Genomic DNA, 57,671 nt, shown 5'->3' with positions numbered 1-57,671 from the left:
TAGCATAGAGATAGATCATTTCATGAGAGTTGCCTATTGTGGATTCCAAAATCAATTGATCCTTTACATCAATTTCACAAATCCACTTTGATTCGTTTACATGTAACTTTTCAAACTCAAAAGTGCACAATTTCTCTATTTCATCAATATATAACACTAGCTTGTGTTCATCTAAATTGAGAATTTCTATAAAATTATGATAAAGTTTATACATTGAAGCACCTCTATATTATTTTCAGCATATTTACATTAACGGATAATCTTATCTAAATTTAGCATGTTTATTGTTAAATTTCTATGTTTTTTTATTTTTACCATTACTTTTAAATATGTGTAGAATGGAATAAAAAACACAAAAAGTACCGTTCAAAATGTGAAGAACGGTACTTTTTTCACTATTTTTCAGAAAACACCACTTCAACAACCCGCTTCGACGACTCCCCGCTCTCTAAATAGCAGAATTTTTCATAAAACGGTGCAAATGAAGCTGGTAATGTAAAGGTTGGTTGTTCTGTTTCTCTTACCCAGTCAATAACACTTGCTGTCTCTTTCACAAGCGGTCCAGGTGCTTCTTGTTCAAAGTCGAAGTAGAAGCCTCTTAGTTTGTCACGATATGTTTCGATGTCTGGTACATAGAACAGCATCGGACGTTTGAGATTTGCATAATCAAAGAACACGGATGAGTAGTCTGTGATGAGCAAATCAGAAATCATATAAAGGTCTCTAATGTCTTCGTAATGAGAGAAGTCATAGGCAAAGCCTTCATATGGTCCTAGATCAAAGTTTTCAGCGACTAAATAGTGCATACGAAGAATGATGATATATTCGTCTCCGATAGAGGCTCTTAGCTCATGCAGATCAAGGTCCAAATCAAATTTGTACTGCCCTTTTTTATAAAATTGATCGTCTCTCCATGTCGGTGCGTATAAGATCAATTTTTTATCAAGCGGCAGGTTCATCTTTTGTTTGAGTGCTCTCATCGTTTCTTCATTGTTTTGATTGTGAAGGAAGTCATTTCTCGGATATCCTGACTCAATCATCGTCTTTTGAAATTGGAACGCACGTGTAAAGATTTCAGTCGAGTAGGCATTAGGTGAAATGAGATAATCCCAATTCGATGCCTCTTTCGTGAAATTCTTTTTGTATTTTTTCGTGTTTGTTCCAGGCATATGCACCTCGTCCATGTCCATTGCCAGTCGTTTTAACGGCGTACCGTGCCAAGTCTGCAAGTATGTGGTGTGGTCTGGCTTTGGAACCCATAGAGGCAAACGGCTGTTTACGACCCAATACTCGGCTCTTGCCATCGCAAAAATCCATTTAAGTGACAGACGATTGATATAGTAGATACCCTTTTCCTTAAAGGGTGCTTCATGCCCTTTTTTGACGCTCCAGATCAACGTATATTCAGGATGATGTTCTTTCATATACTCATAAATACCACGCGGATTACAACTGAATTGTTTTCCATTAAAGCTTTCAAAAACAACGGTTTTCTTTTTGACAGACAGCTTACTCGCCAGCTTAAAGGTCGTTTTGAAGGTAGTTGTCACAAGTCGGTTACGGACTTTTTTGATTTTGCCAATTTGCTTTTTGAATTTCTTCCATTTGCTTTTGACGTAGTACTTCGCACGTGTTTTCATGGTGTAATCATTGATTCGGATGCCAAGCGTTTGTCTTTTTTTCTTTCGGTACACTTCATACCGAATCGGTACATCGTTTCGTTTATGAATTCGAACAAGTCCTTTGAGTTTGTTCGAGCGATCTCCAAGCACCAAAGAAGCAGTTGTTAATGTTTCCTCTACTCCGTTCACATCGCAGATAAATTCTAGATAGAAGCGGTATACAAAACGTTTGTTTAAGGAATAGGTTAATTCCTGCAAAGGAACTTCAGTTGAAAATTCATAAAGCTGTGGTGCTTGATGATCATCACGGTAATTGACCGCTTCATCTTTTATATGAGTCATGCTTACTGGAAAGCGATGCTCAATGGGCTCTTCTCCATTTTTCTTCAATAGAAGCTTTACTTCCTTGATCTGATAAGGATGCTCCGCACTTAGAACACCTGCATATCCAGATAAAGATAACGTACATTCTTTGCTGAGCCCGATGTGATGGAATTTCACAACCTTTAGCTCACGTTTAATTTTCAAAGAAGCATTCCCTTTGTCTGTGCGATATGGAATGACATAGAGCATCGCATCTTTATTTTCTAGGAAAGTCAGCTCAGGCTTCTCTATTTCCATTTTTAAACGGCATTTATAGTATGGCGTTTTCTCTTCTACTTCTGAGTGATCCGCTTCTTTTACTTCGTCATCCTCTTCTTCCGAATCAGAATCATAAGCGGAGTCCTCAAGCTCGTCTTCGTCCTCTTCTTTGTTTGTACTCAGATAGTCCGTGACATATAGGTTATATGTCTGGCCCTGCTCTAACGCAAGCGGTAGCGATGCTTCACTCAATACCAATTTGAATAGATTCTCTTCTTGATGAACAAGCGGAAGGAAAAGTTCTTGTTTTGATACCCTTTCCCTCATAAACAAATAAAATTCTCTATCTGTTAATGGCATGTCATCGTGAATGCGAACAAGCATTTCTAGTTTTTCATGATGATTTTTTAACCCTTCAACGACACTCTTCTTATGAATTCCCTCTTCAATCATTAATCGTTAATCTCCTCTGTTCAGAAATCTTACCGCTATTTTGTCTCGTTATTTCACTTTCCAAGAATAGTTTCCTTGTTTCGTTCGATACGACCATCCATCAATTGATGATGGTTTATTGGTGAGCAGCTCTCCCTCTACTTCTAGACGCTGCAAAACTTCTTGAAGTTCTTCTGTTTTAAAACGAATGTAAAAATCAACATATTTCGTTTGATTGATGTCAATGTTTTTCTTTGTTTGAAAATGACCAATTGGGAAGCTGACTTGATGATTTTCGTCGATTGTTTGAGAGATGATTTCAGCTCCATTGACTCGATCATATCCTGCGAAATCTATTTGCACATGATCCGCATGACTCATTTCATCTTTCATCTCAAGGTGAAGATGAAGAACATGATGCTCTGAGCTTAGATCACGCAGGACCCATTTCGTACGTTCTACGATGCTTCTCAGTTCATCTTTACGCTCACGATTTTCGAGCATATGGTGAAGTGATGTATTCCAAACAGACATTTCGTCAGAAGGCACAAGATAAAAATAGGCTTGTCTTCCCAATATCTTCTCGACATCTTCTTTATGCTTAGTATTCGCAAAGAAGACGGCATCCACTTGCTGCTTTCTGATTTGTTTAAATAATTCTCCATATTGAGAATAGAGCTGATGTGGATCGTCTTCATAATGTGCGTCATGCACAAATGCGGCATAATACGTTGTTTCAGGCTGATCCATGTTAAACAGGTGCCGATCCTGATCCCGGTCCTCTGTGATCATCAGCTTCAGACGGTCATTTTGTGATTGAACGCTAGATAGCCATTGTTGTTTTATATCTGTTTTCTTTGTAAATGTTTGAATCCCTGTTTTTTTATACCAATTGATATGGCGGACTGGATTCTTTTTTGCATCACCAGCGTAAATGATCTCCATAAAAATGCTGCCATCATCCTTGATCAATTCCTCCAAATATAGTGCGCCTGTATGAGGAACAAAGCTTTGTACTCTGCGCAAAGCTCCCTGCCAATTGTATTCTTCCCTCTTCACTAATTGCTGCTCTTCATTATACTGATCAAGATAACAAATGGGGGCAGAAGGCAGCTCATATCTCGTCACCTGAATGGTCGATTCGTCTGCTGGGAGGTTTGCTTCATTGATTGAATGCGATACTTCACCGGCAATAAACTCTGAATAACGTCTTTTATTTCCGCTCTCCGGTAGAATATAGTGTTCAAATACATTCATGATGTCAATTTGAGGATGAAGTGTCTCCTCTATGCTGTGAATACGGTCCTTCACATTTACATCGAAATTCAAAGTTAAAATCGCAGCACGTTTATGTTTGTCAGCCAGTGGCTTTAATCTCGCTTTTAAAGACTTCGTTAAGCTCTCATCCTGTTTTGGCACATCACCCATAATAAAGTAGTAGTCCATATCAGGCATGTCAACTGATGTCATTGTTTCATGTTGTTCAGGTTGATCCAATGTGTGTTCAACTTTTTTCTTCATCCAATTTTGAAACAAAGGAAGCTCTCCTTAAAAATAATGATGACTTGCTCATTGTATTTTACATGAAAAAGTACTTCTCACCAAAAGATAAGAAGTACTTTTTTTCGATCTATTAAAGTCCTGCAATTTCTTCCTTAATTTGTGTTGTCGAGATGCCTTCTGTTCTCTTCAAGTATACGACTTCGCAATGCTCTTTCAAGAAATCGAATTTACCTTCCCAGTCATCTCCCATGACAAACACATCAATGTCGTGCTCTTGCACGTCACGGACTTTTTGATCCCAGCTATTTTCTGGAATGACCTCATCTACATAACGAATGGTTTCTAAAATCAGCTTTCGATGCTCATAGCTATGATAAGCCTTTTTCGATTTTTGCAAATTAAACTCATCTGTCGAGATGGCGACCACCAAGTAATCTCCAAGCTGCTTTGCACGCTCTAGCAGCTTAATGTGCCCCCAGTGTAATAAATCAAATGTACCGTAAGTAATAACTTTCTTCATTGCAAACATGAACTCCTTTCTTCATTCCTTATTCGACTGCCTTCAATGCAGTATTGTTTATCCGTAATCCTATTATCTTCGATCATATTTTTCGCTCTTCGGAACCTCATTATATCACAGCGCCCATCAAACGTTAAGCAGATGTAAAGACAAACTATTTCCAATTTAATGGGCACGGAATGAAAAGTCCGAAAAATCAATGTTTCACTGATCATCAACTGTATGAAATTATGAAAATGTCATCAAATTTAAAGGATTGTAAAGTTATTGTTAATATTTCATGGAGCAACTGTGATAAAATGATGAGTAGGCGAAGAATGAATTTACAATGAACGTTCATAGATAACAAGATGAAAAAGGAGGTCTGAACAATGCAAACAGAAGTGGTCTCTAACCTTTCTTATGTAAACGGCGACTTAGATGAATTTATTAGTTATATCAATCAGCATCATATTTCTCAGAGAAGAGGCGCCATGATTGCGACTGTGAATCCAGAGATTGGTTATGCAGTCATGAAGGATGATGCGTATCATCAAGTCGTCTCTTCTGCTGATTATGTATTGCCGGATGGTGTAGGCGTCGTACTGATGTCACGCATGACACAAAGTCCGCTTAAATCTAGAATCGCAGGCTTTGATGTCTTCATGTCTATGCTTGATCTAGCAAACAAGCAGTCTAAAAGTATCTTTTTATACGGTGCGAAACAAGAAGTACTTGAGGCTGTCAAACAGCGGATTGATACGGAATATCCAAATGTGGTCATCGCAGGTAGCTGTGACGGCTATCAAGCCGATAAGCGTTTCGTGGCGAAACAAATCGCTCGCTCGAAAGCAGATATGGTGTTCGTTGCTTTAGGTTATCCAAATCAGGAGAACTTTATTTATGAATACCGCCATTTGTTCCCGCAGGCTGTTTGCATCGGTTTAGGCGGAAGCTTTGATGTATTTAGCGGAACGGTGAAGCGTGCACCCCGCTGGATGATCAAGACAAATACGGAATGGCTGTACAGACTGATTGTCAATCCGTGGAGATGGAAACGAATGCTGAATATTCCAAAGTACGCCTTTGCCGTATTGAAAGAAAGCAAAGGGAAAAAACGTTACTATCCTGAGCATGTAAAGGATCAGACGAAGCAGCTATGAGAGACTGATCGATGATGAATATACGCTCAATCATCATTTCATGCTATGCAGCCTTTGTTTCTTTCATTGGATGGCTGATGAGCGGCGTGAAACCACGTGAAAACCAGGTGACGCTGCTTGTTTCATTCCATGAGAATGCGGCTGCTCTCATTCATACCTATCAACAACAAGCGAATATGACGATGGAGCTGACAGTCCTCTATACGAAGCATGCTTCCCATATAGAAAAGGACGAGCCGCATTTGTCATTTCGCTATTTTCATGAAAAAAATCCTTTCCATCTCATTCAATGTATTTATACGATGCTAAAAAGCAAGGTCGTCGTGACGGATAATTACTTTCTCATGACAAGTGTATTAAGAAACCGGCCTTCTACCACCTGCATTCAAGTATGGCATGCCAATGGCGCTTTGAAAAAGTTCGGCCTTGAAGACGCTTCAAATCTCGAACGGAGTTCACGTGATATGGAACGCTTCAAACGGGTCTATGCGTCTTTTGATTATATCGTTACGGGTTCAGATCACATGCGTGAGATTTTCAAGTCATCGTTTGGGGTCAATGACGAACGTTTTTTACTAACAGGTGTACCGCTGACAGATGTGTACTATGATGAGCACCCGCCTTCCTTGAAGCTAGATCATTTACCCAAAGGGAAAAAGGTACTGCTTTACGCACCGACCTATCGAGATTATGCAATGGACAGTCTTGCCCTGCCTTTTTCAAAGGAGCAATTGCAGACAGAGCTGAATGGCGACTATATCCTGCTTGTCAAGCTTCATCCTGCGGTGAAACATTTAGCGAAGGCAGAAACAGATGGTGAATGGATCTTTGATGTGTCCGATCAGCCGCTCTATCCTTTGCTTCGCGCTTGCGATGTTCTGATTACGGATTATTCGTCGATTGTGTTTGAATATGCACTGCTCGAAAAACCTGTTTTGTTCTTCACTTATGATTTAGAGACTTATCGAAAGAAACGGGGCTTAGTCGATCGTTATGAAGACATCATTCCCGGAAAGGCTTGCGTCACTCAGGACATGCTCTTGAAGGAGCTTTTGTATCTAAACGAAGCAGCCAATGGAGAACGAATAAAAACCTTTGCTGAGGAATGGAACCAATACTCAAAGGGACAATCAAGTAAGCAGCTCCTATCATTTATTGAACAACAGCTCTTACAAAAAAAACGTCCGGCTTCTCAATAGGAAGCACGGACGTTTTTTTATTTGTTGTAAACCGGAATATCATAATACAGCGTATAGTTATCAAGTAAGTTATACAAACTATACATACGAGTGACCTGCTTATAAGCCCATCCAATATCCGTAGCATATTGATGAGTGGCTGTCGCAGACCAGCGCATTTTATAAATGGTATCTTGTTTGTATGTGGCGTTATTGATATAGCTGTTGCCAATGAATTTTGCCCCGCCAATAATGGCTGCCTCTGGCGTGAACCATTGCTGTTCATACGCATATTTAGCACCGAGATAATTCGGATTGCTGTCGTATGCGCCAATGCCATACATGTTATATACTTTCTGTCCATTAAACATTGTACCGTTCGCTAAAATCGAACTTCCGTTACCCGTTTCAAGTAGCGCATGAGAAATCAGATAGATTTCGTTGATGTGATACGTTTTCGCTGCTGTAATAAAGGCTTGTCCTTTTCCGGCAAGAATTCCTTTCCCTGCTAAAATCTTTGAATTGACTTCAGTCGGATTGAGATTGGCAGCTTCAGAGAGTTTAAGAAATTGAAAATACGATTGAGTGCCCTCAGCGATATTAGCTGGATCTACATATTTTAATACTTCTGCTGAACTCGCATTTCTCCAGCCAAGACTGATCTTGATCCAGTTTCCTTCTTTCCCGAGCTGTTTCACTTTTGTGCCTTTGTTCAGCTGTGCCACGATGTTGCTTGCAGAGCTTGAATCGGGTGTAGAACGTACATTTAATCCATCCGTATTCACTGTTGATGTCGCTGGATCTACATATGCTGCATAGACATAGGCCGCACCATCTGTTTGTGGTGACACTTTCATTTGCTTATTCACCATTTCATCGACAGTGAGATTATAATTCGTTTGCATCACCATTGGGCCATTTTTGATTTTTGTTGCTGTGGCCGTCCAGCCATATTGGCTTTTCACAAAAGCAATGGCCGCATTCGCATTTGGTAATCCTGTAAATTGCTGCGTGATGTTCATTTTATATGTCGGTGTTGTTGTCGTTGTATAAGTAGCTGTTTCATTCCGTTTTTTGAAAAATGCCATCCCTTGGTCTCGCAAGGCGGCAGTCGCAATGACCCCTGTTTTCATTTGATATTGGCCATAATCGGTTGTACCCGTTTTTTGAGCAGCGGCCTTCATTTTTTGTTTCGTCAAATAACTAAGTGCTTGATTCAGTTTTGTCTGATTCACAGTTGCTTCTGTCGTGATACGGTATTGCTTGACAGCTTCTGTCAGCGTTTTTGTACTACTGGCTACCCCATTTTTCTTGATGATCTCTTGAGCCTGCTTCACTTTACTTTGATCATAAACAGGTGTTGTCATAAGACTATACGCCTTGCTGACAGCTTGCCCCTTCCCTGTCGTGATGCTGCTCGTCATCTTTTGCACTTTTAAGTATGCAGCGCCTTTATTCACTTTCGCTTGATCCGTTGCTTGATTGACAACGAGTCGATACGTGCTGTCTGAGGCTTTACCCGTCTTTTTAGCTGCTGCAGATACCTTTTTCTTTTGGAAGAAGGTCGTTGCTTTTTTCGCTTGATCGTCTCCTAAAAGGTTCCCAGTCACGACTTGATATGGCTGTGTAGATGAAATCTTTTTAGCTGTATAGCGCCATTTCTTTTTCTTGAAAAAGGCAACCGATTTTGTGTAAGCTGTATCATTCAATTGATTGAGCTTCACGATATAACTTTTCGTCTTCCCTACTCGCTGCACAGTACCTGCAGCACCGGTTTGTTTCTTAATTTGAGCCGCAGCTGATGCTGCTTGTTTACTGTCTTTGAAATAGCCTGATTCCATGCTATAGACATTTTTAGCGACCCCGGTCTTCTGAATCTTCCCGCTGATTTTCGCTTCTTTTTGAAGCTGGGTAAGAAGTGTTTGGGCTTTCGACTGGTTGGCTAGTGCAGCTGATGTGACGGTGTAATAAGGCTTGCCTGCTACCACCGTTTGAAGCACTGCTTTTAAGTCAGATTCCTTTTGAAAGCCTTGCAGAATGGTATTCGCCTTACTTTGTCCAACGATACCGCCTGAGATCAGCTGATACACAGTGCCAGCCTTGCTCTCGGTTTGGTATGTACTAGTGACGCCTGCCTGCTTTTGTAATTCTGTTTGAATATTTTTCACTTTCGTTTCAGAATCAATGGTTCCTGATATGACCTGATAAGATGGTCTGCTTTGATTGATCACTTCATAGGAGCTATTGAGCCCTGATGTTTTCGTTAACTCGACCGAAAGCTTTTTCGCCTGACTTTCATCGTTGACCGGGTCAGTTACGATTTTTTGTAAAGGTAGGCGCTCACCTACTGGAGACACCGTACCGCTCATACCTACCTCTTTTTTTAACGCAGCTGCACTTGCACTCGCTGCAGCTAGTGAGTCGAATCCTGAGGCAGTGAGCTGATAGGTCGACGTATTCCCTGATGTTTGATAAGTGGCTGTCCACTTTTTGTCTTTCTTTAGTGTTTCCACTGCTTTTTTCACTTCTGATTCTGTTGTAAATACTTTTGAGGTGCTAATCGTATAAATGGATTGATCGACATAGGAGGCTGCTTGCGCTTCTTTGCCCGTATGTAATGTCATACCAAAGGCAGCTGCGAGTAACATAATCTTGATGGTTTTTTTCACGTTCCCTGTCCCTCTCTTAACTTTGCATAATATAGTCTACTAATCTCTTTATCGACAAAAACAAATCTTCTTTCAAGTCATTTATGAAATAGAAAAATAGAGGACCCTCTTGAAGTCCTCTTCCCCTTTATATATGTGACACAATCAGTTCACAAGATCCTTCAATCGAGAAGCTCCCTGTTTCTGCCGGCAAAATGAAATGAGCTCCTTTTTGCAGTGGGTATGTATGCCCGTTATGTTCTAAGGACCCTTCTCCATGAATCACACTGCACAGCAAAAATGGATCATCTTGCGAAAGCTCTACCTTTTGATCAATTTCCCATTTATACACAGAGAAATATTCTGCTTCGACAAAGGTTCGAATGGTCATCCCTGGACGAGTTTCGACTGATTCATCTGTATAACCGTCTACATGAGGGACTGTTGTGACATCAATGGCTTGCGCAAAATGAAGTTCACGCTCATTGCCATCTTGGTCTTTTCTTTCATAATCATATACCCGATAGGTTGTATCTGAGCTTTGCTGCGTTTCAAGGACAAGTGTCCCTTCGCAGAGCGCATGGATGGTACCGCTTGGCACATAATAAAAATCACCAGGCTTAATCTTCACTCTACGCAAAAGCCCTTCCCAATCTCCACTGTTCATCATGGTCACAAGCTCAGTTCTTGTTCTTGCATTATGACCGTAGATCATTTCTGCGTCTTCTTTGCAGTCAATAATATACCAGCACTCTGTTTTCCCAAGCTCGCCATTTTCATGTCTTTCCGCGTAATCATCATCTGGATGAACTTGAACGGACAGGTCTTGGTTTGCATCTAAAATTTTTGTTAACAGCGGGAAGCGATCGCCTTCTATTCCCCCGAACAATTCTCTGTGATTGTCCCATAGTTCGATCAGCGTTTTCCCTTTATATGGACCGTCTTGCACGACACTTGGTCCGTTTGGATGAGCAGAAATTGCCCAGCATTCTCCCGTTTGATCAGAAGGAATATCATAGCCAAATTGATCCCTTAAGGCTGTACCTCCCCATATTCTCTCCTTCAATTCAGGCAGTAAAAAAATTGGTGACTGCTTCATTCAGGATGACTCCTCCCTTTGCTACCCTTTGATAATCCTTACCAAGCATTGAAAACTAGCAAGTCTCAACTTTAATTATGACGCTATCTAAAGAGAAGTCAATCCTTTCAATACACCGAATGAAAACGATAACATAAAAATTTTTTTATCCTTTCACAGAGCCTGCGAGAAGCCCTTTGACAAAGTATTTTCCGAGCAGAATATAGACCAATAGTGTCGGCAGTGCGGCCAATATCGCCCCTGCCATTTGGACGTTCCATTGCACAATTTGACTGCCTGATAGGTTTTGCAAGGCGACCATCACCGGCTGGTGCTCCGCCGTGGTCATCGTGACCGCAAATAAAAACTCATTCCACACATTTGTGAACTGCCAAATGGCGACCACGACAAATCCTGTGATGGAAAGCGGAAGAATCATATGTCTGAAAATCCCGATAAACCCTGCGCCATCCATTTTCGCCGATTCAATCATTTCATCAGGGATGCTCACATAGAAATTCCGGAACATGAGTGTTGTGATCGGTAGTCCATAGACGACATGGACAAGCACAAGACCTGGAATCGAGTTATACAATCCGACTTCACGCAAAAATTGAATGAGTGGAATGAGGATGCTTTGATACGGAATAAACATACCGAACAGCATCAAGGTAAACACCACTTCTGATCCTTTAAAGCGCCATTTAGACAGCACATACCCATTCATCGCACCTAATACGGCTGACAATAAAGTAGCAGGAATGACAAGATAAAGAGAATTGATTAAATTGGGTGATAGCTTTTCAAACGCGATTTGATAGCTCGAGAAATCAAGAGTTGATGGCAGCGACCACATTCGCTCAAGGGTGACTTCACCTAACGGCTTCAAACTTGTGACGAGCATGACATAGACTGGCATCAGAAAAAAGAGGCTGCACAAAATCAATAAAGCATACAGAACTGGACGGACAAACCATTTGGCGGTCATGATGAAGCCCCCTTCCGGCTCGACAGGAGATACGGCACGATAAAGACTGCAACAGAGATCAGCATGATCATCGCGATGGCGGCACCGCCTGCATAATGGTTACCTCTAAAGGTCATTTCAAACATATAAACGCCCGGTACATCCGTCACAAAGTTCGCACCCGGTCCTGTCATCGAGTAAATCAAGTCGAAAATCTTTAAAGAAATATGTGCCATAATAATAATGACACTTGCAGTAATCGGTTTTAAAAGCGGAAAAATAATCTTCCGGTAAATCTGCCACTCGGTTGCCCCGTCCATTCTAGCAGCCTCTCTCACTTCCTCTGGAATTCCTCTAAGACCCGCCAAATACATTGCGAGAGAAAATCCAGTCATCTGCCAAACAGCTGCAATCACGACTGCAATCATTGCCGCAGGTACACCAAACTCAATTTTCCCCCAGGCAAATCCGGCTAAAATGTTCGTATCCGTGTACCACTTTGGCTGGATGCCTATCGTTTTTAAAAATAAATTCACCCCAGTTGACGGGTTTAAAATCCATTGCCATACGACTCCTGTGACAACGAAGGAAAGGGCCATTGGAAAGAAAAATAAATTCCGAAAAAGAGATTCACCCTTGATCTTCTGGTCTAGTAAAATCGCAAGTGCCAGCCCAGAGGCAATGACTGCTCCAATAAAGAATAGAGTAAAAAAGACCGTGTTTCGCAGGTCTGACTGAAAGCGGAAATCTTGAAACAGCATGATATAATTTTGAAGACCTGCGAAAGAGAAATCTGGAACAAGCGAGGTCCAGTTGGATAATGAAACATACCCTGTCCAGCCAATAAACCCGTAAACAAAGATGAATAATAAAACAGCTGACGGGGCTAAAAATAGCAGCGCAAGCAGCTGGTCTCCATTCCATTTTTTCCGAACACGTTTTACTTTGGGCGTTGGTGCTTTTGTGATTGGCGATGTGTCCATGCGCATGAAGCGACACTCCTTTTTAAAAAAGAGGCGGTGCCTATTCGCCGCCTCCTTCGTCTTTATTTCATTGAATCTTTTAAAGATGAAACAAATTGGCTACTGTCTTTTTGTGTCACGAAAATATTGACGGCTTGATTCGCTTTTGTCACAAAGCCTTCTTCAGCAGCTGAGCCATGAGCGAGAGACGGCGCAAGCTTTGACTCTTTAAATGCCTTCATCGCCGATTTTCCGTATTCATCATATTTTGATACATCTGCATCCACACGTGCCGGAATCGATCCTTTCAACGGATTAAACGCATCCTGTCCTTCCACAGATCCTAAGACAGATAAGAATTTTTTCACGTTTTCTGGCTGTTTGACACCCTTCGGCAGTCCGAATGTATCAGTGATCACCATAAAGCTTCCCTCCGTACCCGGAGTTGCCACGTAACCAAAGTCTTGATTTACCTTCAAATCTAGATCATTCACAAAATATCCCTTTGCCCAGTCGCCCATGACATTCATTGCCGCTTCCCCTTTTGCTACGAGCTGCGAGGCATCCTGCCAGTTACGAGAGCTATGATCGTCGTTTACATACTCGAGCATACGTCCAAAGATGTCTGCCGCTTCCTTCACTTTTGCGTCATCCATTTTGATGTCGCCCGCCCAAAGTTTTTGATAATCATCTGCGCCTAATACACCCAGCAGTACGCTCTCAAACAAATGAGTCGCTGCCCAAGGCTCTTTGTCCCCAAGCGCAAGTGGTGTAATCCCTTTTTTCTTTAAGGCATCGGCTGTTTTGAAAAATTCATCAAAGGTCGTTGGCGGCTCTAAGCCTGCATCATCAAATACCTTCTTGTTATACCAGAGCACATTGCCCCTGTGAATGTTCACTGGTACTGAATAGATTTTTCCATCCTTGCTGACAAGGTCAATCAGTGATTTTGGAAATTTATCCTTCCAGCCTTCTTTTTCATATAGGTCATCTAGCGGCTCCATTTTGCCTGCTGCGACCCAGCTCTCGTTCAGCTCCGCCCCGCCATGTACTTGGAAGGTAGCTGGTGGATCATTTCCTTGCATCCGGCTAGTGAGGACAGCCTTTGCGTTCGTACCAGCACCACCTGCGACCGCTGCATTTTCAATTGGAATGTCTTTATTTTTCTCTTCAAACAATTGAATGAGTGCTTTCAGCCCGTCTTCCTCACCTGCCCCAGTCCACCATGAGAAAATGTCGAGCTTCTCCGCTCCGCCTTCTTTTTTTGCATCGGAGTTCGCCGATGAACTGCAAGCGGTGACAAGAAGCATACAGATCGTAAGTAACGTAAAGCCTAATTTGAACTTCATGATTGATCCCCCATCCCTTTTTTGTAAGCGTTATCACAATAAGTATAATGGCAGATCCTTGCTTTTTTTCAGGCGAATTTCTTCACTTTTTTATGAAATTCTTCATTTTTTTACGGACAGCTTTCGATATTCCTTCGGTGAACAGCCAACCATTTTTTTAAATACACGGCTGACATAATTGGGATCTGTATACCCTGCCTGATACGTAATTTCTTTTAAACTAAGCGAGCTGTCTTTGAGAAGCATCTTGATTTTATCCAGCCGGCAGGTTGTCACATATTCTTTAAACGTCAGGCCTGTCTCATCTTTAAAGCGTTTTGTGAAATAGGTAGGGCTTAAGTCAACATAGGCGGCAGTTTGCTCAAGTGTGATCTGTTCACAGAAATGCGTTTTGATGTAACGTTTTGCCCGCTCGATGTCATTCACGGTCTGAGCTCTCGCTTCATACACGTCAAATAAATACTCACAGCACTGACGGCATTCTGCTGCTGTGCTGATGGTCAAAATGGAGAGATCTGCACGGAGTCGTGATTTTAATAGAACCAGTAGCTCCTTTACATGTGAAAGTGCCGCCCCCTCTAATTCAAAAGCATCAAATAAGGCAAGCGCATCCTCTCTTCTTCCTTCTTCCAGCGCCAGCATCATGTCGTCGGCAAGCTCAGGCAGATGAATCAACAAATTGGACTGCCATCCTGTATCGTAAAAACCATACCGAACAACGCCGCCATCCTTTTTTCGCTGATAATAGGAAAGCTTCGCCTCTGCTGCACTTTTCTGAAGATGAAGCGGGTTTGAGACTGGGTACCCCATGCCAACAACAGGTGAAGGCTGTTCGCTTGTCATGGCGGATCGAATGGCTTGCAGGATATCTGCCTTTAGGTGGCCTGGGGATTGATGGCTGTAAATAAAGCATGTAAACCACTCACCGCCCATTTGGATAGGCACCACTTGAAAACGAGATGACTGCCGCAAATGGTTTAACAGCTGATCACCGCCTGCCCGCTGAACAGCGATGACCAGACCTGCTTTAAATTCCTGAAACAGCCGCTCAAACTCCGTTGAGGTATAAGATTGACCATTGATCACATGGGCTTCTAGCCACTTTGACTGCTCATTGACTGTCGCTGCCTTCCGCTGAGACGCTTCCTGATGAATTTCTGCCGCAACAGATCGAATGGCCGCAATGGTTTCATCTTTATCAGCTGGTTTAACGAGGTATTGTTTCACCCCTTCCTGCATGGCCTGCTTGGCATAATCGAACGTATCATAGGCTGTCAGCATAATAAATTTTGTATGCGGACTACTTGCTTTGATCTGTTTGATCGCTGTCAGTCCATCCATTCCAGGCATCTGAATATCCATGAGCACAAGGTGAATGGGCTCCGCTAGCGCAAATTCAACCGCCTTCTTTCCATTTTCAGCTTCTCCTGCAATATGACATTCTGGCAGCCATTCGGTCATGAACTTCCGCATCGCTAGTCGTTCTATTTTTTCATCATCTACAATCAGCACGTTCAGCATGCTGGTTCCTCCTTTATCGGAATCGCCAATTGGATGGTGGTGCCTTCGTTTGGCGTTGAATCAATTTGAAGGGCATCCTGCACCCCGTAAAACAAGCGCAGTCTTGACATCACATTTCGAAGGCCGATCCCTGTTGAGTGGCCTTTACTCAGTGTGTTCGGATCATCCTCTTCTTTTTCTGATAGCAATCTCACTTTCTCTTGTTCATTGATCCCCATCCCATTGTCCCGAATTCGAATCATGACATAGCCACCTTCTTGATAGATCGAGAGCTCGACAAGCCCGTCTTCCTCCTTTGGTTCCACGCCATGAATAAAGGCATTTTCGACAAGCGGCTGTAATGTAAGACTTGGGATGTGAACGGATAAACACGACTCATCTATGCTCGTTTTGCATGTAATACGATCGGCAAATCTCGTTTCTTGTATATGAAAATACTCTTTGACCACTTTCACTTCTTGATCCAATGTAACGGACGTACTGAGAGCAGACAGCGAATACCGCATCAGCGTGGAAACGGATTGAATCAATCTCGATGTGGCGTCTGCTGATTCTAAGTAAGCCATACGTGAAACGATGTTTAATGTGTTAAATAAAAAGTGTGGATTCATTTGGTTTTGCAGCGTTTTCAACTTCATATCTTTGATTTTTTGATCTAAGGCAGCCTTTTGTTTCATCTCTTCAATCATCATTTTCATCTCTTGCCGCATTCGTTGAAAGGCCTCATTTAATACAGAAATTTCATCCTTCGATGTGACATGCAAGTCCGCTCCATCAAAATTTCCTTCTGATACTTCTTTTACGCTTCGAGACAGATGAACGATTGGCCTTGATATCCCGCCAGCAATGATATAAGCCATCCATAATGCAACCCCAATCGATAACGTAAACAGACAAAGGGTAAAAAGCGCATAGGTTTGATGTCTTTTTTGAAGGGATTGATAGAGTACCTGATACTCGGATAATTCATCATCGAGCAGGGTCATCGTTTGCTCTTGTATATAGGAGGAGACAGTTCTTACCTCCTTCACACTTGCAGCATATTCTTTAATTTCCCCTTCTTTTACATATGTCATGGTCGCATCACTTTCATTCATGAGCGTCCGCATCATATATTGATATTTTTCAATAGAGGGGATTGCGGCATGAAGACCAGCATCCTTTCGCAGCGCCTGATCGTAGGCTTTCATTTTTTGTTTTGATTCAAGATATTGTGTGGCAAACTGCCGATCCTTCTCGATGGCATAGGCATTGACCTTCTCATACATCGTTTTTGCCTCTGTCGATATATCATTGAGCAGGAGAAAGGAACGAAAGCTTTTGCTATATTCTGATGTGATGTTCGAGCTGCTCCAATAGACAAAAAAAGCGGCCACGTTGCCAAGGAGCACAAGGATTAAAAATGCGAGTAACAATTTACCTCGAATCCTTCTCATGGCTGTACCCCCTGTGGTCTTTCTGTTTGCTGTAGAGGTAGATCCCCGCGACGAATCACACTCGTCCCTGTGTACTGTAGCGGTTCTTCCTTTTCGCCTTTCTGTAAACGAACAAGTGCTTCAACGGCTTGGTAGCCCATTTCATAAGGGTGCTGCACGACCACCGCATCGATTTTCCCTTTATCAAGTGCCTGAATCGTATCAGGCAATGTATCAAATGCGAGCACATAAAAATCAGTAGATGATTGATATTGGGCTGTTGCTTGAATGATGCCGACACCATCTAATGCACTTGTTCCATAAAATGCGGTCAGCTTTTCATGATCGTTTAATAGTTTATAAGCGGCACCCGAAGCCCCTGACTTCGTAATGGCTGATTCTTCTATTCCAGCAATATGAATACGTTTTTCAGCAGAAACGGCATCTCGAAATCCCTTGACGCGCAGCTTTTGGTGAATGGCATCAAGCCTCCCTGTGACAATTCCTACATACTGTTCACCTTTTGTATCTGCAATGAACGCCTGTCCTGCGATAAAGCCTGAATAATAATTATCCGTTCCTACATACACTTGACGCTTGCTCCCCTCTGCATCCGTATCGACCGTAACGACGTCAATGCCTTTTTCTCTTGCTTTTTGAAAGAGCGGTTTGTATTTCTTGGCATCAAGTCCCTGCGTCATCACGCCATCTACATGCCCAGCGATCGCCATATCAATGGTTTTCAGATGATCATCCAAATCTGCCTGCTTCGGCCCCAGGTATTCGAGATACACACGATGAACAGCCGCCGCATCAGCTGCTCCCTTTTGCACCAGCTGCCAATATTCATTATCAAGTTCCTCCGGTATAAGGACAAAGTGATATTGATAGGAGGACGCCATTTTTTCGGAAGCGCTTTCAATTTTAAATAAATCTTGACCTAACAAAGTTAAAAAGATAACAGATACCACACAAAATATGAGAAATGCACCCATTCCTAGCCACTTAGACAATTTCACTCATATCCCCCTCCTTTCCAATATTGCCACATAAAAAAAGAGCTGCTTATAAGCATACTCTCTCGACCTCTATAATTCCTTTGTCATAAATAAACTGTTTGGATCTTCTTGATATGAACCAAAAGGCGTGCAATATTGAAACCCAGCGCTTTCATATAGGCTTCTTGCTGGCTCAAAGAAAGCCATTGCACCTGTCTCTAAGCTAACACGTGTATAGCCCCTCCGTTTTGCCTCTTGAAGAAGATGGCTCAGCATATACCTCGCTACACCTTTTCGCATATGGAGGGCTGCGGTCCTCATCGATTTGATTTCCCCGTGTTCACTTGATAGCTCCTTTAATGCTCCGCAGCCAAGAAGCTCCTCTTTATCTCGCACACTCCACACCGTGACATCTTGCTTTTTCAAATCTGCTAATGGAAGGGCATGAATGCTTTCTGGCGGAGAATGCGCCTTCATCTCCTCTACATGATCGGTGATCAGTTGTTCTATCCGTCCATCCGTGAGTTCATCTTGTTGAATATACATTCCAATCCCTCCTTACGATCATTGTATGTGAAGAGCTAGATTTCACCTGCTATTATGTCAGATAAACGAACAAACAACCGGCATCCACGAGCCAGTTGTTTGTATCATTTCAAGTATTTATGAAGAAAGAACCGCTTGTAATTCTTCTGCTGTACTGCTTTCAAGCTGACTGCCGACACCTACTGCCACAGCACCTGCTTTGAGCCATTTTGGGACATCGACTGGATGAATACCGCCTGTTGGTATAAATTCAATTTCTGGAAATGGTCCTTGTAGGTTTTTCATATAGGATAAACCGAAGGAGCCGCTTGGAAAAAGCTTGAGCAAGCGGTATCCATTTGCTTTTGCCTGCATGATTTCACTTGGAGTGAGGACACCTGGTATATAGAGTGTATCGTGAAATGAGAGATGCTCTCCGATCATAGGAAGATAGCCTGGACTGACAATAAATTGTGAGCCTGCCTCAATGGCTGATTGCGCCTGTTCAAGCGTCGTAACCGTTCCCGCTCCTACAATGAGGTCTTGCTCATGCCGAAAGGATGCAATGATGCGTTCAGCATGAGGCGTGGTATACGTTATTTCAATGGCACGCACCCCTTTTTTCTTTAACCGCTGAATGATCTCCATGCCTTCTGCTTCACTATCCGCTCTGACCACTGCAATCAGTTTACAAGCCGCGAGCTGCTCTTTAACGCTCAAACTTGCTGACTTTCCCATATCTCTCATCCCCCTTCATATATTCCCTTTTGTCATATCGTTTGGCTTCTTTTATAAATATTTGAAGCTCCTCACGAGTGGGGAGTCCATCCTTATCTCCTGGAGACATGACTGCAAGTGCCCCAATGGCATTTCCCCTTGTCACAGATTTTTCATCTGATAAGCCGTCAAGTAAGCCGCTAATAACCCCCACAGCAAACCCATCACCAGCGCCGACCGTATCAATGACTTCATGAATATGAAATCCTTTGACAACCCCTTGACCGGCCGAACTCTTATAAAAGGCACCTTCTGCTCCGAGCTTAATCACCACTAGCTTGACACCTTTTTGTAAATAAACATCTGCAATTTCTTCCGGTTCATGACGTCCTGTGAGCCTTTGTCCTTCTGCAAGTCCCGGAAAAAACCAATCGACTTGAGAAGCTATCTGATTTACTGTATGAATCATATCTTCCTCCTCTTTCCATAGCTGAAGCCGAAGATTTGGATCAAAGGAAATGGTTTTGCCTGCTTCCTTCATTGCTTGAAGAGCGCGAAAAGAAAACGCTCTCATTTCACTGGATAGAGCAGGTGGAATACCTGTCATATGAAGGTGTCCTGCTTGTTTAAAATAGCTGGCAGGAAAGTCGCTTAGGTTCATTGTGCTCGCAGCAGAGCCTTTCCGGTAATACGTCACGTCAGGGTCTCCATCCATTACCTTTGATTTAAGCAATATCCCCGTTTGGGAACCATCATTTGAACGGAGCACTGCACTTGTATCAACTCCTTCTTTTTGAAGCTCTTCTAAAATAAAGGTGCCTAGTGAATCTGCCCCGACTTTGCTCATAAAGCCCACCTCAAAGCCGAGTCTCGCCAGCCCGGCAGCCACGTTACTCTCGGCACCAGCAAGCGCCTTTTGAAACGTATTCACTTGATGAAGCTCTCCGACTTCCTTTGCATAAAACATCGCCATTGATTCCCCAAATGTGACCACATCCAATGCTTTCACACATTTCTCCCCTTTCTTGGTACCGGTTTCAAAATAGTAAAAAAAGAGAGAGCATGCACGTATGTATACTCTTCTCTGCCTTTCGCTTAGAAAGATTTCCTGACCATGATCTCTCCATCAAGTTGAATGGTTTGGGGCGAACTCTCATCACCTTCAAGCCGTGTCTTGATTTTTTGCATGGCTGCTTTCCCCATCTCATGAGATGGCTGGGCAACCGTTGTGATCCCTGGTCCAATCAGCTTATACCATTCGGTATCATCAAACCCTGCAATGCCTATCTCCTCTGGAATTTTGACCCCAAGCTCCACGAGTTCACTAATCAGCTTCAGCATGAGTAATCCGTTGCCTGCTAAAATCGCTTTTTTCTGTTCGTTTGATTGTAAAAAGCGGACAATCTCTTCTCTCATTTGTTCCTTTTGCTTTAAATCGATTTCTGCAATGATCGGCTTCTTATGTTTACTCAAAGCTGTCTGTTCATATGCTTCCTTCCGTTCTTCACGAGGACTGATTCCATCGACCGGCTCTGTAAAGAAAGCAATGTGATCATAGCCTTTCTCATACATTTGCTGAAGCAGCCGGATCGTGATATCGCGATTATTCGTTGTCACTGTGTCGACCTTTAGTTCAGGTAATTTACGATCAACAAGAACAATTGGCACACCATTTTTCTTAAAATCTTGCAGAAGATCATTGTTTTGACCTGTCGTATTGATGATGAGCCCTTCAATATAATGTGCATTCAGCTTGAGGAGCATTTCCCGTTCTTTTTCTGGACGATTATCTGTGTTGCATACCATGATGCTGTATCCATATTCATCACAAATCTCCTCCACCCCGCGAAGTGTTGCCACAGAGAATGGGTTTGTAATGTCAGCTACAATAAACCCAATGACCTTGCTTTTTCTTACTTTCAGTCCTTGAGCGAGCTGACTCGGACGGTAATGGAGCTCCTCGATGGCCTTCTTAATTTTTTTGACCTTTTCAGGAGAAATTTCATTTGTTCTGCCATTGATATATCTGGAGACAGTTGATTTTGAAACACCTGCATAAGCCGCAACTTCGTTAATAGTGACTTTCGTTTGCTTGTTCTCTTTCATTCAAAAAACTCCCACAATCGATCTTCTCATTTGTTTCGAAACCGATTTCAAATAAACTTAAAATGAGCATATCATAATTTCAGTAATACAAGAAGATTTTTTTGCATGATTATTGCAAAAAACCTTTTTCATAAATTGAAAGTAAGCGATTTCAAAATAACGGTTGACGCCGCCCTCTTTTTCCTCTAGAATTTTCCTTGAAACCGATACCAAATAAAACTTCAATATTTTGTTTCAGATGAAAAGGGAGGCTTATCTCAAATGGAAAATCGTTATGCTGTACATCCTGAGCAGGTCAAACGTTTTACAACAGAGGAACTTCGACGTCATTTTCATATTCCTACGCTATTCGCAAATGGTGAATTAAAGCTCTATTATTCACATGAGGATCGTGTGGTCATTGGCGGGGCAATGCCGACAGCAGAACCGCTCAAGCTGGATGCTGGAGACTTTTTGCGCACGGATTACTTCCTTGAAAGACGAGAAATTGGCATCGTGAATGTCGGTGAGCAAGGAACGGTCACAGTTGATGGTGAGTCTTTCGTGCTGGAGCATAAAGATTTCTTATATATTGGTCTTGGACACAAAGATGTCCAGTTTACTAGTTCATCAGGCAAGCAGGCCAAGTTCTATCTCGTATCAGCAACGGCTCACAGAGCGTACCCTACGCAAAAAGCAGCCATCGCTGATTTAACACCGAACCACTTAGGAGAGGCGGCTGCCTCAAACGTACGAAATCTGTATCAAGTCATTCATGCAGACGGCATCCAAAGCTGTCAGCTCATGATGGGAATGACTCAGCTTGAAATCAATAACACGTGGAACACGATGCCCGCTCATATTCATGATCGGCGCATGGAAGTGTACTTATATCTTGATATCGAAGAGGATGCTCGTGTCTTTCACTTTATGGGAGAGCCATCTGAAACGAGACATCTCGTTGTCGCAAATGAGGAAGCGGTCATTTCTCCTGCCTGGTCCATTCATTCAGGCTCAGGTACTGCAAATTATTCATTTATTTGGGCAATGGCGGGCGAAAACTATACGTTCAAAGATATGGACTTTGTCCCAATGGACCAGCTGAGGTAACGAGGATGACAACGACATCATATGTTGAGTCTCTCTTTTCCCTCGAAGGTAAAACAGCCCTTGTGACAGGCCCTGGAACTGGTATTGGTCAAGGCATTGCCGTGGCACTTGCCCGTTCAGGTGCAAATATCATCGGAACATACCACCACACCCCGCTTGATGAAACAAAAGCGCTTGTCGAACAGACTGGCAGATCATTTCATGCGGTTCAGGTCGATTTTGCCGATCCTCAGTCTGCACAGCGGGATGTCGATACCATGTTAAACCAGCATACAATTGATATTTTAATCAATAATGCTGGAACCATTAAAAGAGAAGAGGCCGCTCGCTATTCTGAGGAAAATTGGCATACTGTCATGAATGTGAATATCAACAGTCTCTTTTTTCTCACTCAAAAGGTTGGACAGCAGATGCTGAAAAACGGGCAAGGGAAAATCGTCAATATCGCCTCCCTTCTTTCGTTTCAAGGCGGCGTCTTTGTTCCCGCTTATACGGCGAGTAAGCATGCTGTCGCAGGGCTGACGAAAGCTTTTGCAAACGAATGGGCGAACCAGCATATTCAGGTAAATGCGATTGCACCTGGTTATATTGCGACCAATAACACGCAAGCCATTCGTGACGATGACAATCGAAATGAAGAGATTCTCAAAAGGATACCTGCCGGGCGCTGGGGACAGCCTGAGGATCTAGCCGGTGCAGCCGTTTTCCTTAGCTCACCAGCTTCCGATTATATGAATGGCCACATTTTAGCTGTTGATGGCGGCTGGCTTGCGAGATAAACCTATTGAGAGAATTCCTATTTTGAGGGATTCTCTTTTTTCTATTTGTATAATTCTCCTCCTTCAGAGTCACTCTATAAAAAACATGACATGAGGGTGAGGTAATATGAAAAGTCGTATTGAACAAGATATAGCGTCCGTCATCAAGCGCGTCAAAAGCTTTGCTGGGAAAAGTGATGATATCGTGTTCCATTCTTTTTCATTTGGTCCTTCCGCTTTATCTGCATGTCTCGTGTACGTTGAGGGACTCACAGAATTCGAGATGCTTTCCAAACAAATCATTTCACCGATGCAAAAGGAACTGGACCTCACTGAAGTTGATCACACCACACTTTCTTCCCTGTCAAAAGAGTTTTTTGGCATTCAAAACGATGTGCTGGAAGATATGAACCTTGCCATCGAGCAGTTATATAACGGCAGGGCTATTTTATTTGTGGACGGGGCGACTCAAGCGCTTGCACTCCAAACGAATCTTTTTCAATTTAGAGAAGTAGAGGAGCCGCAATCTGAAGTACTTGTCAGAGGACCACGGATTGGATTTATTGAGAATCTTGAAAAAAACACCGCTTTACTCCGTGAGCGGGCAAATGACCCTAACCTTGTCATTCAAAAGGTGAGTATTGGCACTCGTAATAAAAAGTCTGCCGCTCTCGTATACGTTCGTGATATTGTTGATCCCAAACTAGTAGAAGATGTGGTATCACGCATAAAGCAAATCAAAATGGACGATATCCCTGAAACCGGTTATATTGAACAGCTGATTGAGGACAGCCACATCTCCATTTTCCCGCAGATTCAAAACACAGAGCGGCCTGACCGGGTGATCGCATCTGTGCTTGAAGGCAAAGTGTCCATTTTACTCGATGGGACTCCTTTTGCCCTTATTTTACCCATGACAATTACTGCCTTGATGCAATCGCCGGAGGATTATTATCAAAGATGGACAAGCGCGACTCTGTTGCGTTTACTCCGTTATATTGCCGTGCTACTCACAATTTTTTTACCTGGGCTTTACATCGCACTTGTCTCTTATCATCCCGGCTTACTACCGACCAGAATGGCACTCACCATCGCAGGCAGCCGGCAGAACGTTCCATTTCCTCCTGTAGTCGAAGCCATTCTCATGTCTTTTACGATCGAGCTGCTGCGGGAAGCTGGACTTCGGCTTCCTAGGGCGATTGGACAGACGATTGGACTCATTGGCGGTGTGATTATTGGTCAGGCGGCTGTCCAAGCAAATATCGTCAGTGCCTTAATGGTCATTATTGTGTCGCTGACCGCATTGGCCGACTTCACGGCACCATCATATGACTTTAGTTTCCCGCTGCGCATCTTGCGTTTTATGGCGATTTTTAGTTCTGCGATGTTTGGATTATACGGTTTAATCATGTGTTATTTATTTGTGCTTTGTCACCTGATGCAATTAAAGACCTTTGGTTTTGACTATTTTACACCTGTTTTATCTTCACCGTTTTCAGATTTAAAGGATATGTACGTTCGCTTACCAATCGGGCTATTTAAATTGAGACCGAAAACAGCAAAAATAAAAAATCTCAAAAGACAAGGAGAGTAAACGATGTACAGAGCTGAGAAGCTATCATTGTTACAAGTCACCATTCTGTGCAGTTCTACAATGATAGGCGCTGGAATTTTAACCATTCCACGCAGTTCTGCCAATTCAGGATTCCCTGATGGCTGGATCATTGTATTAATACAGGGAGTCATCTTTGCTTTTGTTGCTTTTTTGTTAGGCTGGATTGCCGAAAAGAATGCACCCGACACTATTTTTGAGTCAAATACAAAAGGAGCCGGTGCATTCTTTGGCACGATCTTCAACTTAATGCTGATCGGTTATTTACTAGCCATTGTTGGCTTTGAGGCGCGTGTTCTTGGGGAAGTGGTACAGTTTTTCTTGCTGCAATCGACTCCCATGACAGTGATTGTGATGATTTTTTTACTTGTGGCGATCTATCATTTAAAAAGCGGTATTTTCCCAGTCGTCAAATTGGTCACGTACATTTATCCCATCGCCTTGATCATTTACATTGCGCTCATGCTGTTCAGTTTGAAAATATTCGATTTTGATTATTTACGCCCTGTTATGGCGCACGGATTTAAAGACTTCAGTAATTTGTTCTCTCAAACATTTATTCAATTTACAGGCTTTGAAGTCATTTTGTTTGTCGTACCTCTTATCTATAAAGACAAATGGTCGAAGGCGAAATGGGCGGCAGCAATCGGTGTTGGAATTACCACACTTGTGTACTCCCTTACGCTCTTTATTGTGATCGGTTCTATGACCGTTGGAGAAACGAAATCCCTCACCTGGCCCACTGTCTCACTCATTCAAGCACTAGAACTTGAAGGAGTCTTCATTGAACGCTTTGATATTTTCTTACTAACGATCTGGACATGCCAGCAGTTTATTTGTATGCTTGGCTTTTTCCAATTTGCCATTAAAGGGTGCCACACGGTCTTTAAAACGACCAATCTAACGAGGTTGCTATGGGTGCTGTTTTTCTTAACCTCTGCCCTATCTCTTTTTCCGAGAAATATCAATGAAGTCTTTTACTACTCTACTTTACTTGGCTATGCGTTGTTCGCGATTTTAGCCATTCCTTTTATCACAGCTGTCCTATTGATGATACGTAAAAAATGGGGAGGTCGTTCTGCATGAGAGGGTGGCGTTTATGGCTATTTTCTATGTCCTGCTGTCTTTTGCTGCTATCAGCAGGCTGCTGGGACTTAAAGGATATTGAAAAATTATCGTTTGTGCGCGGCGTTGGTATTGACGAGGAAGATGACAAAGGCGTCAAGCTCACCTATCAAAACCTTGTCCCCAAAATGGGCGGGACACAAGAAGCTGGCGCCCCTGGCTATGTGAATGTCGTCTCAAAGGGAAAAAATGTGCTGGAGGCTGTCAGTAATGTCGCTTTGAAGGATCCGCCGATTTACAGTGATCATCTCAAAATCTTTTTGTTTGGCAAAAAACAAGCTGAGCATCATGATATTCAAGGGACCCTCAACCACTTTATACGAGATGATGAGGTTCGAAGAAGTAGCTATCTTCTCGTGTCACGAGATGATGCATCAAAGGTCATCAACCAAAGATTAAAATCACAGCAAAAGGTGCCGGTTGAGCATATTTTTGAAACGTCCAAAAACCGAAGCTTTAACGGGAAGATTTTACTGCCAACACGTATCGGCAGAGCGTCCGATTACTTTCAGATGGGCATTAGCTTCCTAGTCCAGAGTGTGGATGCGGTCAACGGCGAACTCGTCTATGACGGGGCGGGAATCATTCATGGAAAAACGCGAAAGCTGATCGGTTTCATCCCGGCGAAAGATGTACAATCTTTAAACTGGGTGATGGATCGTATCTCAGGCGGCGTTGTACCCGCCACCTACAAAGGTTTTCCGATCACATATGAAATAAAGAAGGCGAAATCCAAGATCGAGCCCTATCTGAAAGATGGTAAGGTGTCCTTTAAAATCAATGTCCAAACAAGTGGAAAATTATCAGAGGATCAATACCCTCCTGAAAACTCTTACGATGAGCAGTATATCAAACGATTTGAGCACATTTTTTCGAAAAAAATCAAGGAACAGATTCAAAAAGCAGTCCATCATATGCAAAAAGACGTTGGCGTTGATTCCATTTTTTTAAACCAGCAGTTTCGTATGAAATATCCAGACTATTGGGATCAGCATCGAGATGAGTGGGACACATTATTCCAAGAAGCAGACATCGATTTAGATGTAAAAGTCAGCATCTTAAACTTTGGTGCAGAAGGCGCAACGAAAAACTTCAAGTGGTAGCAAAAAGGCGGTTATCCCGGTGGTGAGCCGCCTTTTTTACGTGCTACGATGAGAAGCTGATACTGTGTCACCTCATCGGATAAAGCTTTTGTTTGAAAACCAAGTGACTCTCCTACTCTTGCCACTTCGTCAAAAAACAATTGGACGTTTTGATCAATCTGTACATTGATATGCTGCTCTACCACACGCTCAAACAGATGGCCCGGAAAGAGTGCACGCATCGTTTTCGGTGTGAAGAACCTCAGGTGGGTTCGGTCTAAAATCCCTACATCTTGATACGTAAAATCCCCCGTCATTAATGGAAGAAGCACCTCCGCATGCATGATGTTCGGCAGGCAGTAAATGATCACGCCGCCCTGCTTTAAAGAGGCATGTGCTTGCTCAATCATATGCCAAGGATCTGACACATGCTCTAAAACATCAGAAAAAATAACCGCATCAAAAAAGGTCTCTTTTTCTGACCAAGGATACTCATCCGCTTTTACCTCGATGACTTCTTCGTAATACGGCTTTGCGATCGCTGCTTTTAAAGCATCCGCCTCTACCCCGTACATGTTGACAGACTGCCGATTCATCAGTTCAAGCCCAGTTGCCCCTGCGCCGCATCCAACATCCAGGACACATGTAGCGTCCTCAGGTAGAAGCGCCGCAAAGTATGGATGAGGGGTGATCAGATTTAGATCAATGCCCCATTTATCTAAAAACCGAAGCCTGTTCTCTGCAAACAGTGTAGAAATATTTGTGTCTTGATTCGCACGGAACGTTGCATGACCGTGATGATGGACAAATGAATCATGGACAATTTGCAGCTGATATCCCTTCAGCAATGAACGTAAACAAAGATCATCATCCTCAAACGATCCATATACGAACCGCTCATCAAATAACCCCACATCCTCGATAAGCTCTTTTTTCACCAGCAGACAAAAACCCACAAGCCGATGCACATACGTCCTCTGACCTTTTCTCGCAGCTGTATATTCCTTAGCAAAGGCTGGGAGCTCCTTCACATCTGTATACGACGGCTGAACCATCTGAGGTCCGCTCACATAGTTGGAGACAGGTCCCACCATTCCAATACGATCCGATGCAAATAGCGCCTCTTTTAAGGGAGAAAGCCAGTTTTCCGTCACCATCGTGTCATTATTTAAAAAGAGAATGCTATCTCCTGTCGCTTTTTTCGCTCCTTGATTACAGCCCTTTGCAAAGCCTTGATTCTTCTCATTTTCAATGAGTATCACATCTTCCAGCTCTCGTACATATTCCTTCGTACCGTCTGTTGACGCATTATCGACAATGATCAGTTCATATTGGTCACTTTTGGTGTGCTGTTTAATGCTGTCGATACATTTTTTTGTTAAATGCAGTTCGTTGTACGTCAGCATGACAATGCTTGTTTTCCCTTTCATGTCATTTCCACCTTTCGCTCGCCTGTTCCATATGTATGTCATATGCAGCACGTTCAGAAGATGGGCGTTTGTCCTTTCTTGATTAAACGTTTGTTTAACAAAGAAAAACCAGCTGCATGCGGGCAGCTGGTCATTGTTCACACTGTTTTTCCTTCCTCACCTACGGCGGCACGGTTTCTCTTTTTTAAATCCTCTTCAATTTCTTCAAGACTTTTCCCTTTTGTTTCTGTCACGAAGTATTTCACAAATAAGAAGGCACCTACACCGATGACCGCATAAATGAGGAAGAGATTACTGATACCAATCGCACTTAATAAAGCCGGGAATGTAAGCGAGATGATCAGATTCCCTGTATGAAGAAGGAATGTAGATACACCTGTACCAATGCCACGAACATGTACTGGGAACAGCTCTGGAAGCATGACCCATACGACTGGACCCCAGCTGACAGCAAAGATGACGATGAAGAGTCCTAAACAAATGACTGTTGTCCATCCTGCGGCTGTTGATCCTGCGAAAAATCGATTCACCACTGACAGAACAATTAAACTAAGAACCATTCCAGCATTACCAAATAGGAGCAGTGCTTTACGTCCTACACGGTCAATCATTTTAATCGCCACAAACGTCATGATGACATTCACTGCGCCAATTCCGACAGTTCCTAAAATCGCGGCTGAGTTACCAAAACCAACGCTTGTGAATGTTTTTGGTGCATAGTAAATAATTGTATTGGTGCCGATAAATTGCTGTAAAAAGGCAAGGCCGACACCCGCGATCAATGCTGGACGTACCCATGGCTCAAATAATTCCTTAAAACCGCCTTTTTCTTCACTTTCTGCCTGTTGAATATCTGAAATTTCTTCTTCGACTTCTTCCTTACTCTGTCTAAGCTTCGATAATACAGCCTTCGCCCGGTCAGCCTGTCCATGGACAAACAGCCAGCGAGGACTTTCTGGCATAAACAAAATACCAATTAATAGTAGAGCAGAAGGAACCACTGCAATTCCAAGCATCAGGCGCCATGCCTCGGCATCCGCTAACACGTAGTTCACTATGTAGGCTAAAAGAATACCGAATGTGATCATGAGCTGATTTAAAGAGGACAGTGCACCTCGTGATTCCTTTGGCGCAAGTTCAGATAAATATAATGGAACAATCGTCGTCGAGCACCCGACAGCGAGTCCTAGTACAATTCGGAATAAAACCATCACTTCCGTATTCGGGGCAAAGGATGTACCAAATCCCCCGATAATAAACAAAATAGCTGCGGCGATGATGGCCTTTTTTCGCCCAAATTGGTCTGTCAGCTTTCCAGAAAGAGAGGAACCGAGCATCGCCCCGATTAAAATCGAGCTGACAACAAGCCCCTCTGTAAACGCATTTAAACCTAAATCTTCTTTCATAAATAAGATGGCGCCAGAGATGACACCTGTATCATAGCCATATAAGGCGCCGCCAAGTGCGCCGAAGAAATAAAGCCATCCATTCCGATTTTTCATCATGATAACCCCTCTTTTGTCTGTGTTTACTGGATGTTTCTCTATATGAAAGATCATTTTCCTCACTTCCTGTCATTTCAAACATTTCGATGTTTTATGACAAATATATTTCATTTGTGTATCATTGAAACTTTTGACGACAAGGAAACGTCAATTAAGCGTTGGTGAAAAAAATGTCGCACAATATCCCGTTTTAAGGTATATTTGTTTTAGTTTGTCAGCAGGAAGACGGACATCTTTACTATAAAAATCATAGGCGAGGGTTTAAAATATATGGATCAATCACGAAGCAAACGCAAAGGGAAAAAGCGTTTAAAACCATGGGTGAAAGTCACTCTTTTTATATTCGGTATTCTTTTACTAACAACCGCTTCAGTCACAGGCTATGCCTACTATAAAGTGACAACAGCTGCAAAAAAAGCACAAGTATCACTAGATCGAGGCGCACAATCTGTGAAACGGATTGAAGCATTTGATCCAGGAAAAGACAGCTTTTCTGTTTTGCTACTTGGAATTGACAGCAGACCAGGCGAAACAGTGAAACAAGCGCGAAGCGATGCAATGGTTTTGGCGACGATTAACCGCACAAATAAAACCGTTAAATTATTAAGCATTCCAAGGGACTCATACGTCAATATTCCAGGTCATGGCTATGACAAAATTACTCATGCACACGCATTTGGCGGTGCAGATTTAACGGTAAGTACAGTTGAAAATTTACTAGATGTTCCGGTCGACTTTGTCATTCAAAGTAACTTCAAAGCATTTAAGGAAATTGTCAATGAACTAAATGGTGTTTCTATTAACATCAAGGATGAATATCTTGTCAAACAGATTCAAAAAGATACAAAAGGCAAGGTTGTCCTTCAAACAGGCACTCATACACTAGATGGTGATCAGGCTCTCGCATATGTGAGAACGCGAAAAGCAGATAGTGACTTAATGCGCGGACAACGTCAAATGGAAGTATTAAAGGCCATTTTCGATAAATCAAAATCACTAACGTCCATTCCGTCATACGACAATATCATTGATACACTTGGTGATAATGTCTCAACCACTCTTTCTATGAAAGAATTAATCGGGCTTTTCCCGCTTCTGACTTCATTAAAATCTGTTGATACCATTCAGTTAAAAGGAAATGACTATCAGCCAAACGGCGTTTATTATTTCCAATTGGATCAAAACCAACTGAACGAAGTAAAAACTGAATTGAAGAAGCAGCTTGAATTATCATAAACAGAAAGGGCTAAAATATCTTAATTTTAGCCCTTTGTCTTCTTTTCAGCTTGATAGCGTTTAACCGGCGCGCAGGAGTGACACCGAATGCCGAGGGTTTCTCCACACACTGAAAGCGTCCCTTTGGGGCGCTTTTTCTTATTCCCTTGAACATTCGGCCATTTTTGTTTAGCCTTGATAGAGAGGAATCAACGATCCTACACTTTCATGAGAATGAAGGAAATCGTACATACTTTGAAGAGGATATTGCAAGAGTGAAGGAGGATTTGACAGCGATGAAAAAAATGATTGCGATTGATTTAGACGGTACACTCTTAAATACAAAAAGTGAAATTTCAGCTCAAAACCGGCAGGCATTGATTCGCGCGAAGGAAGCTGGCTATATTGTGACCATCTGTACAGGGCGGGCAACTTTTGATGTGAAGGAGCTGCTTGGCGATTTGGACATTCCCATTATTGCAGCAAACGGAGGGACCGTTCACACAGAAGGATACAAGCTCTTCAGCCGTATCACACTTGACCAAGGAGCAGGAAAACGAGCGGCTAAGGCATTAGTGGAACGAAACATTTACTTTGAGGTCTATACGGATGATGCGCTCCTCTCTCCTTTTGATGGAAAAGAGAAGCTGAAAGCTGAATTTGATGTACTCAAAAGCGCCAATCCAAATGAAGATCTAGCTGATTTATGGGCAGGGGCGATGACGCAATTCAAACAATTTGGCATCAAACCAGTGGATGACATCCGTCAGATTTTTGAGTCGAATGAAGCGACCTATAAATTACTGTGCTTCTCATTTGATATGAATAAGCTGCAGGAAGCACGAGCTCTTCTTGCGGAAATGCCCGAGCTTTCATTGACCTCTTCTGGAAAACATATCATTGAGGTCCTGCCAAAAGAGTCCGGGAAAGGACATGCCCTGAAAAAGCTTGCAGCCCATTATGGCGTTGACCGCTCCAATATTTATGCGATTGGTGACAGTCCAAATGATCTCTCCATGTTCGATGAAGCAGGTCACCGCATAGCGATGGGGAATGCTGTGGATATCATTAAAGAAAAGAGCACCTATATCACAAAAGGCAACCATGAAGATGGTGTCGCCTATTTTATTGATCTGCTTTTACAGAATCAATTTCAAGAAAAAAAGACGCTTGTCTAATAGCGCCTAGTGAGAAGTCTAGCAGTCCGATCTGATCGTTGGTCGGGCTTTTTCTTTATTTTTTAATTCTAACAGCCGTCTCATATTTGTCCTTCCAGTACGTACTTGTTTTCATATTGGTAATCACAACACCATTTGAGACGGTCACATGAATCACTTGATTGGACCCTGCATAAATCGCCGGCATCAATGACGTCCCACTAAAGAAAACTAGATCTCCTGGCTTAAGCTCCGAACGTTTCACAGGCGTACCTGCTTTGACTTGTCCTGACGCATAGCGAGGCAGCTCAATGCCAAGCACTTCTTGATACACATGCTGTGTGAAGCCTGCTGTATCAAACCCTTGCTCTGGGCTCGTACCACCTTTGACGTAAGGGACTTCCCCAATATACGTCGCGGCTTTTGATACAATTGGGTCTTCTTTCGCAAGTTCCAGATCCGTTAATCGCTTCGCACCTGTCCATTTTTCGCGCCAATATGATTCAGATAAATAAGAGATTGTCACACTTTCAGAACGGCTCGCATGAATAAAGCGATCTCCCCCAATGTACATTCCAACATGAGAAATTCCGGGTTTATATGTGTTGCTAAAAAAGACAAAATCCCCAGGGCGAATATCGTCTAATGCTACTTTTTCTCCAACCCTCCACTGCTGTTCAGCACTTCTAGGCAAATAAATCCCAAGCGATTTTTCAAATAAATATTGTAAAAAGCCTGAACAATCAAAGCCAACCTTTGGATCTGCTGCACCAAAAACATACGGAATCCCTAAATATTTCATCGCCTCTTTCACAACACGATCATCAGAAATTTCTTGAGAAACAGGCAGCCGTTTGACCGCATAAAACCGGTCAGTCCAATATTTGCTTTTGCTGACATCTGTTTTCACGACTCCTTGACTCAGCGTGATGTGGATCACCTGATCGTTACCAGCATACAACGCCACATGTGTCGGGGTCTCTTTTGTTTCCTCAAGACTGCGGAAATACACAAGGTCTCCTGGTTTGGCCTTTTCCCATGATACCTTTTCTCCAATCTGATATTGATCGATCACCTTCCGCGGCAAATCAAACGTTCCTGATGTCTTGTACACATATTGAATAAACCCAGATGCATCAAAGCCCGTTTTCGGATCGGTTCCTCCTTTATGATAAGGTGTTCCAATCAGTGTTTCCGCTTGCTCCAAAGGAGACTTTGTTTGAGCAGATACCTCTTCTGATTGAGACATGAACATCAGCCCTACAAGCGCACAGCCTCCGATCAACATTCCTTTCCATTTCATGATCGGTTCCCTCCTTTCGTCTATAGTTTCGGCATGACACCTTTCATTTTACACCTTTTTCCGACAAAAAAGAGCACGCAGCGCGTGCCCTCTATGCTCTTTAGAATTATTTACTTGCTTCTGCTTTCGACTGCTTTTGCTGTTCGATTTTTTGTATTTCAACCGAGATCTTTTGTTTTTCATGATCTGTCAGGCTGTCACTAAATTTAAAGGCAGACATAAAGACAAATACTAAAATTAACGCAACAAACGGCCAGCTTGCTTTTAGAAATTTCATTTCTTATCTTTTCCCCCGTTTTCTTTTAAGTTTTTAACTTTATCAGCGTGATCCACTTCAAAGAAAATGTGTCCGTCTTTTTCTTTCCAATCCGCATTCGTGCCATTGGTCAGCATACGAATAATAGATTTTGATTCAAAAGATCCTGCTTTAACTGGAGCAGGTGTTGCTTCTTTAATGTACATTGGGACAACTTCAAATGTCGCTTTTCCATCTTCATTCAGATGATACTGAACAAGTGCAGAATCACGTGTTCTTGACCAACCTTGGTCAAAAATAAAGTTCCCTAGGCTATAGAAGATCGCCGTTCCGTTATAGACTTCCATCGGCTCAAGTACGTGCGGGTGTGCGCCGATAATAATATCAGCCCCAGCCTTTGACATTGCTCTTGCCAATTCTCTTTGTCTATCGTTTACTTCATTGTTATACTCCTGTCCCCAGTGAGCATGAACAACGACGATATCTGCCTTTTCAGCAGCCTGTGAAATCATCGGAATAAAGATAGATGGATCGGCTGGCAGAACACCCGCCTTTTGATTCGTTGCTTTAAAATCTTTCCCGTACACATCAGTAAAACCCAGTGTAGCAACTTTGACACCATTTACTTCTTTATACGAAATGTTACTCTTTGCCTCTTGAAGGTTACGACCTGCACCTGTGTAATCCAAGTCAGCTTTTTCAAAGGAATTAATCGTGTTGTTCAAGCCTTTTTCACCATAGTCTGCCGCATGGTTATTCGCAAAGTTTAATACAGAGAAATTCAAATCCTTCAACGCTTGGACAGACTCTTCATCTGTTTTCAAATGAATATTCTTTTGCGCTGCCTGTTCCTGATCTGATGCCACTGGATGCTCAAAGTTACCTGTTACATAGTCTGACACATCAAAATATGGCTTGGCGTAGCGAAAGAGATGCTGTTTTCCATAACGATCTGTCACTTTCTCTACATTTCTTCCAAACATAATGTCACCGACAAACGAAGCGGTCAGGATGTTCTCTGGATTCTTTTCTACAGTTGGCACTTGTGCTTTCCCGATAAATGTAAATAAAAATGTACAAGCAATGACGATCGGTAAAGCAATCAGTACATGTTTATTTGTCTTTTTCTTTTGATTCTTTGTGATTTTCAGCAGCTTTTCCTGAAAGCTCAATTTTTTATTCATCATTGGACACACCTTATCTTAAAATAGATAGTAAACATACATGATGGCAAATGTTGCACCACTTAGAAGTAACGTGCTTCCAAGGGTAATCGTAAGACCTTGCTTTTGAATCGTATTCGCAATTAATCCAGGGACAATGATTCCGATTCCGCGGAATTCTGCTATTTCAAACGGGACCACTGGATAGAAGAAATCAAATACAAGCTTTAAGGCAATCCCTGTAATCAGCATCGCAGCAAACTTTCTGCGCCCGTATAAAATCATAAATTTTGATAAACCAAAACGAACGATCACATACGTAAGCAAGCTGACAGATAAGACGACTAATATGAAGACTGGCTGGTTAAATACAAGCGCAAGATAACCTGGAACAACCAGTCCAGCTGGTACTATTCCTGTTTTTTCTGCAAAGATTAAACTAAGTAGAACACCTAAAATTAACGAGATATAAAGATCTGATCCGAACATTTTCTATATTTCCTCCTAGCTGACAAGCTGCTTAATTTTGTATTCTTGAATTTTTTCGATTAAAGGTTCAGCGGCGCCATGGATATTGCCGACTCCATAAACCACTCGATTATGAAGCTTTTTCTCAAGCATGTTCATAATTTGTTCTGTAGATTGATATTCAAGGTTGTGTAAGTGGTCAGCCGGAATTTTCCCTTCCTCATATGCCTTCACAATTGGATCAGTCGTTTCACCAATTAAAACAAGATCACTTGCTTCAATATAAGGAAGTACATCCTCCGCAAACTGGATCGTTCTATCTACACGATCCGCACGGCAGTTCATGATAATAATCGGTTCATCTGTTGGATATCCAATTTCTTTCACACGCTTCCAAATGTTCAATGTAGATGATGCGTCATTTGCCGCAAATCCATTTACAAAATGTCCAGGTGTTTTCGCGTCCATTAATGGAAGAATTCTCATCGCTCCTGGATCAGGCGGCGCATTTAACATTCCTCTGAATGCCGTATCTTCATCAATCCCTAATGCTTGAGCAACACCAAGTGCAAGCGAAGCATTATCTGGGAACACCATGTACTCAAATTTCCGTAAATACTCATCGGTAATCTTGGAATTATCTGCAACAATGACTTCTGTGTTGCGCTTTTTCGCAATCTCTTTAAAGAAATCTGTATATTCACTATCCGTAATAACCAAGTGTCCGTTGTAAGGAATTGTGGCTGTAAAGGCTTCTGCTATTTCATCAAGTGTCGGCCCCATTACGTCCATATGATCTTCAAGAACGTTTACAATCACGCCAATATTCGCTTGAAGCAGCTCTTCCTGAAAGATAATTTGGTAATCTGGATTAACCGCCATACATTCACTAACGATGGCATTTGCTCCTCTTTCAACTGTTTCTCTCATGACTTCCTTCTGCTCTCCGATATTCGGTCCTTGCGGTTTCCTTTTAATCGGTTTCTCCTCTGGCGTATCCCAATAAATCATTCTTGCATCCGTTCCCGTTGTTTTGCCGACAGTTTTATAACCTGCCTCCATTAAGATACCGGTTGTCAATCTTGTAACGGTGGACTTTCCGCGAATACCATTAATATTGACGCGCACCGGCAGGGCATCGATATTTTTCTGATGACGCTTCTTTTCAATAAAGCCAATCCCTAACATGATGACACAGGCTATAACGATTAACCACATCGCTTATCTACATCTCCTTTTTTTATGAGTGTGATATGTAAATTCAATCAACAGTATATAGGTTCAGCATAAAATCACAATCGGTATTATGTAACATAATCTTTCACTTCCTCGTATGCCAAATGCCTCTCATCCTAAGGTGGATTTACCTAGCTCTCTCTCAAATGAAAAGGCCAAAAGACGGACAAAATTTAGACAGAAATTCTGCTTCATTCAAGAGAAAGCGTTACCATCGACCATTGGAAAATCTTTTGTCCTTTTCTCCCTAAATTTTTTGACAATTATTAAGATGTATTTTGAATCAATGTTTTAAAGCCTTATCATCTCTACAAAATCAGTCATATCAGCGCTTTAAATGAATAGTGCGTGTTTTAGAATGTTTTCGATTTTTGAACGAACAGGTTAGAAAGTCATCCTCTATGGTCAGAACGCTACGCGTTGACCTATGACAAAGGTCACCTCTAAAAAAATCAAGTCATATGCTTATTTTTGGGTCACAAAAAATTGGGATAAGATGTCAAATATTAATCATTTTGATATACCTGATCTTTACGATTTTCGCTCCTTATGACCTAAACAATGAAATATTATTCATTTGTTTTTATCAAGATTCATCATTTCTTAACAATTTTAATATGATTTTAGTTGAAAATCGTCGGCTCATGTCATGCTTTCCCCAAAGGTGACGAATAAAATCAGCTTCTGCGCTTACACTATGGTTAAAAAATCTGTGAGAGGAGGCTAAAGATGCCAAACACCAATGAACAAACACGCTTGCACTTTTTATCAGGCGGCTTTGAGGAGAAAATTCGGATTCTGAAAAAAACATTTCAGCAAAGCGGCGATTTCGAATACCGAGAGTTAATGGTGAATGAAACGAAATCTGTGCTGTTTTTTATTAAAACAAGAGTCGATGAAGGCAAATTAAATGATTTCGTTATCGGCAACTTGTTAGGCCCTCCTGGAAAGCAGGATTATACAAAGTCCCTTAGCACACTTGAAACAGGCGATTTGTCACTGATCACAGACAGTATTATTGCAGGAAGCATTGCCTTTCTTGATGAAAATTCCTCGCAGATCAAATTATTTGCCGTTGGACAGCCGCCGCTGCGATCGATTTCTGAACCTTCTTCTGAAAGTATTATTGCGGGTGCACACGACGGATTTGTCGAAAGTTTAGATACGAATATCTATTTGCTGCGTTCACACTTAAATGATCGAAAACTCGCCATCCAATATCATAAGGTGGGTACAAAATCGGAAACAAAGCTTGCGACTGTGTATATTTCTGATATCGCTAATCAAGAAAAGGTAGAAGAGGTAAACAAACGGATTTCTTCTATTAAAGTAGACACACTGATAAGTCCTGGCTCTATTGTTGAGGCAATTGAGGATGATTCATTTTCTATTTTCCCGCAGCTGATTGATACTGAGCGCCCTGATAAGGTGCGATCCGCGATTCTTGAAGGTCGAATTGTGGTACTGATGGATGGCAGTCCAATGGCCATCATTCTTCCTGTTACCTTCTTTAGTTTCTTTCAATCACCAGATGATTATAATAGCCGCTGGATTCCGGCAACGTTTATCCGTATTCTTCGTTACCTTGCCTGCATCATCGCCGTCATACTGCCATCTTTTTATATTGCTGTCATTGGTTTTCATTATGAGGTTGTCCCAGATGAACTAGCCATTACGATGAAAAATTCCATTATCGGGATTCCCTTCCCACCATTGATAGAAGCGATGCTGATGGAGATCACCATTGAACTTATACGCGAGGCCGGGGTTCGTCTGCCAAAACCAATTGGACAGACCATTGGAATTGTAGGCGGTTTGGTCATTGGAGATGCTGTTGTAAAAGCAGGACTTATTTCGAATGTCCTTGTCATTGTGGTTGCAGTGACCGCCGTTGCCTCCTTTGTGCTCCCATCCTTTGAAATGACGTCTACCATCAGGATGCTGCGTTTCCCGCTTATGTTCATGGCATCGATGTTTGGATTTATCGGTATTTCATTTGGGCTGGCTATCATCCTCATGAATTTATGCCGCGTCGAATCCCTAGGCGTCCCGTACCTATCACCAGTTTCTCCATTTAACTGGCAGGACTTAAAAGACACGATTATTCGATTGCCGATGTGGATGTACAAAAAGCGCCCTGTTTATTTAAATCCGCAAAAGAAAGAGCAAATTGAGAATTTGAGAGGGTGGAAAAAGAAGAATGAAAAATAAAATATCTCCACCTCAAGCTGTTTTTTTTATCATTCAATCTCAAATTGGTGTTGGTATTTTAGCACTCCCCCATTTGCTGATGAAAGACATGGGGCACGATGGCTGGATGGCGATTATTGTCGCATGTTTTTTTATCCAGATCATTAATACCATTTTTATTTATATCATCTACAAGTATCCTGAGACTTCATTTTTCCAAGCGCTCATTGAGGTTTTTGGAAAATGGATTGGACGCACCTTGGTGGCACTCTATACGGTATACTTTGCTTCGGTTTGCATCGTTGTGCTTTCCATCTTCACAAGGATTCTTGGTATATGGGTTCTCCCGCTTACACCAAACTGGGTCATTAACCTATTACTGATGATATGCATTATCTATATTGCAAAGGAGCAAATTACAGCCATTGTCAGGTTTAACTTTGTCTTAACTCCCTTTTTGCTCATGCTCTCTCTATTGATGTTCTATGCATTAAAAGGAACCAATATTGATTACCTCATGCCTTTTTTCCAAATGGATATCTCTCAATTCCAACTTGGATTGAAGGACGTGGTGCTCTCGATGAATGGATTTGAGATGATTCTGATCATCTCTCCACTGATGAAGGGCAGCATTAAGGAGCGATATAAAGTGATGACCATTTCCAATATATGCACAACACTTTATTACCTATTTATTACATTGATTTGTTTTATGTTTTTCAGCCCGATTGAGCTGAATATCATTCCGAATCCTGTTTTGTATCTTTTAAAGACCATTACATTCGGTGTCATTGAGCGGACGGATTTAATTTTTCTAAGTTTCTGGGTCTTTGTGATTCTAGCCACTCTCAGCAATTACCTCTACTTTTGCGCCAATGGCGTGGCCATTCTTCTGAAGAAAAAAGACCATAAAAAATATGTCTATGTTTTTGCTATTTTGATTTACGCTGCCAGCTGCTTTCTTTCAACCGATAACTTTAGAATTCAGCGTTTTAATGACTTTACCACTATTGCTCAATATTCATTTATCTACACACTTCCGATCTTTATGGCCATCATCATCTTGATCAAACATCGCAAAAGGAAGGTGAAATCACATGCGTCATAAGTACATGCTGATATTGCTCATGTGTGTTTCCCTTATATTTATGCCTGGCTGCTGGGATCAAAACTTATTAAAAAATATCTCTCTTATTTTAACGTCAGCTGTTGATCAAGGAGAGGACGACAATGCCAGGTTCTCGATTACCTATCGAAAGGTTCAGCAGTCCCAAAGCATGGAGCAAGGAAATACAGGAAGCTATTTAACCACTGTTCTCACAACTGATGCACCTACATTAAGAAAAGCAAGAAGCAACTTTAGCCGGATTGTGGATCAAAAAATAGACATATCGAAAATGCGTGTCATGCTGATCGGTGATGAATTTGCCCAAAATCGACTTCTTCCCTACTTAGATATGTTTTATCGCGATCCGAAAAGTCCTCTCCTCGCAAACCTTGCCGTCGTGCAAGGGGGAAGCTGTGTGGAATTGATCAACGAGCTGCTGAAGGAAAAACTCATTGTGAGCGACTATTTAAATAACTTGATCACGACCGCGTCCCAATCCTCTCAAGTAGCACCTAAAAACATTCAGAGTATCCGGTCTAAAATGCTGCAAACGGGAGAAGATTTCACACTGCCGTTAATTCACTTCGACCAAAAGAAGAAATTGATCAGTGTAAAGGGAGTAGCCCTATTTGATAATGAGAAAAAGAAAGGTGAGTTATACGGCCAAAATGCCATTTTGCTTACTGTCATGGACGGGAAAATGGGCAAGTATGCAAACTTCACTAAAAAAGTCAGAAGTGACATGAAATCAAAGGAGAATAATTACATCACCATTCAAGTTACAGATTCAAAGCGGGATATTGAGATTACCAATCCTGATCATCGAAACTTAACTTTCTCTCTTAAATATGAATTCAACACCTCTGTCCTTGAATACCCGAAAGACAATTTAGATACAGATAAGAAAATCGAAATGCTCAACAAAAGGCTTTCAGCCATTTTGACAAAAGAAGCAGAACAGATTATCGCTACGCTTCAAGAGGCGAATTCCGATGTCCTAAGCCTCGGCCGGAAATATCGGGTAAAGCATTATGATGAATATATGAAAATGAACTGGGTAACTGAGTACCCACAAATAAAAATCATTCCAAAAATCAAAGTGAATATTACACAAACAGGGATTATTAGTTAAGAAAAGGAAGAAGCCCTCTTTCTTTTCTTTTTTTTATTTTTTTAAGATTGTCATTTCGATACTTTCGTGATAATCTATCTATGTAAACGGTTACATATTCACGAAGGGAGGCACTCCATTGGCTACAATTAAAGATGTTGCAAAAGCCGCACAAGTGTCTGTTGCCACTGTTTCACGCGTGCTCAACGATACTGGATATGTCCATACAGATACGAAAACCCGCGTGACACAAGCGATGCAGGAGCTGAATTACTTCCCCAATGAAGTGGCTAGGTCCCTTTTTAAAAGAGAATCACGTTTAGTCGGTTTGATTTTACCTGATATCACAAACCCCTTCTTCCCTCAGCTGGCTAGAGGTGTTGAGGATGAGATTCATGCCCAAGGGTTCCGGTTATTATTTGGTAACAGTGATGAGGACCGAGAAAAGGAACTGGCTTACTTACAAACCTTTAAACAAAATCAAGTGGTTGGTGTCATTGCTGTCACCAACGAACCTGAATCAGATATGTACAATGATGATGATTTACCCGTTGTGTTCTTAGATCGAACTGTACCAAATGCACCTTCTGTGTTTGCAGATGCTGCAGCTGGCGGGAAAATGGCTGCAATGGAATTGATCAATCGCGGCAGCCGGCAAATCACACTTCTAAAAGGACCTGCCCATCTTCAAACAGCACGGCAGCGATTTAAAGGTGCACTTGATGTTCTCACAGAAAAAGGTGTCGACTTTCATGTCATGTCCAATGCTTCATTTTCCTTTCAAGAAGCCAGAAAAAGCGCCAAGGCTCTTTTCCAGCTGTACCCTGAAACAGATGGCATCATTGCGAGCAATGATATCGTCGCAACAGCGGTCATACACGAAGCACTTCGGATTGGAAAATCCATTCCAGATGAAGTCCAAATCATTGGATTTGATGATATTCCGCAAAGCGAACTGCTCTTTCCTTCCTTATCAACGATCAGGCAGCCTGCCTATGATATGGGGAAAGAAGCTGCGAAGCTGTTAATCAAAGCCATTCAAAAGCAGCCAATAGATCAGCCAGTTATTCAAATGCCCGTCTCTTTTATTGAACGAGAGACCACAAGAAAGGTGGATTCACAATGAGTCATATCGTTGTAGTAGGAAGCTGTTCAATGGATTTAGTCGTTACATCGGATAAACGGCCAAATGCCGGAGAAACGGTTTTAGGCAAATCATTTAAAACCGTCCCAGGAGGAAAAGGGGCCAATCAAGCAGTCGCAAGTGCCAGACTTGGTGCAGACGTATACATGATCGGCAGAGTCGGTGATGACGCTTATGGCCACGATATCGTAAACAATTTACAAGCACAAGGTGTTCGCACCACCTATATGGAACCGGTTACCGAAATGGAAAGCGGGACAGCTCATATCATTTTAGCAGAGGGCGATAACAGCATTGTTGTAGTCAAAGGGGCAAATGACGAGGTCACGCCTGACTATGTAAGAGGTGCTCTTTCTACGATTGATGATATTGGGATGGTTCTTATTCAACAAGAAATTCCTGAAGAAACGGTCGAAGCAGTCTGTGCCATATGCAGCAAAAAAGACATCCCTGTGATTTTAAACCCTGCACCAGCCCGCAAAGTAACGCAGCAAGTTTTAGAGCAGGCTGCCTACATTACACCGAATGAGCATGAAGCCGTTCTTATGTTTGATGGCATCACGATTGAAGAAGCCTTGCGTCAATACCCTAACAAATTACTGATCACAGAAGGAAAAAATGGGGTGCGATATTTTGACGGATCGAAAGAAGTGTTAGTCCCAGGCTATCCTGTTAAAGCCATCGATACAACAGGAGCGGGCGATACCTTTAACGGCGCTTTGGCTGTGGCACTAACAGAAGGCAAATCCCTCTTTGACGCGCTTGCCTTTGCCAACCTTGCAGCATCCATCTCTGTCACAAAATTCGGCGCACAAGGCGGCATGCCAGCAAGAGAAGAATTGGAGAGAAAGAAATGAAAAAACACGGCATTCTAAACAGCCATATTGCTAAGGTGCTTGCTGACCTTGGTCACACAGATACAATCGTCATCGCAGACTGCGGTCTCCCTATTCCAGAGGGTCCAGTCAAGATCGACCTGGCATTATCGATCGGCACACCGTCCTTTCAGGAGGTCACCTCCCTCCTTCTTCAGGAAATGGCCGTTGAAAACATGACCGTGGCCAGTGAAATCAAAGAAGCCAATGAACGAGATCATTTATTTCTAAAGAAAGCGTTCTCAAAAACGTTACATGAGGTAGATCACGAGACGTTCAAAGATATGACCAAACAGGCAAAAGCAGTCATTCGCACGGGTGAAGCTACCCCATACGCAAACTGTATTCTACATGCCGGTGTCATCTTTTAAAAGGAGGAGCCAGAAATGAACATTGAGATGCATAACATCCATAAGGCATTTGGAAAAAACACCGTTCTCTCCGGGGTCTCCTTTGACCTCGTCACAGGTGAAGTCCACGCGCTCATGGGTGAAAACGGGGCTGGGAAATCCACACTGATGAACCTGCTCACAGGTCTTTATTCATTAGATCAAGGAACGATTCAAATCGACGGAAAAGAAACCGCTTTCAAAAATCCAAAGGAAGCAGAACAGCATGGAATCGCCTTTATTCATCAAGAACTGAACATATGGCCTGATATGACCGTCTTGGAGAATCTATTCATCGGGAAAGAAATCTATACAAAGCTCGGTCTCCTAGACACAAAAAAAATGAAAGCCCTCGCCCAAACGCAGCTGAACCGATTGTCTGTGAACCTCTCGCTTGATCAAGAGGCAGGTAGCTGTTCCGTTGGACAAAAACAGATGATCGAGATTGCCAAGGCGTTAATGACCGATGCGAAGGTCATCATCATGGATGAGCCGACGGCAGCTTTAACGGACCGTGAGATTGAAAAGCTATTCCAAGTCATTGAATCACTCAAAAAAGAAGGCGTTTCCATCGTCTATATTTCTCACCGTATGGAGGAAATTTTTGCAATCTGTGACAGGATTACGATCATGCGTGATGGGAAAACGGTCGATACGACAGCCATACCTGAAACGAATTTCAATGAAGTCGTTAAAAAAATGGTTGGCCGAGAATTAACAGATCGTTACCCTAAGCGTTCCCCTTCTACAGGGGATATTGTCCTAGAGGTCAAACAAGCGACAAGAAAAGGACAATTTCAAGATATCAGCTTCTCAGTCAAAGCTGGAGAAATCGTCGGTGTTGCAGGCTTGATGGGCGCTGGCCGGACCGAAATGATGCGGGCGCTGTTTGGACTCGATCCTCTTGACCAAGGTGAAATCTGGGTGCATGGAAAAAAGGCTGTCATTAAAAAACCAAGTGATGCGGTCAAGCTCGGCATCGGGTTTATCACAGAGGATCGTAAGGATGAAGGACTGATGCTTGATGCCTCGATCCGAGAAAACATCGGGTTGCCAAACTTAGACAGCTTCTCTCCAAAGGGACTGATTGATAAGAAAAATGAACAGGATTTTGTTGACTTGCTTATCAAAAGACTCTCGATTAAAACAGCTTCATCTGAAATTTCTGCCCGAAGCCTTTCTGGCGGAAATCAACAAAAAGTCGTGATCGCTAAGTGGATTGGCATTCAGCCGAAGGTCTTGATTTTAGATGAACCGACAAGAGGTGTTGACGTCGGAGCAAAACGAGAAATCTATCAGTTAATGAACGAGCTGACCGATCGAGGCGTTGCGATTTTGATGGTCTCCTCTGAACTCCCAGAGGTACTTGGGATGAGCGATCGAGTGCTTGTCATTCATGAAGGAACCATCAGCGGAGAATTAGATCAAACAGAAGCTACACAAGAACGAATCATGACACTAGCTACAGGAGGGAAGTAACATGAAACCACTTACTTCAAATGGACGATTTGACCACATCATGCAAAAGCTTGGGCCATTCTTAGGACTCATCATCCTTGTCGCCATTGTTTCTATTTTAAACCCGGCCTTTTTAGAGCCATTAAACATTTTAAACTTACTGAGACAAATCTCCATAAATGCCCTCATCGCCTTTGGGATGACCTTTGTTATTTTAACCGGAGGCATTGATTTATCTGTCGGTGCGATTCTAGCCCTGTCTAGTGCACTGACTGCCGGCTTTATCGTGTCTGGTATGGACCCGATTTTAGCTATTATCGTTGGATGTATCATCGGTGCCATTCTTGGGATGGTCAACGGTCTTTTGATCACAAAAGGAAAAATGGCGCCTTTTATCGCAACACTTGCAACGATGACCATTTTCAGAGGATTAACGCTTGTTTATACAGACGGAAACCCAATTACTGGACTCGGCTCGAACTATGCCTTTCAGTTATTCGGCCGCGGATATTTCTTAGGCATTCCTGTTCCAGCGATCACGATGCTTCTTACCTTCATTGTGCTTTGGGTGCTGCTTCATAAAACGCCTTTCGGCAGAAGAACATATGCCATCGGCGGGAACGAAAAAGCTGCGCTCATTTCAGGAATAAAGGTACCGCGCGTCAAAATCATGATTTATTCATTAGCAGGTTTCATGTCTGCTTTAGCCGGTGCGATTTTAACCTCTCGTCTGAACTCTGCTCAGCCAACAGCTGGTACGTCCTATGAGCTTGATGCGATTGCTGCCGTTGTTCTTGGCGGGACAAGCCTGTCTGGCGGAAGAGGACGAATTGTCGGCACACTCATCGGGGTGCTCATCATTGGTGTCCTAAACAATGGTATGAACTTACTTGGTGTTTCATCATTCTATCAATCTGTTGTGAAAGGGATTGTCATCTTGATTGCAGTCCTACTAGACAGAAAGAAATCTGCTTAAGGAGGCAGCTGCTATGAAAAAATATCTTATTCTCATCCTGACTCTCTCATTGTTCATGCTCTCTGCCTGCTCACTTGAACCGCCAGAGTGGGCCAAGTCATCAAAGGATGGCAAGAAAAAAGACATCAAAATCGGGCTGTCGATCTCGACGTTAAATAACCCATTCTTCGTTTCTCTGAAAAACGGTGTGACAAAAGAAGCGAAAAAGCTCGGCATTGAAGTCGTGATTGCAGATGCACAAAATGATTCAGCTAAACAAACAAGTGATGTAGAAGATTTGATCCAGCAAGGGGTCGATGCATTGCTCATCAACCCAGCGGATTCTTCTGCCATATCAACTGCTGTTGAATCAGCGAATGCTTCAGATATACCGGTTATCACATTAGACCGTTCAGCAGAAAGCGGAAAGGTTGAAGCGCTCGTTGCTTCCGATAACATCAAAGGCGGCGAAATGGCGGCTGACTTTATAATCGACAAGGTCGGTAAAGGAGCAAAAGTGGCTGAACTAGAGGGTGTTCCCGGTGCTTCTGCAACACGTGAACGAGGAAAAGGCTTCCATCAAATTGCAGACAAAGATTTAGATGTGACAGCCAAACAAGCCGCTGACTTCGACCGGACAAAAGGACTGAATGTCATGGAAAACCTCCTTCAAGGAAACCCTGATATCAAAGCCGTCTTTGCCCATAATGATGAAATGGCACTTGGCGCATTAGAGGCGATTCAAAGCTCCGGAAAAGATATTCTCGTCGTTGGTTTTGACGGAAATGAAGACGCACTCAACTCGATCAAAGCAGGAAAACTCTCTGCAACAGTCGCGCAGCAGCCAGAGCTAATCGGTCAACTGGCAGTCGGCGCTGCAAACGATGTATTAAAAGGGAAAAAAGTACAAAAGAACATCGCAGCTCCACTCAAACTAGAACAGAAGAAATAAACAGAAAACCCCCGAGTATTGAGACTGACCTTATAAAGTGAGACAAATAAAAACACCTTTAAGTTGAAAATCGGGTATAGCATACCTGAAAACAATTTGGAGGTGTTTTTGTATGGGAAAAAGAGTTAGTTATCCGATTAGCGGCTGCGTAATTCATAGTGATCAAGGTTCAGTCTACACGTTATATGCTTATCAAAAGGCGATAAAAGAAAAAGGCATTACAAATAAGCATGTCCCGTAAGGGGATGCCCACTGATAATGCCTCCATCGAATCCTTCCACTCCAGTTTAAAATCAGAAGGATTCTATCTCCAACACCTGACAAACACTACAACAGCCATTGTAGAAAAAACAGTCAGGGAGTATATTGATTATTATAACAGTATCCGAATTCAATTTAAATTAAACAACCAGTCACCAAAAGAGTTTCGGCAACTGGCTGTTTCATAAAGGTGTTTTGATCCCTGTCTCAAAATCAGGGGTCAGTCCCTATTCTTCGGGGGTTTTCTATTTATCTGCAGCCTTATTTTTTAATGGCTGGCCAGCTTCATAAATATGACTAATAATTGGATTGAAATCAATTTCAAATTTACTCAATATTAGTTTGAAAAACAATATAAATAGTTTAAACACGAATACATATCCAATTATTGTGCCTAAAAGATTATAAATTATATCATCGATATCTACCACTCTAAAAGAATAACCTGCATATAATCCAACAATCAATTGAAAACTTTCAAATAATATGCCAACTAACAAACCTACTGAAAATATCTTTTTAAATGTTGCCTTAATTAAAAAAGGTAAACCAAAACCTAAAGGTATGGTCATGAATACATTATAAAAACTTGCTAAATTAAAACCTGCACTAAAGGGAATTAAATTCATTTCTACTAAGACATTATTTTTCTCACCAAATACTTCTTTGAAATTCTCTCTTTGAGTATCATCAATAGTAATTGGGAATTGAGTTAAATTTATAACATGATATACATAGAAGGTCATAATTGAAAAGAACAATAGATATGTATAACTTTTATTATACTTAAATTTGAGTAAGGCTGCAAAAACTATATACATAAATAAAAAACTATAGAGTATCCAGCCTTCAAAAAATATAATCATAATGTATAGCTCTCCTAAGTAAATAAAACAGAAGAGAATTTATAAATAAATTCTCTTCTGTTTTATTAATTATATACTTTCCCAGAACCTTTTAAATGTCTTCCATCTATTTCTATTTTATATATAAATAAATAATATTTATTGCCCCCACCAAGACCTTTGAATGTACCAGAGACTTTATTGCTACTTCCATTCGCATTAGGCCTAGAAGTAACTGTACCGAAGCTATTGCCTGTAGTCTTGTTTCTTAGTTCATAATATACTAAATTAGGTCCCTTTGCATTAGGTAATTTTTTAGATTCCCATTGACTTCCTGAAATTTTAGCTGATCCTTTACTTAGAGTATAATATTTCCCTAAATCAGATCCATTCACAGCTCTTTTTTCCATCGTAAAACTATATTGATTAGTTTTAGCAAATGTCGGGACAACCATCACAAAAGAAAATAATACTAACATCACTACTGAAAATAAACTTGATTTTTTCAACTTTTACACACCTTTTCTATAAATTTTGATTACCACCAATACCAAAATTTATAATACCATATGTATATATTAAATAAAACCCCTATTTTACATATTTATCTTATAAAGTCTGTTTAATCTAAATTTGTCCTATTTATACTTTTCTATAATATAATAGGAAGTATAAAAGATTTATAATTTACACTATTAGATTCAACTCTCTTTGATTCATTAAAATCTCAATTTATTATAATTCATTTCTCTTGGTATGATGTTTGTTATAGTATTGAATTTATCTGTCATTGCTGTTCAGATCTTTTAACATTCACCTTATTCTTTTTTGTGATGTATCTGTTTAAATCAATATTTTCTCTGCATCGACATGATCTTACTCAGTATGATATAACGGACAATTTCAGAGAATTGCTGCTTGTTTATATATAGAAATAATGCGCAGGACTGGTTTCTAATTATTGTTTCAGCAATTTAACCGGTTATTTCTTAAAATTAGAACAAAGGAATAATAGGAAAAACCCCCGATTCCCCTCGGGGGTTTTTCCTATTACTCTGGTCTTTTCAGCACAAATGACGTCCCTAAATGGGCATAATCATTTCCTGCTAAACGTGCGACTGGCTTTAATTCATTAGTAGAAATATATCCTTTTTCCGCATCATAGACAGCCTCATCTAAATGCGCACACACAACCCGTCCAATGATATGATCGACCGTGATCTCCCCTTCATCATTTTGAAAGGTCAGATGCTTTTCCAGCTGACATTCAAAGCGAATACGCGCTTCCTTAATCCCCGGCACTGAAACGACTTGGCTTTTTACTTGATGAAGACCAGTTCGATCCAGCTCACTCTCCTCCTGCGGCAACGTAGCAGCTGTTTCATTAATATCTTCTATCATCGCTTCATCACTGATATGGACAACAAACTCTTCCCTGTCGATGATATGCTGCGCCGTATGTTTCATCTCTCCTTGGCGGCGTCCGATGGAAACGGCAATGAGCGGCGGGTGTCCGCTAATGACATTAAAGAAACTAAATGGTGCGGCATTGACGACATGTTCTTTTGACAGACTTGTAATAAAAGCAATCGGTCTTGGAACAATGGAACCAGATAATAATTTATATGCTTCTTTTCGTGACAGCTGATCCATTTGTAATGTAATCACTTCAGGCACGCCTCCTTTTTATGTAACGACATCATACCATATCCCTTTCTCTCAGCCTCTTATTTGGGCTCCGCGCGATGCAGGATATGGTGGACAAGATGAAATAAAGCAGGATTATGATTTTCTCGTCTATAGGAAATGGTCCATTCCGCCAAAAGCTGTTCATCCTCAATCGACCGATACACGACATCTAGGTTAAATAAACGCCGAGTCGATTTTGGTATGACCGCAATGCCGATACCTGCTGTGACAAGGCCAATGACCATTTGATATTCCGCCACTTCCTGCACGATATTCGGAGAAAATCCGTACTTTTCACATATTAGGATAAAGTGCTGATAAAGAGATGGCCATGATTCCTTTGATAAAGAAATAATGGGCTCATGACGAATATCTTCAATGGTGACTGCTTCTTTTTTCGCCAGTGGATGATTTTTCGGAATCGCAAAAATACATTCACTTTGTTTCATTAAACGACTAACCAATTCTTCATGCGGTGATGTAGGATGTAAAAACCCAATATCAATCTCCCCGTTCAATAGTGCCCGCAGCTGCTGCGAGACAGAAAGCTGCATCAATTCAATACTGACTGAGGGATACAGTTCTCTAAATTCACGTACAACTGGTGGCAGAATATCATACGTCGCTGTTCCAACAAAACCAATGATAATCTTCCCAAGCTCCCCTCTTGCTGTATGACGGGCATGATCAACGGCTTTATCAAGCTGATGCAGCACTCCCCGAACCTCATGTAAAAAGACCTTCCCAGCAGCTGTTAGCTCCACCACCCGCTTAGACCGGTGAAACAAAGGAAACCCCAATTCTTCCTCAAACTGCTTAATTTGCTGACTAAGTGGAGGCTGTGTCATATTCAACCGTGCGGCCGCTCTACCGAAATGCAGCTCCTCCGCTACTGTGACAAAATACTGCAAATGTCTCAGTTCCATCCTTTCACTCCTCGCACACTTATTCGTGAAACATATTAAAACTACGTTAAACATATATTGGAAATTTTATTTTGTGAAATGTATAGTAAATCATATCATGAAAATATATTTTCATAAAAAATTTTACTTGCCGAAAGGAGTGCGGGGTAAATGAATTCTCAAGCACAACCCCTAACAAGACGAGGAGCAGAGTTGATTGTCGATACGCTGATCGCTCAAGGTGTGACCCATGTTTTTGCGATTCCAGGTGCAAAAATTGACGCCGTATTTGATGTATTAAAAGACAGAGGTCCAGAGCTTGTCCTATGCAGACACGAACAAAATGCAGCCTTTATGGCAGCTGCTGTCGGCCGTTTAACTGGCAAACCAGGCGTTTGTCTCGTCACATCAGGTCCTGGTGCATCTAATTTAGCGACAGGTCTATTAACAGCTAATACTGAAGGTGACCCTGTTGTCGCAATCGCTGGAAACGTCATCCGTGCGGATCGTCTGAAACGAACTCATCAATCACTCGACAATGCGGCATTATTCAAACCAGTGACAAAATATAGCGTTGAAGTACAAGACGTAAGCAATATACCAGAAGCATTAACAAATGCTTTTCGCGCGGCACAAAATGGGCAGGCTGGAGCAGCATTTATCAGCTTTCCACAAGATGTCGTGACAGAACACACCACACAAACACCAGTGTCTGCTCACCCTTCTCCAGAACTAGGTCCTGCACCGGATGCTCTCATCAGTTCGGCCATCGCCAAAATTCAAAATGCACACTTACCTGTGGCCATTGTGGGAATGAAAGCTAGCCGGCCAGCTGCTGCACACGCCACAAGAGAATTATTGAAAACACTTGGTATCCCATTTGTAGAAACGTACCAAGGAGCCGGCGTTCTCTCAAGAGAGCTCGAATCTCAATATGTGGGCAGAATCGGTTTATTCCGTAATCAGCCGGGAGATCTTCTCATTGAACAAGCAGATGTTATTTTGACCATCGGCTTTGATCCGATCGAATATGATCCAAAGTATTGGAATATTCAGCCACAGCAGCGCCAGATCATTCATGTTGATGACATGCAGGCGGATATTGACCATTTTTATGAGCCAACGCTTGAGCTTGTGGGCAGCATACCTGAAACCGTCCAGCACCTAGCCCATGACAGTGTTCCACTTTCTCTATCCAAAGAGAAAATAGAATTAGTCACTGATTTACAGGAGCTATTAAACGATATCGAAAAAGCACCAGAAAGAGAAAGTCATCTATCTCACCCGCTGGATGTCATTCATACATTGAGACGCCTGCTTCCTGATGACACAAAGGTCACGTGTGATATCGGATCTCACGCCATTTGGATGTCTCGTCACTTCCGCGTCTATGAACCGAACACATTCCTAGTCAGTAACGGAATGCAAACACTTGGCGTAGCATTACCATGGGCGATTGCTGCCTCTATTTTGAATCCAGATGAAAAAATCGTTTCGGTCTCAGGTGATGGCGGTTTTCTCTTCTCTGCAATGGAGTTAGAAACAGCCGTCCGCATGAAAACAAATCTCGTTCATCTCGTTTGGAATGATAGCACATATGATATGGTAGCGTTCCAGCAGGAAATGAAATATGACCGCACGTCCTGCGTTAAATTCGGACAGATCGACTTAGTGAAATATGCGGAAAGCTTTGGAGCGACTGGATTACGTGTCAACTCACCTGAAGAGCTTTCAACCGTCCTTCAAAAGGGTATAAACATAGAAGGACCTGTCATTATCGATATCCCGATCGACTATCAAGACAACCGAGACCTCGCCAGCCAAAAATGGCCCGAAGTCTTTCGCGAAACACACACATTGAACGTCAGATAAGACGTCCATACTTTACATTAAAGGAGTGAGCGGATATGGGTATGATGCACCCAATGAATCAACACAGCGACACAAGACAGCATGCCAAACAGCAAGAGGTCTATCAAGTATCGACGATGACCTCTTTGCTGGAAGCCGTATATGATGGAGATTTCTCCCTCGCGCATATTCCCAAGCACGGTGATTTCGGCATTGGTACTTTCAATCAATTAGATGGAGAACTGATCGGCTTTGATGGCGCTTTTTATCGACTGCGCTCGGATGGAACAGCGACACCGGTCACCGATCAAGATTATTCACCATTCTGCTCTCTAGCATTCTTTGAAACAGATATCGTTCATCGAATTGATACACCTATGACGTCCAAAGAGCTAGAAGAAGAAATCGACCGCATTTTACCAAGTAAAAATATTTTTTATGCGATCCGCATTGATGGATCATTCAAAAAGGTTCAAACCCGCACGGTCGAAAAACAGGAAAAACCTTACGTTCCGATGGTGGAAGCAGTCAAGTCACAGCCTATTTTCGATTTCGAGGATATACAAGGAACGATTGCAGGCTTCCGTACACCTCAGTACGCACATGGCATTGCGGTGAGTGGCTATCACCTTCATTTTATTGATGATGATCGACGCGTCGGCGGGCACGTATTTGATTACACCGTTGATCAAGTCACCATCCGAATTTCTCAAAAGCGTCATATGAATCTACACCTGCCGAATACGCAGGAATTCTTCCAAGCAGACATTGACCGAGCTGACCTTGCACAGCAAATTGCTAGTGCGGAAAGCAGCCCAGATCAATAAAATGAAGACACCCCGGTAATCACGGGGTGTTTTTTTGTGCAAAAAGACTATTTATCACTCATATTTTTTTCGTTTCGTTAGCAAATGATAAATCAATCATTCTATTCGAAATAAAATATGATAGAATATCAACAGAAGAAAGGTGGTCATACAGTGTCAAACGACTATAGCATTCCGAACTTAACATTAGATGATAGAGATAAACAGATTTTATCCCTATTACACGAGGACGGGCGGATGTCTTATACAGATCTAGGGAAACAAGTCGGTCTTTCACGTGTTGCCGTGCAAGCCCGCATTCAGCAGCTCATTGAAGCGGGTGTGATTGAGCGTTTCACTGCTGTCATTAACCCCGCGAAGATCGGTATTCATGTTTCTGTCTTCTTTAATGTCGAGGTTGAGCCGAAATTTTTAGAAGCAGTAGCCATTCAGCTTGAGCAGGAAACAGCTGTCACAAGCCTTTATCATATGACAGGACCAAGCAAGCTGCATATGCATGGCATTTTTCAAAATGAACAGGAAATGGAGACATTCCTGACAAAAAAGCTATATCCACTTGATGGCGTCGTCAGTGTCGACTGCCAGATGCTCATTAAACGATACAAAAGCCGCATGGGCATGAAATTGTAGACAGGAGTTGAACCACTTGCAATCATATATCGAACTTATCATCGCTATGGTGCGAACCGGCATTCTCGGCTTTGGCGGAGGACCTTCCGTCATACCGCTCATTCGTCATGAGGCGGTAGTGAAATATCAATGGATCAATGATGACGAATTCGGAGAAACACTCGCCATCGCCAATGCATTACCTGGTCCGATTGCCACTAAAATGTCAGCATACCTCGGCTATCGTTTAAAAGGGGCTAGCGGCGCAATTGTCGCAACTGCTGCTCATATTTTACCGACCTGTCTCGCCATGGTGGCACTTGTCACACTTGTCAGCGTCTTAAGCTCCTCACAAATCATTCAAAATATGATTGGCGCTGTGACACCAGTCATTGCCGTGCTGCTCGGCATCATGGCATATGAATTCGGACAAAAAACACTGAAAGGCTTCGGGATGATCTTCGGTGTCGCTCTGTTTCTTCTTGCATTTATCGGGCTTCAGGTGCTATCCATTCATCCAGGAATCATTGTGATCATCTTTTTATGCTATGGCGCCTTTCATTTCAAGCTGAAACAACGCTGGAATCGAACAAATAAAGAGAAAGGAGTGTCTTCATGATGCTGATTCTCTTTTTATTCTGGGCATTCTTCTTGTCCAATCTATTAGGATATGGCGGAGGTCCTGCATCGATCCCACTTAATTATGAAGAAATCGTCAATCATTTTCATTGGATGACGAACGAAGGATTCTCCAATATACTGGCTTTAGCCAATGCACTGCCAGGGCCAATCGCTACGAAAATTGCGGCATATGTGGGTTATGATGTCATGGGCTGGCCAGGCTTTATCGTTGCACTGCTTGCAACTGTACTACCGTCCGCTGTTGGATTGATTTTATTGCTCAAGCTCATTGACCGCTTTCGCCAATCTCCTGTCGTAAAAGGCATGACCTTATCCGTACAGCCTGTCATTGCGATGATGATGCTCTTATTAACATGGGAAATCGGCGGAGATGCAGTGAAAGCCATTGGCTGGACTCAATCGCTGGCTATTGCCGCAATCGCCTTTTTCTTTATGACCAAATTCAAAATGCACCCTGCCTTTCTCATTTTGGCTGCCTTTTTATATGGTGGATTCATTCTGCCGCATTAATAAAAAACCGATAACATCATCTGTTATCGGTTTTCGTTTACATATAAACAGGAGAAACCGGTCTGCGCCCGATTGAATGATATTCGACCCCTGCTCGTTCTGCCGATTCCAGCGTATGGCAGTTTCGCCCATCAAAAATGAGCGGCTGTCTCATCCATTCCTTATAGGCCGAGAGCGGGAAAGCCTGTATATCCGCCCACTCTGTTAATATACAGACCGCATGGGTATCCTTTATCGCTTCTGCAATGGTTTGAGCAAAAAAGACTTGATCAGGCAGTTCGCGGGCTGCTTTGCAAGTGGCAACAGGATCATAGGCCACCAGCTCCGCGCCTAAATGATGGAGCTCATGAGCGATCGGGATCGATGGCGCCTCCCTCATATCATCTGTGTTTGGCTTAAAGGACAGACCAAGAAGTGCAATTCGCTGTCCTTCCAGATTAGGCCCTAGCCGCTCCTGAATACTTCGAATAAAACTAGCTTTCTGCTCATTGTTCACTTTGATCACAGCCTTCAATAGCTCAAAATCATGGGACACATGCCCTGCGATTTGGACAAGTGCATTTGTATCCTTTGGAAAACAAGAACCTCCATAGCCAATGCCCGCCCTGAGAAACGAAGAACCGATCCGCTGATCGAGTCCCATTCCCTGCGCAACCCATTCAACATCAGCACCTGTTTTTTCACAAATCGAAGCAATTTCATTCATAAAGCTGATCTTTGTCGCAAGAAAAGCATTTGATGCGTACTTGATCATTTCTGCACTTTTACGATCTGTTTTCACAACGGGAAGGTGGAAATCAGCATACATAGCCTCTAGCTGGTCTAATACGGCTTTTGTTTCCGCCCCAATCACAAGCCGATCCGCTCTCAAAGTATCTGAAATGGCGGACCCTTCCCGTAAAAATTCTGGATTAGATGCGATAGATAATGGCTCATTCCGTCCTAATTCTTGATGAATCAAACGATCGAGTTGATCACCCGTTCCGACAGGCACCGTACTTTTTACCACAAGCACTGCACCTGGCTTCGCTTTTATGGCCATCTCTTTTGCAGCCTGAAACACATACTGCAAATCGGCTTGACCGTCTGCCTGCTGCGGGGTGCCTACTGCAATCATTAACACATCAGCCCCCGGGTAGACTGCCGCTCCATTCACGTGGAAATGAATTCGTCCTTGCTCAAGATTCCGTTTCAGCAGCTCTTTTAACCCCGGTTCATACATCGAAGGATTTCCCTGCTTCAGCTGCAAGACCTTTCGGTGGTCAATATCAATACACGCCACATCATGCCCTGCCTCTGCTAAACACACCCCCGTGACCAGCCCCACATACCCGCAGCCCGCTATCGCAATATCCATGACACCATCAGCTCCCATACTCCTTATGCTTGTAATGTCATCGTATGCCGGAAGCTTTCGTTCCATTCATAAAAAGCATACAAAAACCCCCTGCTGTCACTAGCAGGGGGTCACTTTATGAAACAAGACCATTTCGGATATGAGCAATCAAATTTTCAAGCATTTCTTTTGTTGTGACATCATTTGAATTTTCACCAATATCATGAGCGTACATCAAAATCTTTAAAAACTCTTCTTGATTTAAACCCTTATTATCCATGTCTGTATCCTTTCAATTCCACTAATTTCATTATTATATGCTGTATGGTTGGTTTATGCAATACACTAATACATCATTCGACAGCTTTTGAAATTTATGACCATTTTCATGAAAAACTTTTTTATAAATCACCATTGAGCTATAATAAAAGAATTGGAATCTTTTACTTGGTTAGGAGCGGATCAAATGCTTCAGCACGACTTCAACGAAGAAGAAATCAAACAAACAGCCGAACAGATCAAAGAACTTCTTCCTGCGACAGATGAAAACAAGCAACTCATCAAAAAAGCATTGATTACTTATAGACAGGACAGCGTATATCGTCTCAAGCAAGAGTCTGATACTGAATGGTCAGCTTATGTACATGATGTCGTGGCAGCAAGAGTCCAACTTCATGTGCTGTTTCCAGTAAGAAGCAGCTGCTCATGTCCAGCTGATGGACTTTGCAAACACATTCTCGCTGTCTTCTTTTCGCTATACGCTCAAGTAGAGAGTGTGACCGGCTTTACAGAAAATTGGTCAGAAAAGGATGAGTTACAGCGCAGCAAAGAATTGATTCGCCAGCACTTCCAAGTGAAGCGCCCAGACGAACAATCACTCCAAAGCTGGCTGACTTTTTTCCAAGAGGAATTTAATCTCTGGCTGAAACGGACACCGAAGCATCAGCAAACACCACAGCATGTGTATTACGGTTATTTATCGGTCCTGAAAAAACACGCACCTGCTTCACCTGAATTCAAGAGTTTGTATGCGATTCATACGTCTATCGATGTGTGGTTACGGCTCCATGAGCTGATTGACCTTGGTCGGCTCGATGCCGAAAAGGACTTTTATTCCTTGAATCCATATGTAGAGCAGCTCATGAACACCATTTTTGATTCAGTGGATCATTTGAAGACATACGCCCTTTCCTTTTCCCTCGATCCGTTTCTTGAAAACACACCAACTGCCGTTCGGACACTTCTTCAAATAGGCGGACCCTTCCAGCATGAGCGAGTATCGGTCTTTATGGAGATTTGGGGAACCATATTAAATAGAGGGAAATGGGTTAAAAAAGAAACAGAATTACT

The 57,671-nt window shown here is 42.2% G+C and carries 53 protein-coding genes and 1 pseudogene (2 of these 54 cut by a window edge); 25 read left to right on the top strand and 29 right to left on the bottom strand.

Annotated elements, in window-relative coordinates; genetic code table 11:
• The 4 genes from IEE86_RS05710 to tagD all read right to left on the bottom strand — a co-directional run.
• A protein-coding gene (locus tag IEE86_RS05710; protein WP_191096341.1) for a CDP-glycerol glycerophosphotransferase family protein crosses the window boundary here: on the bottom strand, window positions 1-214 show its 5' portion. 2,153 nt of this gene lie to the left of the window's left edge; only the first 214 of its 2,367 coding nucleotides appear in the window; the start codon lies at window positions 212-214; the stop codon falls past the left edge of the window.
• 181 nt (window positions 215-395) lie between these two features.
• Window positions 396-2,657 (bottom strand): CDP-glycerol glycerophosphotransferase family protein, encoded by a 2,262-nt coding sequence (locus IEE86_RS05705; RefSeq protein ID WP_191096340.1) that lies wholly within the window; start codon window positions 2,655-2,657, stop codon window positions 396-398.
• 48 nt (window positions 2,658-2,705) lie between these two features.
• Entirely contained in the window at window positions 2,706-4,172 is a 1,467-nt protein-coding gene (locus IEE86_RS05700; RefSeq protein WP_191096339.1) for an alpha-glucosyltransferase N-terminal domain-containing protein, read from the bottom strand.
• Window positions 4,173-4,269: 97 nt separating this feature from the next.
• Window positions 4,270-4,659 carry a glycerol-3-phosphate cytidylyltransferase gene (gene tagD / locus IEE86_RS05695; RefSeq protein WP_008343212.1) on the bottom strand — a complete coding sequence of 130 codons (390 nt, stop codon included), beginning with the start codon at window positions 4,657-4,659 and terminating at the stop codon, window positions 4,270-4,272.
• 371 nt (window positions 4,660-5,030) lie between these two features.
• Between tagD and IEE86_RS05690 the strand changes: the two genes are divergently transcribed.
• Together IEE86_RS05690 and IEE86_RS05685 are read left to right on the top strand one after the other, a co-directional pair.
• Window positions 5,031-5,801 (top strand): WecB/TagA/CpsF family glycosyltransferase, encoded by a 771-nt coding sequence (locus tag IEE86_RS05690; RefSeq protein ID WP_191096338.1) that lies wholly within the window; start codon window positions 5,031-5,033, stop codon window positions 5,799-5,801.
• A gap of 11 nt (window positions 5,802-5,812) precedes the next feature.
• Window positions 5,813-7,000 (top strand): CDP-glycerol glycerophosphotransferase family protein, encoded by a 1,188-nt coding sequence (locus tag IEE86_RS05685; RefSeq protein WP_318010253.1) that lies wholly within the window; start codon window positions 5,813-5,815, stop codon window positions 6,998-7,000.
• Window positions 7,001-7,017: 17 nt separating this feature from the next.
• Here the strand turns inward: IEE86_RS05685 and IEE86_RS05680 are convergent, their stop codons facing one another.
• The 12 genes from IEE86_RS05680 to IEE86_RS05625 all read right to left on the bottom strand — a co-directional run bounded on the left by IEE86_RS05680 (window position 7,018) and on the right by IEE86_RS05625 (window position 21,265).
• On the bottom strand, window positions 7,018-9,648 hold the full coding sequence (locus IEE86_RS05680) for an N-acetylglucosaminidase (protein WP_191096337.1): 2,631 nt from the start codon (window positions 9,646-9,648) through the stop codon (window positions 7,018-7,020).
• A 127-nt stretch (window positions 9,649-9,775) separates the two neighbouring features.
• Entirely contained in the window at window positions 9,776-10,726 is a 951-nt protein-coding gene (gene manA, locus IEE86_RS05675; RefSeq protein ID WP_191096336.1) for a mannose-6-phosphate isomerase, class I, read from the bottom strand.
• A 145-nt stretch (window positions 10,727-10,871) separates the two neighbouring features.
• Window positions 10,872-11,693, bottom strand: coding sequence for a carbohydrate ABC transporter permease (locus IEE86_RS05670; RefSeq protein WP_191096335.1), 822 nt, complete (start codon window positions 11,691-11,693; stop codon window positions 10,872-10,874).
• Window positions 11,690-12,661: a carbohydrate ABC transporter permease gene (locus IEE86_RS05665; RefSeq protein ID WP_191096334.1), complete on the bottom strand. Its 972-nt coding sequence runs from the start codon at window positions 12,659-12,661 to the stop codon at window positions 11,690-11,692. The genes IEE86_RS05670 and IEE86_RS05665 overlap by 4 nt, the downstream gene beginning before the upstream one ends.
• Before the next feature lie 56 nt (window positions 12,662-12,717).
• Window positions 12,718-13,983 carry an ABC transporter substrate-binding protein gene (locus IEE86_RS05660; protein ID WP_191096333.1) on the bottom strand — a complete coding sequence of 422 codons (1,266 nt, stop codon included), beginning with the start codon at window positions 13,981-13,983 and terminating at the stop codon, window positions 12,718-12,720.
• A gap of 102 nt (window positions 13,984-14,085) precedes the next feature.
• The gene (locus tag IEE86_RS05655; protein WP_191096332.1) at window positions 14,086-15,504 is read right to left on the bottom strand and encodes a response regulator; all 1,419 of its coding nucleotides are present in this window, start codon (window positions 15,502-15,504) and stop codon (window positions 14,086-14,088) included.
• Window positions 15,498-16,940 carry a sensor histidine kinase gene (locus IEE86_RS05650; RefSeq protein WP_191096331.1) on the bottom strand — a complete coding sequence of 481 codons (1,443 nt, stop codon included), beginning with the start codon at window positions 16,938-16,940 and terminating at the stop codon, window positions 15,498-15,500. The genes IEE86_RS05655 and IEE86_RS05650 overlap by 7 nt, the downstream gene beginning before the upstream one ends.
• On the bottom strand, window positions 16,937-17,938 hold the full coding sequence (locus IEE86_RS05645; protein ID WP_191096330.1) for a sugar-binding protein: 1,002 nt from the start codon (window positions 17,936-17,938) through the stop codon (window positions 16,937-16,939). Before IEE86_RS05645 ends, IEE86_RS05650 begins: the two co-directional genes overlap by 4 nt.
• A gap of 69 nt (window positions 17,939-18,007) precedes the next feature.
• Entirely contained in the window at window positions 18,008-18,463 is a 456-nt protein-coding gene (locus IEE86_RS05640; RefSeq protein ID WP_191096329.1) for a GNAT family N-acetyltransferase, read from the bottom strand.
• 117 nt (window positions 18,464-18,580) lie between these two features.
• Window positions 18,581-19,180 (bottom strand): bifunctional 4-hydroxy-2-oxoglutarate aldolase/2-dehydro-3-deoxy-phosphogluconate aldolase, encoded by a 600-nt coding sequence (locus IEE86_RS05635; RefSeq protein ID WP_191096328.1) that lies wholly within the window; start codon window positions 19,178-19,180, stop codon window positions 18,581-18,583.
• The gene (locus IEE86_RS05630) at window positions 19,152-20,168 is read right to left on the bottom strand and encodes a sugar kinase (RefSeq protein WP_191096327.1); all 1,017 of its coding nucleotides are present in this window, start codon (window positions 20,166-20,168) and stop codon (window positions 19,152-19,154) included. Before IEE86_RS05630 ends, IEE86_RS05635 begins: the two co-directional genes overlap by 29 nt.
• 86 nt (window positions 20,169-20,254) lie before the next feature.
• A complete protein-coding gene (locus tag IEE86_RS05625; protein ID WP_191096326.1) occupies window positions 20,255-21,265 on the bottom strand; it encodes a LacI family DNA-binding transcriptional regulator in 1,011 nt (336 codons plus the stop codon).
• Between the two features lie 261 nt (window positions 21,266-21,526).
• Between IEE86_RS05625 and kduI the strand changes: the two genes are divergently transcribed.
• The 5 genes from kduI (at window position 21,527) to IEE86_RS05600 (ending at window position 26,952) form a co-directional block, all read left to right on the top strand.
• Entirely contained in the window at window positions 21,527-22,354 is an 828-nt protein-coding gene (gene kduI / locus IEE86_RS05620) for a 5-dehydro-4-deoxy-D-glucuronate isomerase (protein WP_191096325.1), read from the top strand.
• A gap of 5 nt (window positions 22,355-22,359) precedes the next feature.
• Window positions 22,360-23,133 (top strand): 2-dehydro-3-deoxy-D-gluconate 5-dehydrogenase KduD, encoded by a 774-nt coding sequence (kduD, locus tag IEE86_RS05615; RefSeq protein ID WP_191096324.1) that lies wholly within the window; start codon window positions 22,360-22,362, stop codon window positions 23,131-23,133.
• A gap of 106 nt (window positions 23,134-23,239) precedes the next feature.
• Window positions 23,240-24,706, top strand: a complete 1,467-nt coding sequence (locus tag IEE86_RS05610; protein ID WP_191096323.1) for a spore germination protein — start codon at window positions 23,240-23,242, stop codon at window positions 24,704-24,706.
• 3 nt (window positions 24,707-24,709) lie between these two features.
• Complete coding sequence (locus tag IEE86_RS05605; protein ID WP_191096322.1) at window positions 24,710-25,810, top strand: GerAB/ArcD/ProY family transporter; 1,101 nt, start codon at window positions 24,710-24,712, stop codon at window positions 25,808-25,810.
• Complete coding sequence (locus tag IEE86_RS05600; RefSeq protein WP_191096321.1) at window positions 25,807-26,952, top strand: Ger(x)C family spore germination protein; 1,146 nt, start codon at window positions 25,807-25,809, stop codon at window positions 26,950-26,952. Before IEE86_RS05605 ends, IEE86_RS05600 begins: the two co-directional genes overlap by 4 nt.
• Window positions 26,953-26,963: 11 nt before the next feature.
• On the opposite strand, the gene IEE86_RS05595 is transcribed toward IEE86_RS05600, so the two are convergent.
• Window positions 26,964-28,361, bottom strand: a complete 1,398-nt coding sequence (locus IEE86_RS05595; RefSeq protein WP_191096320.1) for a bifunctional glycosyltransferase family 2 protein/class I SAM-dependent methyltransferase — start codon at window positions 28,359-28,361, stop codon at window positions 26,964-26,966.
• A gap of 137 nt (window positions 28,362-28,498) precedes the next feature.
• On the bottom strand, window positions 28,499-29,866 hold the full coding sequence (locus IEE86_RS05590) for a sugar porter family MFS transporter (RefSeq protein ID WP_191096319.1): 1,368 nt from the start codon (window positions 29,864-29,866) through the stop codon (window positions 28,499-28,501).
• A gap of 270 nt (window positions 29,867-30,136) precedes the next feature.
• Between IEE86_RS05590 and IEE86_RS05585 the strand changes: the two genes are divergently transcribed.
• A complete protein-coding gene (locus IEE86_RS05585) occupies window positions 30,137-31,102 on the top strand; it encodes an LCP family protein (RefSeq protein ID WP_191096318.1) in 966 nt (321 codons plus the stop codon).
• A gap of 275 nt (window positions 31,103-31,377) precedes the next feature.
• Complete coding sequence (locus tag IEE86_RS05580; RefSeq protein WP_191096317.1) at window positions 31,378-32,259, top strand: Cof-type HAD-IIB family hydrolase; 882 nt, start codon at window positions 31,378-31,380, stop codon at window positions 32,257-32,259.
• 55 nt (window positions 32,260-32,314) lie between these two features.
• Here the strand turns inward: IEE86_RS05580 and IEE86_RS05575 are convergent, their stop codons facing one another.
• The 5 genes from IEE86_RS05575 to pgsB all read right to left on the bottom strand — a co-directional run bounded on the left by IEE86_RS05575 (window position 32,315) and on the right by pgsB (window position 36,646).
• Window positions 32,315-33,541, bottom strand: coding sequence for a C40 family peptidase (locus IEE86_RS05575; RefSeq protein WP_191096316.1), 1,227 nt, complete (start codon window positions 33,539-33,541; stop codon window positions 32,315-32,317).
• A gap of 106 nt (window positions 33,542-33,647) precedes the next feature.
• Window positions 33,648-33,818 (bottom strand): extrachromosomal elements maintenance protein EdmS, encoded by a 171-nt coding sequence (edmS, locus tag IEE86_RS05570; protein WP_191096315.1) that lies wholly within the window; start codon window positions 33,816-33,818, stop codon window positions 33,648-33,650.
• Window positions 33,815-34,981 (bottom strand): CapA family protein, encoded by a 1,167-nt coding sequence (locus tag IEE86_RS05565; RefSeq protein ID WP_191096314.1) that lies wholly within the window; start codon window positions 34,979-34,981, stop codon window positions 33,815-33,817. Before IEE86_RS05565 ends, edmS begins: the two co-directional genes overlap by 4 nt.
• 18 nt (window positions 34,982-34,999) lie before the next feature.
• On the bottom strand, window positions 35,000-35,449 hold the full coding sequence (gene pgsC, locus IEE86_RS05560) for a poly-gamma-glutamate biosynthesis protein PgsC (RefSeq protein ID WP_012011488.1): 450 nt from the start codon (window positions 35,447-35,449) through the stop codon (window positions 35,000-35,002).
• Window positions 35,450-35,464: 15 nt separating this feature from the next.
• Window positions 35,465-36,646 carry a poly-gamma-glutamate synthase PgsB gene (gene pgsB, locus IEE86_RS05555; protein WP_191096313.1) on the bottom strand — a complete coding sequence of 394 codons (1,182 nt, stop codon included), beginning with the start codon at window positions 36,644-36,646 and terminating at the stop codon, window positions 35,465-35,467.
• Window positions 36,647-37,393: 747 nt separating this feature from the next.
• Between pgsB and IEE86_RS05550 the strand changes: the two genes are divergently transcribed.
• The 10 genes and pseudogenes from IEE86_RS05550 to IEE86_RS05505 all read left to right on the top strand — a co-directional run.
• Entirely contained in the window at window positions 37,394-38,875 is a 1,482-nt protein-coding gene (locus IEE86_RS05550) for a spore germination protein (RefSeq protein ID WP_191096312.1), read from the top strand.
• Complete coding sequence (locus IEE86_RS05545) at window positions 38,865-39,962, top strand: GerAB/ArcD/ProY family transporter (protein WP_191096311.1); 1,098 nt, start codon at window positions 38,865-38,867, stop codon at window positions 39,960-39,962. Before IEE86_RS05550 ends, IEE86_RS05545 begins: the two co-directional genes overlap by 11 nt.
• Window positions 39,952-41,094, top strand: coding sequence for a Ger(x)C family spore germination protein (locus IEE86_RS05540; RefSeq protein ID WP_191096310.1), 1,143 nt, complete (start codon window positions 39,952-39,954; stop codon window positions 41,092-41,094). The genes IEE86_RS05545 and IEE86_RS05540 overlap by 11 nt, the downstream gene beginning before the upstream one ends.
• Window positions 41,095-41,212: 118 nt before the next feature.
• Window positions 41,213-42,199 carry a LacI family DNA-binding transcriptional regulator gene (locus tag IEE86_RS05535; RefSeq protein ID WP_191096309.1) on the top strand — a complete coding sequence of 329 codons (987 nt, stop codon included), beginning with the start codon at window positions 41,213-41,215 and terminating at the stop codon, window positions 42,197-42,199.
• Window positions 42,196-43,074 carry a ribokinase gene (gene rbsK, locus IEE86_RS05530; RefSeq protein ID WP_191096308.1) on the top strand — a complete coding sequence of 293 codons (879 nt, stop codon included), beginning with the start codon at window positions 42,196-42,198 and terminating at the stop codon, window positions 43,072-43,074. The genes IEE86_RS05535 and rbsK overlap by 4 nt, the downstream gene beginning before the upstream one ends.
• Window positions 43,071-43,463, top strand: coding sequence for a D-ribose pyranase (gene rbsD / locus IEE86_RS05525; RefSeq protein ID WP_191096307.1), 393 nt, complete (start codon window positions 43,071-43,073; stop codon window positions 43,461-43,463). The genes rbsK and rbsD overlap by 4 nt, the downstream gene beginning before the upstream one ends.
• 15 nt (window positions 43,464-43,478) lie before the next feature.
• Entirely contained in the window at window positions 43,479-44,960 is a 1,482-nt protein-coding gene (locus tag IEE86_RS05520; RefSeq protein WP_191096306.1) for a sugar ABC transporter ATP-binding protein, read from the top strand.
• Between the two features lies 1 nt (window position 44,961).
• A complete protein-coding gene (gene rbsC, locus IEE86_RS05515) occupies window positions 44,962-45,915 on the top strand; it encodes a ribose ABC transporter permease RbsC (RefSeq protein ID WP_071168464.1) in 954 nt (317 codons plus the stop codon).
• A gap of 13 nt (window positions 45,916-45,928) precedes the next feature.
• Window positions 45,929-46,846: a ribose ABC transporter substrate-binding protein RbsB gene (gene rbsB / locus IEE86_RS05510; RefSeq protein WP_191096305.1), complete on the top strand. Its 918-nt coding sequence runs from the start codon at window positions 45,929-45,931 to the stop codon at window positions 46,844-46,846.
• 145 nt (window positions 46,847-46,991) lie between these two features.
• Window positions 46,992-47,295 (top strand): annotated as a pseudogene (locus IEE86_RS05505) (transposase); the annotation flags it as partial.
• 57 nt (window positions 47,296-47,352) lie between these two features.
• On the opposite strand, the gene IEE86_RS05500 reads toward IEE86_RS05505, so the two are convergent.
• The 4 genes from IEE86_RS05500 to alsR all read right to left on the bottom strand — a co-directional run bounded on the left by IEE86_RS05500 (window position 47,353) and on the right by alsR (window position 50,567).
• On the bottom strand, window positions 47,353-47,973 hold the full coding sequence (locus IEE86_RS05500) for a VanZ family protein (protein WP_171464747.1): 621 nt from the start codon (window positions 47,971-47,973) through the stop codon (window positions 47,353-47,355).
• 65 nt (window positions 47,974-48,038) lie between these two features.
• Complete coding sequence (locus tag IEE86_RS05495; protein ID WP_171464748.1) at window positions 48,039-48,461, bottom strand: hypothetical protein; 423 nt, start codon at window positions 48,459-48,461, stop codon at window positions 48,039-48,041.
• Window positions 48,462-49,002: 541 nt separating this feature from the next.
• The gene (locus tag IEE86_RS05490) at window positions 49,003-49,620 is read right to left on the bottom strand and encodes a flavin reductase family protein (RefSeq protein ID WP_191096304.1); all 618 of its coding nucleotides are present in this window, start codon (window positions 49,618-49,620) and stop codon (window positions 49,003-49,005) included.
• A 59-nt stretch (window positions 49,621-49,679) separates the two neighbouring features.
• Window positions 49,680-50,567 (bottom strand): acetoin biosynthesis transcriptional regulator AlsR, encoded by an 888-nt coding sequence (gene alsR, locus IEE86_RS05485; RefSeq protein ID WP_191096303.1) that lies wholly within the window; start codon window positions 50,565-50,567, stop codon window positions 49,680-49,682.
• A gap of 150 nt (window positions 50,568-50,717) precedes the next feature.
• On the opposite strand from alsR, the gene alsS reads away from it, so the two are divergent.
• From alsS to IEE86_RS05460, 5 genes are all read left to right on the top strand, one after another.
• The gene (gene alsS, locus IEE86_RS05480) at window positions 50,718-52,418 is read left to right on the top strand and encodes an acetolactate synthase AlsS (protein ID WP_191096302.1); all 1,701 of its coding nucleotides are present in this window, start codon (window positions 50,718-50,720) and stop codon (window positions 52,416-52,418) included.
• A gap of 35 nt (window positions 52,419-52,453) precedes the next feature.
• Window positions 52,454-53,224, top strand: a complete 771-nt coding sequence (gene budA / locus IEE86_RS05475) for an acetolactate decarboxylase (protein ID WP_191096301.1) — start codon at window positions 52,454-52,456, stop codon at window positions 53,222-53,224.
• Between the two features lie 153 nt (window positions 53,225-53,377).
• Complete coding sequence (locus IEE86_RS05470; RefSeq protein ID WP_191096300.1) at window positions 53,378-53,854, top strand: chromate efflux transcriptional regulator ChrS; 477 nt, start codon at window positions 53,378-53,380, stop codon at window positions 53,852-53,854.
• A 16-nt stretch (window positions 53,855-53,870) separates the two neighbouring features.
• Window positions 53,871-54,452 carry a chromate efflux transporter ChrB gene (locus IEE86_RS05465; protein WP_263479568.1) on the top strand — a complete coding sequence of 194 codons (582 nt, stop codon included), beginning with the start codon at window positions 53,871-53,873 and terminating at the stop codon, window positions 54,450-54,452.
• Window positions 54,452-54,985: a chromate efflux transporter ChrA gene (locus tag IEE86_RS05460; RefSeq protein ID WP_191096532.1), complete on the top strand. Its 534-nt coding sequence runs from the start codon at window positions 54,452-54,454 to the stop codon at window positions 54,983-54,985. Before IEE86_RS05465 ends, IEE86_RS05460 begins: the two co-directional genes overlap by 1 nt.
• A 37-nt stretch (window positions 54,986-55,022) precedes the next feature.
• On the opposite strand, the gene IEE86_RS05455 is transcribed toward IEE86_RS05460, so the two are convergent.
• Together IEE86_RS05455 and IEE86_RS05450 are read right to left on the bottom strand one after the other, a co-directional pair.
• Window positions 55,023-56,342 (bottom strand): UDP-glucose dehydrogenase family protein, encoded by a 1,320-nt coding sequence (locus IEE86_RS05455; RefSeq protein WP_191096299.1) that lies wholly within the window; start codon window positions 56,340-56,342, stop codon window positions 55,023-55,025.
• 115 nt (window positions 56,343-56,457) lie between these two features.
• Window positions 56,458-56,601 carry a YwzD family small protein gene (locus tag IEE86_RS05450; protein WP_003214884.1) on the bottom strand — a complete coding sequence of 48 codons (144 nt, stop codon included), beginning with the start codon at window positions 56,599-56,601 and terminating at the stop codon, window positions 56,458-56,460.
• Window positions 56,602-56,787: 186 nt separating this feature from the next.
• Between IEE86_RS05450 and IEE86_RS05445 the strand changes: the two genes are divergently transcribed.
• Window positions 56,788-57,671 carry the 5' portion of an SWIM zinc finger family protein gene (locus tag IEE86_RS05445; RefSeq protein WP_191096298.1) on the top strand. The gene runs 724 nt beyond the window's last position, so the window shows 884 of its 1,608 coding nt (coding positions 1-884); the start codon lies at window positions 56,788-56,790; the stop codon falls past the right edge of the window.

Origin of the sequence: Bacillus crepusculi, from assembly GCF_014764715.1 — a bacterium.
Classification (GTDB): Bacteria; Bacillota; Bacilli; order Bacillales; family Bacillaceae; genus Bacillus.
The sequence above is the reverse complement of the archived record's forward strand: the minus strand, read 5'-3'. Positions and strand labels throughout refer to the sequence as shown.

What these genes read in the sequence shown, in the direction of transcription:
- IEE86_RS05640 (WP_191096329.1), bottom strand. Translation starts at nt 18,463, where the DNA reads ATGTATATTCAACAAGATGAACTCACGGATGGACGGATAGAACAACTG.
- rbsD (WP_191096307.1), top strand. Translation starts at nt 43,071, where the DNA reads ATGAAAAAACACGGCATTCTAAACAGCCATATTGCTAAGGTGCTTGCT.
- rbsK (WP_191096308.1), top strand. Translation starts at nt 42,196, where the DNA reads ATGAGTCATATCGTTGTAGTAGGAAGCTGTTCAATGGATTTAGTCGTT.
- manA (WP_191096336.1), bottom strand. Translation starts at nt 10,726, where the DNA reads ATGAAGCAGTCACCAATTTTTTTACTGCCTGAATTGAAGGAGAGAATA.
- IEE86_RS05545 (WP_191096311.1), top strand. Translation starts at nt 38,865, where the DNA reads ATGAAAAATAAAATATCTCCACCTCAAGCTGTTTTTTTTATCATTCAA.
- IEE86_RS05580 (WP_191096317.1), top strand. Translation starts at nt 31,378, where the DNA reads ATGAAAAAAATGATTGCGATTGATTTAGACGGTACACTCTTAAATACA.
- pgsB (WP_191096313.1), bottom strand. Translation starts at nt 36,646, where the DNA reads ATGTGGTTAATCGTTATAGCCTGTGTCATCATGTTAGGGATTGGCTTT.
- IEE86_RS05550 (WP_191096312.1), top strand. Translation starts at nt 37,394, where the DNA reads ATGCCAAACACCAATGAACAAACACGCTTGCACTTTTTATCAGGCGGC.
- IEE86_RS05705 (WP_191096340.1), bottom strand. Translation starts at nt 2,657, where the DNA reads ATGATTGAAGAGGGAATTCATAAGAAGAGTGTCGTTGAAGGGTTAAAA.
- IEE86_RS05590 (WP_191096319.1), bottom strand. Translation starts at nt 29,866, where the DNA reads ATGATGAAAAATCGGAATGGATGGCTTTATTTCTTCGGCGCACTTGGC.
- IEE86_RS05670 (WP_191096335.1), bottom strand. Translation starts at nt 11,693, where the DNA reads ATGACCGCCAAATGGTTTGTCCGTCCAGTTCTGTATGCTTTATTGATT.
- IEE86_RS05540 (WP_191096310.1), top strand. Translation starts at nt 39,952, where the DNA reads ATGCGTCATAAGTACATGCTGATATTGCTCATGTGTGTTTCCCTTATA.
- rbsC (WP_071168464.1), top strand. Translation starts at nt 44,962, where the DNA reads ATGAAACCACTTACTTCAAATGGACGATTTGACCACATCATGCAAAAG.
- budA (WP_191096301.1), top strand. Translation starts at nt 52,454, where the DNA reads ATGGGTATGATGCACCCAATGAATCAACACAGCGACACAAGACAGCAT.
- IEE86_RS05635 (WP_191096328.1), bottom strand. Translation starts at nt 19,180, where the DNA reads ATGGGAAAGTCAGCAAGTTTGAGCGTTAAAGAGCAGCTCGCGGCTTGT.
- IEE86_RS05605 (WP_191096322.1), top strand. Translation starts at nt 24,710, where the DNA reads ATGTACAGAGCTGAGAAGCTATCATTGTTACAAGTCACCATTCTGTGC.
- IEE86_RS05460 (WP_191096532.1), top strand. Translation starts at nt 54,452, where the DNA reads ATGCTGATTCTCTTTTTATTCTGGGCATTCTTCTTGTCCAATCTATTA.
- tagD (WP_008343212.1), bottom strand. Translation starts at nt 4,659, where the DNA reads ATGAAGAAAGTTATTACTTACGGTACATTTGATTTATTACACTGGGGG.
- IEE86_RS05565 (WP_191096314.1), bottom strand. Translation starts at nt 34,981, where the DNA reads ATGAATAAAAAATTGAGCTTTCAGGAAAAGCTGCTGAAAATCACAAAG.
- rbsB (WP_191096305.1), top strand. Translation starts at nt 45,929, where the DNA reads ATGAAAAAATATCTTATTCTCATCCTGACTCTCTCATTGTTCATGCTC.
- IEE86_RS05520 (WP_191096306.1), top strand. Translation starts at nt 43,479, where the DNA reads ATGAACATTGAGATGCATAACATCCATAAGGCATTTGGAAAAAACACC.
- alsR (WP_191096303.1), bottom strand. Translation starts at nt 50,567, where the DNA reads ATGGAACTGAGACATTTGCAGTATTTTGTCACAGTAGCGGAGGAGCTG.
- IEE86_RS05660 (WP_191096333.1), bottom strand. Translation starts at nt 13,983, where the DNA reads ATGAAGTTCAAATTAGGCTTTACGTTACTTACGATCTGTATGCTTCTT.
- kduI (WP_191096325.1), top strand. Translation starts at nt 21,527, where the DNA reads ATGGAAAATCGTTATGCTGTACATCCTGAGCAGGTCAAACGTTTTACA.
- IEE86_RS05665 (WP_191096334.1), bottom strand. Translation starts at nt 12,661, where the DNA reads ATGCGCATGGACACATCGCCAATCACAAAAGCACCAACGCCCAAAGTA.
- IEE86_RS05685 (WP_318010253.1), top strand. Translation starts at nt 5,813, where the DNA reads ATGATGAATATACGCTCAATCATCATTTCATGCTATGCAGCCTTTGTT.
- kduD (WP_191096324.1), top strand. Translation starts at nt 22,360, where the DNA reads ATGACAACGACATCATATGTTGAGTCTCTCTTTTCCCTCGAAGGTAAA.
- IEE86_RS05450 (WP_003214884.1), bottom strand. Translation starts at nt 56,601, where the DNA reads ATGGATAATAAGGGTTTAAATCAAGAAGAGTTTTTAAAGATTTTGATG.
- IEE86_RS05455 (WP_191096299.1), bottom strand. Translation starts at nt 56,342, where the DNA reads ATGGATATTGCGATAGCGGGCTGCGGGTATGTGGGGCTGGTCACGGGG.
- IEE86_RS05595 (WP_191096320.1), bottom strand. Translation starts at nt 28,361, where the DNA reads ATGAAAGGGAAAACAAGCATTGTCATGCTGACGTACAACGAACTGCAT.
- IEE86_RS05650 (WP_191096331.1), bottom strand. Translation starts at nt 16,940, where the DNA reads ATGAGAAGGATTCGAGGTAAATTGTTACTCGCATTTTTAATCCTTGTG.
- IEE86_RS05655 (WP_191096332.1), bottom strand. Translation starts at nt 15,504, where the DNA reads ATGCTGAACGTGCTGATTGTAGATGATGAAAAAATAGAACGACTAGCG.
- IEE86_RS05625 (WP_191096326.1), bottom strand. Translation starts at nt 21,265, where the DNA reads ATGAAAGAGAACAAGCAAACGAAAGTCACTATTAACGAAGTTGCGGCT.
- IEE86_RS05610 (WP_191096323.1), top strand. Translation starts at nt 23,240, where the DNA reads ATGAAAAGTCGTATTGAACAAGATATAGCGTCCGTCATCAAGCGCGTC.
- IEE86_RS05690 (WP_191096338.1), top strand. Translation starts at nt 5,031, where the DNA reads ATGCAAACAGAAGTGGTCTCTAACCTTTCTTATGTAAACGGCGACTTA.
- pgsC (WP_012011488.1), bottom strand. Translation starts at nt 35,449, where the DNA reads ATGTTCGGATCAGATCTTTATATCTCGTTAATTTTAGGTGTTCTACTT.
- IEE86_RS05585 (WP_191096318.1), top strand. Translation starts at nt 30,137, where the DNA reads ATGGATCAATCACGAAGCAAACGCAAAGGGAAAAAGCGTTTAAAACCA.
- IEE86_RS05575 (WP_191096316.1), bottom strand. Translation starts at nt 33,541, where the DNA reads ATGAAATGGAAAGGAATGTTGATCGGAGGCTGTGCGCTTGTAGGGCTG.
- IEE86_RS05600 (WP_191096321.1), top strand. Translation starts at nt 25,807, where the DNA reads ATGAGAGGGTGGCGTTTATGGCTATTTTCTATGTCCTGCTGTCTTTTG.
- edmS (WP_191096315.1), bottom strand. Translation starts at nt 33,818, where the DNA reads ATGAAATTTCTAAAAGCAAGCTGGCCGTTTGTTGCGTTAATTTTAGTA.
- IEE86_RS05500 (WP_171464747.1), bottom strand. Translation starts at nt 47,973, where the DNA reads ATGATTATATTTTTTGAAGGCTGGATACTCTATAGTTTTTTATTTATG.
- alsS (WP_191096302.1), top strand. Translation starts at nt 50,718, where the DNA reads ATGAATTCTCAAGCACAACCCCTAACAAGACGAGGAGCAGAGTTGATT.